The 57,671-nt window shown below is 48.2% G+C and carries 52 protein-coding genes and 1 pseudogene (2 of these 53 running past the window's edge); 12 read left to right on the top strand and 41 right to left on the bottom strand.

Annotated elements, in window-relative coordinates; genetic code table 11:
- From esaA to ACQE26_RS08685, 5 genes are all read right to left on the bottom strand, one after another.
- Nucleotides 1-1,782, bottom strand: the 5' portion of a protein-coding gene (gene esaA, locus ACQE26_RS08705) for a type VII secretion protein EsaA (RefSeq protein WP_500471285.1). 1,344 nt of this gene lie to the left of the window's left edge; 1,782 of the gene's 3,126 nt are visible here — the first part of the coding sequence; the start codon lies at nt 1,780-1,782; its stop codon lies off the left edge, out of view.
- On the bottom strand, nt 1,779-6,254 hold the full coding sequence (essC, locus tag ACQE26_RS08700; RefSeq protein ID WP_500471284.1) for a type VII secretion protein EssC: 4,476 nt from the start codon (nt 6,252-6,254) through the stop codon (nt 1,779-1,781). Before essC ends, esaA begins: the two co-directional genes overlap by 4 nt.
- A 54-nt stretch (nt 6,255-6,308) precedes the next feature.
- Entirely contained in the window at nt 6,309-7,592 is a 1,284-nt protein-coding gene (gene essB, locus ACQE26_RS08695) for a type VII secretion protein EssB (protein WP_500471283.1), read from the bottom strand.
- A gap of 14 nt (nt 7,593-7,606) precedes the next feature.
- Nucleotides 7,607-7,846, bottom strand: coding sequence for an ESX secretion system protein YukD (gene yukD, locus ACQE26_RS08690; RefSeq protein ID WP_016938101.1), 240 nt, complete (start codon nt 7,844-7,846; stop codon nt 7,607-7,609).
- Nucleotides 7,847-7,920: 74 nt separating this feature from the next.
- Entirely contained in the window at nt 7,921-8,214 is a 294-nt protein-coding gene (locus ACQE26_RS08685; RefSeq protein WP_003152013.1) for a WXG100 family type VII secretion target, read from the bottom strand.
- A gap of 315 nt (nt 8,215-8,529) precedes the next feature.
- Between ACQE26_RS08685 and adeR the strand changes: the two genes are divergently transcribed.
- The 3 genes from adeR (at nt 8,530) to ACQE26_RS08670 (ending at nt 11,788) form a co-directional block, all read left to right on the top strand.
- Complete coding sequence (adeR, locus tag ACQE26_RS08680) at nt 8,530-9,759, top strand: sporulation transcriptional activator AdeR (protein WP_060964409.1); 1,230 nt, start codon at nt 8,530-8,532, stop codon at nt 9,757-9,759.
- Between the two features lie 103 nt (nt 9,760-9,862).
- The gene (gene ald, locus ACQE26_RS08675; RefSeq protein ID WP_500471281.1) at nt 9,863-10,993 is read left to right on the top strand and encodes an alanine dehydrogenase; all 1,131 of its coding nucleotides are present in this window, start codon (nt 9,863-9,865) and stop codon (nt 10,991-10,993) included.
- A gap of 117 nt (nt 10,994-11,110) precedes the next feature.
- Nucleotides 11,111-11,788 (top strand): DUF2278 family protein, encoded by a 678-nt coding sequence (locus ACQE26_RS08670; protein ID WP_500471280.1) that lies wholly within the window; start codon nt 11,111-11,113, stop codon nt 11,786-11,788.
- A gap of 44 nt (nt 11,789-11,832) precedes the next feature.
- Here ACQE26_RS08670 and ACQE26_RS08665 read toward each other — a convergent pair whose 3' ends face one another.
- From ACQE26_RS08665 to ACQE26_RS08630, 8 genes are all read right to left on the bottom strand, one after another.
- Nucleotides 11,833-12,048 carry an MbtH family protein gene (locus tag ACQE26_RS08665; RefSeq protein ID WP_060964406.1) on the bottom strand — a complete coding sequence of 72 codons (216 nt, stop codon included), beginning with the start codon at nt 12,046-12,048 and terminating at the stop codon, nt 11,833-11,835.
- An 18-nt stretch (nt 12,049-12,066) separates the two neighbouring features.
- Nucleotides 12,067-19,194 carry an amino acid adenylation domain-containing protein gene (locus ACQE26_RS08660; protein ID WP_500471279.1) on the bottom strand — a complete coding sequence of 2,376 codons (7,128 nt, stop codon included), beginning with the start codon at nt 19,192-19,194 and terminating at the stop codon, nt 12,067-12,069.
- 13 nt (nt 19,195-19,207) lie between these two features.
- On the bottom strand, nt 19,208-20,134 hold the full coding sequence (locus ACQE26_RS08655) for an isochorismatase (protein WP_016938095.1): 927 nt from the start codon (nt 20,132-20,134) through the stop codon (nt 19,208-19,210).
- An 18-nt stretch (nt 20,135-20,152) separates the two neighbouring features.
- On the bottom strand, nt 20,153-21,778 hold the full coding sequence (locus ACQE26_RS08650; RefSeq protein WP_500471278.1) for a (2,3-dihydroxybenzoyl)adenylate synthase: 1,626 nt from the start codon (nt 21,776-21,778) through the stop codon (nt 20,153-20,155).
- Nucleotides 21,779-21,796: 18 nt separating this feature from the next.
- Complete coding sequence (gene dhbC, locus ACQE26_RS08645) at nt 21,797-22,993, bottom strand: isochorismate synthase DhbC (protein WP_438420513.1); 1,197 nt, start codon at nt 22,991-22,993, stop codon at nt 21,797-21,799.
- Nucleotides 22,994-23,016: 23 nt separating this feature from the next.
- Complete coding sequence (locus tag ACQE26_RS08640) at nt 23,017-23,802, bottom strand: 2,3-dihydro-2,3-dihydroxybenzoate dehydrogenase (RefSeq protein WP_500471276.1); 786 nt, start codon at nt 23,800-23,802, stop codon at nt 23,017-23,019.
- A gap of 134 nt (nt 23,803-23,936) precedes the next feature.
- Nucleotides 23,937-24,806, bottom strand: a complete 870-nt coding sequence (locus tag ACQE26_RS08635; protein WP_500471275.1) for an alpha/beta hydrolase — start codon at nt 24,804-24,806, stop codon at nt 23,937-23,939.
- Nucleotides 24,807-24,975: 169 nt separating this feature from the next.
- Nucleotides 24,976-25,572: a sulfite oxidase-like oxidoreductase gene (locus ACQE26_RS08630; RefSeq protein WP_500471274.1), complete on the bottom strand. Its 597-nt coding sequence runs from the start codon at nt 25,570-25,572 to the stop codon at nt 24,976-24,978.
- A 99-nt stretch (nt 25,573-25,671) separates the two neighbouring features.
- Here ACQE26_RS08630 and ACQE26_RS08625 point away from each other — a divergent pair, with 99 nt between their 5' ends.
- Entirely contained in the window at nt 25,672-26,265 is a 594-nt protein-coding gene (locus ACQE26_RS08625) for a biotin transporter BioY (protein ID WP_438420516.1), read from the top strand.
- Nucleotides 26,266-26,310: 45 nt separating this feature from the next.
- Here ACQE26_RS08625 and ACQE26_RS08620 read toward each other — a convergent pair whose 3' ends face one another.
- Both ACQE26_RS08620 and ACQE26_RS08615 read right to left on the bottom strand, forming a co-directional pair.
- Nucleotides 26,311-27,639: a Na+/H+ antiporter NhaC family protein gene (locus ACQE26_RS08620; RefSeq protein ID WP_500471273.1), complete on the bottom strand. Its 1,329-nt coding sequence runs from the start codon at nt 27,637-27,639 to the stop codon at nt 26,311-26,313.
- A gap of 132 nt (nt 27,640-27,771) precedes the next feature.
- The gene (locus ACQE26_RS08615) at nt 27,772-29,262 is read right to left on the bottom strand and encodes a leucyl aminopeptidase (RefSeq protein WP_500471271.1); all 1,491 of its coding nucleotides are present in this window, start codon (nt 29,260-29,262) and stop codon (nt 27,772-27,774) included.
- Between the two features lie 149 nt (nt 29,263-29,411).
- Between ACQE26_RS08615 and ACQE26_RS08610 the strand changes: the two genes are divergently transcribed.
- Entirely contained in the window at nt 29,412-29,888 is a 477-nt protein-coding gene (locus ACQE26_RS08610; protein WP_040238935.1) for a divergent PAP2 family protein, read from the top strand.
- A 29-nt stretch (nt 29,889-29,917) separates the two neighbouring features.
- Here ACQE26_RS08610 and spsC read toward each other — a convergent pair whose 3' ends face one another.
- From spsC to ACQE26_RS08590, 4 genes are all read right to left on the bottom strand, one after another.
- On the bottom strand, nt 29,918-30,559 hold the full coding sequence (spsC, locus tag ACQE26_RS08605; RefSeq protein WP_316101275.1) for a stationary phase survival protein SpsC: 642 nt from the start codon (nt 30,557-30,559) through the stop codon (nt 29,918-29,920).
- 100 nt (nt 30,560-30,659) lie between these two features.
- On the bottom strand, nt 30,660-30,980 hold the full coding sequence (locus ACQE26_RS08600; protein WP_029575317.1) for a YuiB family protein: 321 nt from the start codon (nt 30,978-30,980) through the stop codon (nt 30,660-30,662).
- A 68-nt stretch (nt 30,981-31,048) separates the two neighbouring features.
- Nucleotides 31,049-31,174, bottom strand: a complete 126-nt coding sequence (locus ACQE26_RS08595; RefSeq protein WP_007408708.1) for a YuiA family protein — start codon at nt 31,172-31,174, stop codon at nt 31,049-31,051.
- A gap of 175 nt (nt 31,175-31,349) precedes the next feature.
- The gene (locus ACQE26_RS08590; RefSeq protein ID WP_060964394.1) at nt 31,350-32,570 is read right to left on the bottom strand and encodes an NAD(P)/FAD-dependent oxidoreductase; all 1,221 of its coding nucleotides are present in this window, start codon (nt 32,568-32,570) and stop codon (nt 31,350-31,352) included.
- 310 nt (nt 32,571-32,880) lie between these two features.
- Here ACQE26_RS08590 and yumC point away from each other — a divergent pair, with 310 nt between their 5' ends.
- Nucleotides 32,881-33,876 carry a ferredoxin--NADP reductase 2 gene (yumC, locus tag ACQE26_RS08585; RefSeq protein WP_003151984.1) on the top strand — a complete coding sequence of 332 codons (996 nt, stop codon included), beginning with the start codon at nt 32,881-32,883 and terminating at the stop codon, nt 33,874-33,876.
- A 40-nt stretch (nt 33,877-33,916) separates the two neighbouring features.
- Here yumC and ACQE26_RS08580 read toward each other — a convergent pair whose 3' ends face one another.
- The gene (locus tag ACQE26_RS08580) at nt 33,917-34,060 is read right to left on the bottom strand and encodes a hypothetical protein (protein WP_167388666.1); all 144 of its coding nucleotides are present in this window, start codon (nt 34,058-34,060) and stop codon (nt 33,917-33,919) included.
- A gap of 217 nt (nt 34,061-34,277) precedes the next feature.
- On the opposite strand from ACQE26_RS08580, the gene guaC reads away from it, so the two are divergent.
- Nucleotides 34,278-35,258, top strand: coding sequence for a GMP reductase (gene guaC, locus ACQE26_RS08575; RefSeq protein WP_060964393.1), 981 nt, complete (start codon nt 34,278-34,280; stop codon nt 35,256-35,258).
- A gap of 61 nt (nt 35,259-35,319) precedes the next feature.
- Here the strand turns inward: guaC and ACQE26_RS08570 are convergent, their stop codons facing one another.
- The 7 genes and pseudogenes from ACQE26_RS08570 to ACQE26_RS08540 form a co-directional block, all read right to left on the bottom strand.
- Nucleotides 35,320-35,541, bottom strand: coding sequence for a DUF5970 family protein (locus ACQE26_RS08570; RefSeq protein WP_045926054.1), 222 nt, complete (start codon nt 35,539-35,541; stop codon nt 35,320-35,322).
- Nucleotides 35,542-35,557: 16 nt separating this feature from the next.
- Nucleotides 35,558-36,085 carry a stage II sporulation protein M gene (locus ACQE26_RS08565; RefSeq protein ID WP_060964392.1) on the bottom strand — a complete coding sequence of 176 codons (528 nt, stop codon included), beginning with the start codon at nt 36,083-36,085 and terminating at the stop codon, nt 35,558-35,560.
- Nucleotides 36,082-36,786 carry an ABC transporter ATP-binding protein gene (locus tag ACQE26_RS08560; protein ID WP_438420521.1) on the bottom strand — a complete coding sequence of 235 codons (705 nt, stop codon included), beginning with the start codon at nt 36,784-36,786 and terminating at the stop codon, nt 36,082-36,084. Before ACQE26_RS08560 ends, ACQE26_RS08565 begins: the two co-directional genes overlap by 4 nt.
- Nucleotides 36,779-38,434 (bottom strand): hypothetical protein, encoded by a 1,656-nt coding sequence (locus ACQE26_RS08555; RefSeq protein WP_500471270.1) that lies wholly within the window; start codon nt 38,432-38,434, stop codon nt 36,779-36,781. Before ACQE26_RS08555 ends, ACQE26_RS08560 begins: the two co-directional genes overlap by 8 nt.
- An 82-nt stretch (nt 38,435-38,516) precedes the next feature.
- Complete coding sequence (locus tag ACQE26_RS08550; RefSeq protein WP_003151973.1) at nt 38,517-38,852, bottom strand: uberolysin/carnocyclin family circular bacteriocin; 336 nt, start codon at nt 38,850-38,852, stop codon at nt 38,517-38,519.
- Between the two features lie 65 nt (nt 38,853-38,917).
- Nucleotides 38,918-39,490, bottom strand: coding sequence for a hypothetical protein (locus tag ACQE26_RS08545; protein WP_060964390.1), 573 nt, complete (start codon nt 39,488-39,490; stop codon nt 38,918-38,920).
- Nucleotides 39,491-39,752: 262 nt separating this feature from the next.
- Nucleotides 39,753-40,291 (bottom strand): annotated as a pseudogene (locus ACQE26_RS08540) (GNAT family N-acetyltransferase).
- A 249-nt stretch (nt 40,292-40,540) separates the two neighbouring features.
- Here ACQE26_RS08540 and ACQE26_RS08535 point away from each other — a divergent pair.
- Nucleotides 40,541-41,302 (top strand): SDR family oxidoreductase, encoded by a 762-nt coding sequence (locus ACQE26_RS08535; RefSeq protein ID WP_500471269.1) that lies wholly within the window; start codon nt 40,541-40,543, stop codon nt 41,300-41,302.
- 113 nt (nt 41,303-41,415) lie between these two features.
- Here the strand turns inward: ACQE26_RS08535 and ACQE26_RS08530 are convergent, their stop codons facing one another.
- The 4 genes from ACQE26_RS08530 to ACQE26_RS08515 all read right to left on the bottom strand — a co-directional run bounded on the left by ACQE26_RS08530 (nt 41,416) and on the right by ACQE26_RS08515 (nt 44,420).
- On the bottom strand, nt 41,416-41,778 hold the full coding sequence (locus tag ACQE26_RS08530; RefSeq protein ID WP_060964388.1) for a HesB/IscA family protein: 363 nt from the start codon (nt 41,776-41,778) through the stop codon (nt 41,416-41,418).
- A 77-nt stretch (nt 41,779-41,855) separates the two neighbouring features.
- Nucleotides 41,856-42,710, bottom strand: a complete 855-nt coding sequence (gene dapF / locus ACQE26_RS08525; protein ID WP_047476942.1) for a diaminopimelate epimerase — start codon at nt 42,708-42,710, stop codon at nt 41,856-41,858.
- A 123-nt stretch (nt 42,711-42,833) separates the two neighbouring features.
- Nucleotides 42,834-44,051: a NupC/NupG family nucleoside CNT transporter gene (locus tag ACQE26_RS08520; protein ID WP_016938070.1), complete on the bottom strand. Its 1,218-nt coding sequence runs from the start codon at nt 44,049-44,051 to the stop codon at nt 42,834-42,836.
- Between the two features lie 132 nt (nt 44,052-44,183).
- A complete protein-coding gene (locus ACQE26_RS08515; protein WP_007408721.1) occupies nt 44,184-44,420 on the bottom strand; it encodes a YuzB family protein in 237 nt (78 codons plus the stop codon).
- A gap of 266 nt (nt 44,421-44,686) precedes the next feature.
- Here ACQE26_RS08515 and ACQE26_RS08510 point away from each other — a divergent pair, with 266 nt between their 5' ends.
- Nucleotides 44,687-45,754 carry an NAD(P)/FAD-dependent oxidoreductase gene (locus ACQE26_RS08510; RefSeq protein ID WP_438420552.1) on the top strand — a complete coding sequence of 356 codons (1,068 nt, stop codon included), beginning with the start codon at nt 44,687-44,689 and terminating at the stop codon, nt 45,752-45,754.
- Nucleotides 45,755-45,791: 37 nt separating this feature from the next.
- On the opposite strand, the gene ACQE26_RS08505 is transcribed toward ACQE26_RS08510, so the two are convergent.
- Nucleotides 45,792-46,118: a YuzD family protein gene (locus tag ACQE26_RS08505; RefSeq protein ID WP_500471268.1), complete on the bottom strand. Its 327-nt coding sequence runs from the start codon at nt 46,116-46,118 to the stop codon at nt 45,792-45,794.
- Nucleotides 46,119-46,197: 79 nt separating this feature from the next.
- On the opposite strand from ACQE26_RS08505, the gene ACQE26_RS08500 reads away from it, so the two are divergent.
- The gene (locus tag ACQE26_RS08500) at nt 46,198-46,533 is read left to right on the top strand and encodes a NifU family protein (protein ID WP_173363134.1); all 336 of its coding nucleotides are present in this window, start codon (nt 46,198-46,200) and stop codon (nt 46,531-46,533) included.
- Between the two features lie 37 nt (nt 46,534-46,570).
- Here ACQE26_RS08500 and ACQE26_RS08495 read toward each other — a convergent pair whose 3' ends face one another.
- From ACQE26_RS08495 to cotNH, 5 genes are all read right to left on the bottom strand, one after another.
- A complete protein-coding gene (locus ACQE26_RS08495) occupies nt 46,571-48,553 on the bottom strand; it encodes a S9 family peptidase (RefSeq protein WP_500471267.1) in 1,983 nt (660 codons plus the stop codon).
- Nucleotides 48,554-48,654: 101 nt separating this feature from the next.
- Nucleotides 48,655-49,584 carry a homoserine kinase gene (thrB, locus tag ACQE26_RS08490; protein ID WP_500471266.1) on the bottom strand — a complete coding sequence of 310 codons (930 nt, stop codon included), beginning with the start codon at nt 49,582-49,584 and terminating at the stop codon, nt 48,655-48,657.
- A complete protein-coding gene (gene thrC, locus ACQE26_RS08485) occupies nt 49,581-50,639 on the bottom strand; it encodes a threonine synthase (protein WP_045926048.1) in 1,059 nt (352 codons plus the stop codon). The genes thrB and thrC overlap by 4 nt, the downstream gene beginning before the upstream one ends.
- Nucleotides 50,639-51,940, bottom strand: a complete 1,302-nt coding sequence (locus tag ACQE26_RS08480; RefSeq protein ID WP_500471265.1) for a homoserine dehydrogenase — start codon at nt 51,938-51,940, stop codon at nt 50,639-50,641. Before ACQE26_RS08480 ends, thrC begins: the two co-directional genes overlap by 1 nt.
- Nucleotides 51,941-52,141: 201 nt before the next feature.
- Nucleotides 52,142-53,158, bottom strand: a complete 1,017-nt coding sequence (cotNH, locus tag ACQE26_RS08475) for a spore coat-associated protein CotNH (RefSeq protein ID WP_116746224.1) — start codon at nt 53,156-53,158, stop codon at nt 52,142-52,144.
- Nucleotides 53,159-53,312: 154 nt separating this feature from the next.
- Here cotNH and ACQE26_RS08470 point away from each other — a divergent pair, with 154 nt between their 5' ends.
- The gene (locus tag ACQE26_RS08470; RefSeq protein ID WP_029575315.1) at nt 53,313-53,813 is read left to right on the top strand and encodes a phosphatidylglycerophosphatase A family protein; all 501 of its coding nucleotides are present in this window, start codon (nt 53,313-53,315) and stop codon (nt 53,811-53,813) included.
- A 26-nt stretch (nt 53,814-53,839) separates the two neighbouring features.
- On the opposite strand, the gene ACQE26_RS08465 is transcribed toward ACQE26_RS08470, so the two are convergent.
- The 4 genes from ACQE26_RS08465 to lipA all read right to left on the bottom strand — a co-directional run bounded on the left by ACQE26_RS08465 (nt 53,840) and on the right by lipA (nt 56,495).
- Nucleotides 53,840-54,610 carry a TIGR01457 family HAD-type hydrolase gene (locus ACQE26_RS08465; protein ID WP_013353455.1) on the bottom strand — a complete coding sequence of 257 codons (771 nt, stop codon included), beginning with the start codon at nt 54,608-54,610 and terminating at the stop codon, nt 53,840-53,842.
- 33 nt (nt 54,611-54,643) lie between these two features.
- On the bottom strand, nt 54,644-55,078 hold the full coding sequence (locus ACQE26_RS08460) for a DUF86 domain-containing protein (RefSeq protein ID WP_045926045.1): 435 nt from the start codon (nt 55,076-55,078) through the stop codon (nt 54,644-54,646).
- Nucleotides 55,079-55,103: 25 nt separating this feature from the next.
- On the bottom strand, nt 55,104-55,379 hold the full coding sequence (locus ACQE26_RS08455) for a YutD family protein (RefSeq protein ID WP_003151928.1): 276 nt from the start codon (nt 55,377-55,379) through the stop codon (nt 55,104-55,106).
- Between the two features lie 219 nt (nt 55,380-55,598).
- On the bottom strand, nt 55,599-56,495 hold the full coding sequence (gene lipA, locus ACQE26_RS08450) for a lipoyl synthase (RefSeq protein WP_003151923.1): 897 nt from the start codon (nt 56,493-56,495) through the stop codon (nt 55,599-55,601).
- A 201-nt stretch (nt 56,496-56,696) separates the two neighbouring features.
- On the opposite strand from lipA, the gene lytH reads away from it, so the two are divergent.
- Nucleotides 56,697-57,671: the 5' portion of an L-Ala--D-Glu endopeptidase gene (gene lytH, locus ACQE26_RS08445; protein ID WP_500471262.1), read on the top strand. The gene runs 3 nt beyond the window's last position; 975 of the gene's 978 nt are visible here — the first part of the coding sequence; the start codon lies at nt 56,697-56,699; the stop codon falls past the right edge of the window.

The following is a 57,671-nucleotide window of genomic DNA, read 5'->3' as shown; positions in this document are numbered from 1 at the left end:
GTAAACGGTATTGAAGTCTTGTTTTCTCTTTTCTTTTGATTCTTCCAGCTGCTCACGTAATTTGTCCGCTCGTTTGTTCGCGTCTTCAATTCGGTCTTTAAGGCCTTGGATTTCTTCATCAAGAGCATCGAGACGTTTTTTCAGTTCTTCATTATGAGTCTGCTGTTTCTCTTCCAGCTCTTTTTCAATTTGCTGAATGCGCTCTGCGGCTTGGTTCAGCCTTTGTTTCGCGTCAGAAACTCCCGTGCCGCCGTCTCCTTCAGAATCGTTTGGATCGTCCGCCGGTTCAACAGCAGGCGGAGTGACGTTTTTAGCGGCCGATGCGGTTTGGACGGTTTTTGGCTCTTCGACGCCTGTGTTATCGGAATCAGGCTGCTGATCTTTTGTGCCGTCTTCCGTTTTTCCGTCTTCTCCGGGAGCCGTTCCGTTATTCGGATCGGTACCTCCGGGTTTTTCACCGTCATCACCTTGGCCCGGTTTTTCAGGGTCAGGATTTTCTTTTTCCGGTTCTTTTAATCCGTCTGAAATTTGATTGATTTCAGCGGAGATGCGTTTTAATTCATCACGCTGATCGTCAAGGTCAATTTTCAGATCGCCGGGTTTTTCTTCTTCCGGTTTTTCTTCTTCTTTCGGTTCATCTGAGCCGTCATCCCTCGGATCATTTTCCGGAACGGTTAATGCCTGCCGGTCCCTTTTCATCAGGGTTTGGATGCTGTTCAGTGTTTCAAATCTTGCTTGAGCTTTATATTGAGTCAAATAATTGTTCAGTAAATTGGATTGAATATTTGCCATCCCGCGTTCCTGATCAGGCACCTGCGCTTCTCTCACCTGCTGGGCGGCAAACAGAGCCGCTCCTGTCTGGTCGAGCTGTGTCTGCGCCTGGTTTATGCCTGAAGACAGCCTGCTCATCATGGCGCTGAACTGATTGGCGGCCTGCTGTGCTTTAATGGCGTTCAGGCCGGTTGTGATTTGCTTTTGATTTTGTTCCTGCGCGGCCATCAGCAGTTTTTTCTGATTTTCCTGATATTGTTTATAGCGTTCAACCGTATCGGCAAAGTCTTTGAGCGTGTTTTTGGCTTCATCTGCCGAAGTCAATTTTTCTTTTGCCGCGCCTTGTGCTTCATTCATTGATTTTTTCAGTTCGTCAATCAGGTCTTTTTGCCGTTTGATTTCACCTGCCAAGTCATTGGAGCTCGGCTTGTAAAAGTTGTACATGACGTTTTGAAATTCTGATTCTTTATTGACGATCTTGTCAAAATCGCCTCTGACATTGTTCACTTTTTGTGAGACGAAATTCCAATACAATGCCGACATTTTTTTATTCATTGATTTTTGGGCGTCTTCAAGCTCACGCTGCACTTTTTCTTTGTTGACGGCGTTCAGGCTGCTTTGAATATTGAATGTCAGCGTGGCTTTTTGCGGACGCTCTTTGTCATAGCTTAAAATGTCTTTTGAAAAATCGGATGGAATGTAAACGACGGCGTCATACTTCTTAGCCGCCAGACCGTTTTCAGCCGCGCTCCTGTTGACAACCGTCCAGGAATAATCCGGACGGCCGCCGAGAGCCGCCGCCACTTCTTTTCCGAAATGGACGGATTCCTGCCCCTCATTTTCATCTGTTTGTAAGCCCATGTCTTCATTCACGACTGCGATTTGGCGGGTGGCATTGATTTTTTGTTTTCCCGGGTCATCGCCGATAAATCGGAAAAACAGCACCGGCAGCACCAGAATGATAACGACCGCGGCTATTAATTTGATCAGGCTTTTTCGTTGTTCTGTCATCTGACGGCCTCCCTTTCCGCTGAACATAGAGGTATTTGGATTTTTTGCTCCTTCCCGTTTTCAACCAAATAGCCGAAGCCCGGCTGAATATCCGGTTCCTGCCTTTGGTAAGGCAGCGGAATAACGTTTTGTTCGGATTTTTTCACAAGCAGCATCGCGTGGCGGATCTGTTTCATTTCCGTCGTTAAGGAATCATAGCCTTTTGAGAATTCGCTGTGATTGCCCGCCGGGATGAAACTGAAGCCGACATGCGCGTAAGATTTCATAAACATCGCCAGCTTGTCCTGAATGGCGGTGTCGATTGTCTGCTGGAATCTTGTAATGCCGTCGGCCATTAACACGATCGGAGAGAAACTGAGTTTGTGCACATCACCATTTTTAACGGCCTGTGCATACTGGGCTTCACGCTCCGTGAATATGGCTTCAGCCGATTCGATCCACTGCTGTATGTCTTCTTTTGTGTCCAGATAACTGACCTTTGTTTCCTGCGCATATTGCGACAGTCCGCGGTCAATTGAGTCAAATAGTCCGATCTGTTCCGTTCCTTCACGCAGCAGGTGATTCAGCATGACTTTCAGGATATTTGTTTTTCCACGCTGTGTCTGTCCTAAAATGAGGCAATGTTTATATTTACCCAGATCAAAGTACACGGGGCTGACCTTTTCCTCATGCAGCCCGACAGGAATTCGGAACGGTTCTTGACCCGGTTCGAGACGGAGCGAAAATTCGCCGGCCGTCAGCATGTCCGGGAGCATCGGAATCGGTTTTGGACCGGCCGTTCCGGCATGGCGAACAGCTAAAGCTTTGACATCGTCTTTCAGCGCTTGGAACATCTCGAGGTCATTTTCCGCTTCTGCCGGAAGAAACATTTGCGCGAAATAGAGTTCTTCTTTTTGGATCATGACGCGGCCCGGAATCGGTTCGAGACTAAACGGCGGGCGCCCGTAAATGGAGTATCCTTCTGACTGATCCATTAAATAATGAACGACTTTCGTTTTTAAGTTGTTTAACAGCGACTGGCGGACGGCGTTTACCCTCGTTGCGGTCAGCAGGAAGTAAATGCCTAAGCTTTGCCCGTCGCGTGAAATCTGGATGAACTCCGTTTCCAATTCATGCATTTCGTCTTTGACGATATCGAAATTATCAATTGTGATAAATATAAACGGCAGCTCTTCTTCACTGAGTGAATTGTACATTTTAATATGGCTGACTTCTTTTTCTCTGAACAGCCGTTTCCGCCGCTCGATTTCTTCCTTGATGCGGATCATGAATTTTTCAATCTTTCTCATTTGATCCATTAAGAAATAATCTGCGGTGTGCGGAAGCTTTGCCAATGGCAGAAGCGTTCCGTTACCGAAATCAAAGATATACATGTGAAGCTCTTGTGGCGTGTACCCTTCCGCGAAGTTCATCAGGAACGTGATGGCAGAAACTGACTTGCCGTAGCCGGATGAGCCGAAAATACCGATGTTGCCGTCATCCATCATCGTATAAGCGAGAGGCGCCTGTCTTTGCTGATCAGGCTCATCCACGCAGGCAATGAAGAAGCGGTCTTTTTCCTCCGCAGGATAAAGCGTGCGCGGAATACGTTCGGCAAGCGGCGGCAGCCAAGGGCTCGGCAGCTTTTCAATGCCCATTTCTTTTTGAATCCGCTCGATTTCTTCGACTACGGCCTCTATTTCTGCCGGGGCGTCTTTTTTCGCCGCATCATCCGCGTCGACCTCAGACAGCGGAATTAGGCCGGTATCGGTAACAATGGCAATGTCATCCTCGGTGCCGTATACATCTTCCATGTAAGGGGCGCCGCTCCAGGCAGACTGGAACTGCTCATACACTTCATTATTTCCGACTTGCAAATAGCCGCGTCCGGTGACGGTAATATTCGCCGCATCACTGTTTTTCAGGATTTCTTTACTGTCGCTTGCATCCTGCACTTTCAGCGCGACCTTAAAGCGTGAGTTGCTCCATATCTGGTCGTCAATGATGCCGCCCGGCTTTTGCGTGGCGAGGATTAAATGCACACCGAGGCTCCGCCCGATGCGCGCCGCGCTGACAAGCTCCCTGATAAAGTCAGGCTCTTCGCTTTTGAGCTCGGCGAATTCATCTGAAATCAAAAACAGGTGCGGCATCGGAATATCCGTTTCTCCCTGTTTATACAGTTTTGTATAGTCATTGATGTGATTGACGCGGTATTGATCAAACAGCCGCTGCCGTTTTTTCAGCTCGCTTTTGATGGAGGCAAGCGCCCTGATACTGAAGTTTCTGCTTCCTTCGATGTTCGTAATGGTTCCGAGAAGGTGCGGCATCTTGCGGAACGGCTGCGCCATTCCTCCGCCCTTATAGTCAATCAGCAAAAACGCCGCTTCATGCGGGTGGAAATGAACGGCCAATGACAGAATATAAGTTTGCAGAAATTCACTTTTCCCGGAGCCGGTCGTTCCCGCCAGCAATCCGTGCGGCCCGTGGGCTTTTTCATGCAGGTTTAAATACACGATATCGTCTTTTCCCTTGTAGCCGATCGGAACAGCCAGCGATTTAGCAGACTCACTTGTCTCCCACTTCTGCCTGATGCCGATTTCTTTTACTTCCTTCGCATGAAACAGTTCCAGAAATGAGACCGTTTCAGGAATGGAATTCGTCATCCCGACCTGATGGTGCAATGTCCGAAGCGTCCGGGAAAACCGCTCGTTGTCTGTCCGTTCATGCCTGTCCAGCTTAAACGGGATCTGCACCGCTTTTTTCTTCTGAATGAGAATGTCGCCCTCATCCTCATTAATGTAGCGGACGAGGGTGTGAATGTTTTCTGCCAGGCTTTCCTTCGTTTCCGCGGCAATGATCGCCGAGATGCCGAGATGCTCATGCCGGCCTTCGATATATTCTAAAATGACGTGCTCTGCAATCAGCTGCTGATTTGTGATGACAAAAACAAAATGCGGCTGGAAGATCTTTTTTTCTTTCTCGTCTTCCAAATCCCGCTCCCGCAGCAGCTCATAAATGGACGATAACAATTGATCGCGCGTCTGTTCATTGTATATAAACCCTTTCGCATACATATGAGGCAGCTGAAATTGCGGCAGCCACTTCATCCATTCCCAATCCTTATATTCCTCTTCATGAAAGATAAAGACAAACCGCAGGTCATGGTAGCTGTTGAAGAAAGCGAGCTGGCCGATCAGCTGATGAATTTCATTTTTGACGATCTGGGGTTTCCCGACGAGCCCCATCGGCCCTTCTTGTAAATCAACGGTCACGGGCGCATGGCGGATATCTTTATACATACGCTGCATGTGCTGCGACTGCTCCATCAAGTCATCGACATCACGGTTCGCCAGGTCTCCGCCGCTCATCGAAATCTCGTAGCTTGCCGGAACCGTGCCCGTTCCGAGCCGGAGCATCAGGAAATCTCTGCTTTCCAGCGATTTCTCCCAAATGCGGCCGCTGATTTCAGAGGTTAAATATTTCATTTTTTCAAACGGAGGAAAGTGATGCGTCAGCACTTGCAATTGCTTTTCCGAAAGCGTCTGAAGCTCTTTCCGTTTGTTTTCTAAATACTGCTTGTACACACGCTCCCGCTTTTCCTCCCGTTTTTTCCGCTGCGTTTTTTCTCGGAAATACTGCACGGTGGACGTAATGAGCGTCATCATAAACATCGCCAAAGAGACGAGGATGAAAATGCCCCTCGGCTGTATAATGGCGACAACCCCCATTACAATCAGCATGACCACAGGAGGCAGAATGACGAGCCACAGCCCCCGGTTATTCTGTTCGCTTTCCTGCGAAGGGAAACTGAATGACACGCGGTCTTCGGGAAGATCGTAGACCATCCGCGGCGTTCTTCGATATTGCGGGTATTTCTTTTTCATTTCGGTGCTTGGCTTTATCGTTTTGATTAAGCCGCTTTGAAACGGTTCGTGATGAATGACTTCTAAAAGGTCGTCCTCGGTCAGCCTCACACGCAGAAAATTCCACAGCAGCTCATCTCCCGTCCGAAGCTTTTCAGGAGCTTTTGTGAGCTCTCCGTTCAGATAAATTTCCCGGCCGCCAGGAACAACAGACCAGCTTCCTCCCGCTTTTCGCAAATAAAAATCGCCTGTTTGAGCGGACGACGGCTCTTTGTATATATCCGCTTCCTCTGTTTCTGATGAGAAAACGATCTCGTCCTTCCCGCCGATAAAGTAAACGGAGGATTCTTCCTGATCAGGAGTGAGAAGAAGCCGCAGCGTCTCTTCTTCAATCCGGCAGGGCATTTCATTTCCTATTGTCAATTCGCCGGCACAGTTATTTCCCAGGAAAACTTCGTAACGATCTGTTTCCTTACGATAAAGGGCTGCGGCAGGCTGCTGTAACGGCAGTGTGCCGAACGTGATCGTATCCTTTATTTCCGGGCCGATCGTAATCGGCTGAGACGGCGGGAGTTCAGACAGCTGAATCTTTTGTACGTGCTCCCGGTAAAAGACCCATAACAGACTCATATGGCGAACCTCCTGACTGCCTGATCGTTACCTGCGGCCTGTTGATATACGCGGTTATTTTTTTTCATCTTTTTTCTCATCTTTCTTGTCGCTCTCTTTGTTATCCTTTGCTTCGTCCTTTTTGCCGTCTTTATCCTGCCCTGCGGAAGCTTCAGCGGTGTTTTCGTCCGCTTCTTTTTTCTGCTCCTCCGCCTCTTTTTTCGCCTTCTCCAGCTCGCTTTCCACAGCGTCCAGTTCTTTCTGCTTTTCGTCGTCTTTCATACTGTCATCCGCCAATAATTGCTGCTTATATTTTGTAAGCCCCAGCCAGATATACGGGTTGTACTCAAGATTGCGGCCGATATTGATGGCTTCTTCATTTTCCCCTCGCCCGATATCGATCCAATAAAGGAAGTGCTTCGGATCTGATTGCAGGGTGACCAGATTTCCGATGTTTTTCCGCTGTTCTTCCCTCAGATTTTCAACTGCCACATAAGAAGAAGCAAGCTCGTACTGCACCGATTCAGGAAGGCTTTCCGCATCGTATTTGGCGAGTGTGTCAATGACTTTGCTGTACTGCTGATTTAAAAAATAGCGGTTGCTTTCAGTGATTGCCTCTTGCTTCGGCTGGGCGAAAAACAGTGCGTACAAGGAATACAGAAGTGCCGGCACAAGGAGGACGGCTAGCGCCAGTCCGGCGTATCTTTGGATTTTCCATTTCTTTTTCGGCAGTTTTATGTATGTCTTGTCCCTTGCTTCGAGGGAATCAATTACGGTTAGAATGGTTTCTTCCAGTTCTTCAAACGTTTCCGCTTCTAACACGCTTTTTACCTCGGGAGAGAATTGAAGCGTCTCCTTGTACTTCAAATATTCTTCAAAGGTGAAAGCCCCGTCAGCCGCAAGCGCCGCACATGCTTTGAGCTCTTTTAACACCCTTTCTCTGTCTTCTTCATAAGGCGGGAGGCTCTCCTTTACGCCGTAATGAAGAAAGTAGGGTGTCAGCGCTTTATCAAACACGATATTTTCCGGGGCGGCAATCAGATTGAGCCGTTTCAGCTTATGCTGTTTCACGGCTTGAACGAGACGGTAGGAAAATTGCCACCTGCTTTTCTTATCTTTTCCTTTTATATAGCGGAAAGCCTGGTAAGAAGAAGGAGGTCTGATCGTTATGGTTACTTCGTCTTCTGAGACTGAAACCTCTTTTTGAAAAAAAGGATCAGCCTCTTTAATCACGTTTGCTTCCAGCCCGTCAAGAAGCTTGACTTTTTCCCGCTGGAAGGTGAACGTGAAGCCTGATTCGGTTTCTTCCCGGACGGCGTCCAGTTCTGTTTCTAAATAAGATCTGTTATGACCTGTCATTCCACCATGTCCTCTCATAAAATTTCAAGGCGGTCTCCGTTCGTAATGCCGCAGTCAGATAATTTTTGCTCTCCGGAAAAAACCGTTTCTTTATTGACCACTCTGATCCAATAGCCTTCACGCGGCGGAACGGATACTTGCTGAGCCTGCCGGGCAATATCAATGACTTTTTTCACAGAATGGTAATCTGACAATCTGAGATCGAAGACGCTGCCGTTATAATGTGTTAAATCTATTGTAATATCGATATACATATTCATATCACCCTTACATAGAAAGAGCGCCGTCTTCTTGATTGAATCAGGCGCTCCGTTCTTCATTCATCTTATTATCCGCGAATTTGGTTAGCGATATCTTGGTCAGTAGACTCAAGCGTATTTGCCGTTTGATCGAGCTGATGATTCACATCTTGAAGCAATTCAGACATTTTAATAAATGAAGGTTTCAGCTGCTCATATTGATCCGCGAATGCTTCACTTGAAGCACCTTCCCACATACCTTTCAAATCAGAAATCATGCGGTTCAGGCGGTCAACCTGATTCATGACTTCCTGACTTTCAACGCCATATTGCTTAGCCATCGCTCTTAGCTCTTCGGGTGTGACACGAATTAATCCAGACATATTCCTTATACCCTCCTGTGTCATCAGCCTAAATATGGGCTAATTCACTTATTTTTTGAACGTCATTATTATAAAAACAACAATTCGGCACAGTCAAACAAATCTGTTTTAATTTTACAAAATGAGTCTTATGATATATTGGATTTTTCGTCATATTTACACATTTTGTAAAGATAATAGTATGATTATCTTATTCTTTTCCATTTCTTCAAATGATCCTATTTTCCTATTTCATTTCCGTTCAAAGATGCCTTTCAGTCTGAAAAACAAGATGGTAAGATCAAGATATGAAGCTATGAAAAAGTAGGGATACAGATGACCAATCCAAAAGATCCATTTAAGTACAGTTTCGACAGGCTTGAAGATGTAGCTGACCATATCAGCGAGGTCCTTCAATGCCCCATTACAATAGAAGACGTTAATCATAAACTGCTTGCATACAGCACGCACAGCGATTGTACAGATCCGGCCCGGACGTCGACGATTATCGGGCGGAGGGTGCCTGAAAAAGTCATCAATAAACTGTGGAAAGACGGAACCATTCCGGCCCTTTTAAAAACGGACCAGCCGATCAAAGTGAAAGAAATTGACGAGGTCGGCCTGAGCAACCGTGTGGCGATTTCCATCTGGAAAAACAGTCAGGTTCTCGGATTTATTTGGGCGCTTGAGATCAAAAAAAAGCTCAATGACGAGGATCTGAAGACGCTTCAGCTGGCAGCCAAAGCGGTGCGGAACAAGCTCTTGCATCTGCAGATCCGCAAAACGAAAATCGAAGAGCGGGGCCAGGAGTTTTTTTGGAAAATGCTGACCGGCCATATTTATCAGGAAGCCGAAATGGCCGAAGGATTTCATAAGCTCGGAATGGCGCTGCCGTCCGTGTTCAGCGTCATGATCATCCGTTTGCATGAGGAGCTGACTGAAAAGACGGAACAGCAGCTGCAATATTTGCAGGAAACGACACAGCAGATTCATGTCATGCTGGCGACTGTCGATTCAAATGAATTAATCCTATTAACCGCGCCGAAAACCGATCAGCCTTTTAAAGATTTAAAACAATTCGCCCTCCATGTTCAAAAACAGCTGAAAGAACGATATAAAATTGAGGATGCGTCGATTGCTATCGGCGGTATTTACGAATCAATTTCTTACGTTTACCGCTCCTACCAGGAAGCGCTCTCCGTGTTAAAAGCGAAAGAACGGTTTGTGAGAGAAACCAAACACCTTTTCAGCTTTTCTGAACTCGGCATTTATCAGTACCTTGATGTGTTGGATGAAAAACGTAAGCACAGCGGCTACATGAACTATTCCCTGTCAAAGCTTGAGCAGTATGACAGAGAGCATCAGGCCGATATGGTAAAAACGCTCGAACATTTCATTGATGCCGACAGCAACGTCAACACCGCCGCTAAAGCGCTTAACATTCATGTCAATACATTGAATTACAGGCTGAAGAGAATCAGCCAGATCGCAGAAATCGACTTAAAAAACGTGAATGAAAAGTTTACGATTTACCTTGATATCAAGCTTCGCAGCATGGGTTCGTGAAATTTCACAAATCCGTGTTTTTTTATTTTCTGTTTCAAACAAAGAATTTTCGCAAAAATCGCGCTACACTTGAAGCATCACACAAACATTGGGGGAAACAGACATGATTATCGGGGTTCCAAAAGAAATCAAAAACAATGAAAATCGAGTGGCATTAACACCTGGAGGCGTTTCACAGCTTATCGGAAACGGCCATCGGGTTCTTGTGGAATCCGGAGCGGGACTCGGAAGCGGTTTTACTAATGAAGATTATGTATCTGCAGGCGCGGAAATTCTGGAGGACAGACAGCAAGTATGGAATGCGGAAATGGTCATGAAGGTAAAAGAACCGCTGGCTGAGGAGTATGCGTATTTCCGTCAGGGCCTGATCTTATTCACTTACCTTCATTTAGCCGCAGAGCCGGAATTAGCTAAAGCGCTTACAGAAAAAGGCGTGACAGCTATTGCGTACGAAACGGTAACGGACGGACGTTCACTTCCGCTGCTTACGCCGATGTCTGAAGTGGCCGGAAGAATGGCCGCTCAGATCGGTGCTCAGTTCCTTGAAAAACCAAAGGGCGGAAAAGGAATTTTATTAGCCGGCGTACCGGGTGTATCCCGCGGGAAAGTCACGATCATCGGAGGGGGCGGCGTCGGAACAAATGCCGCGAAAATGGCTGTCGGACTCGGTGCCGATGTGACGATGATCGATTTGAACGCAGACCGCCTGCGTCAGCTTGATGATATTTTCGGGCATCAGATTAAAACACTGATCTCAAACCCTGTAAATATTGCAGACTCTGTTGCGGAAGCGGACCTTCTGATCTGCGCCGTACTCATCCCGGGAGCCAAAGCGCCGACTCTCGTTACGGAAGAAATGGTCAAACAGATGAAACCGGGTTCCGTCATTGTTGATGTTGCCATTGATCAGGGCGGCATTGTGGAAACCGTTGATCATATTACAACACACGATAATCCGACTTACGAAAAACACGGCGTCGTTCATTACGCTGTCGCCAATATGCCGGGCGCCGTACCGCGTACATCTACGCTCGCATTAACGAATGTGACCGTTCCTTACGCGCTTGAAATCGCCAATAAAGGCGCGGCGAAAGCCATTGCCGAGAGCCCGGCGCTTAAAGCGGGGCTGAATACGGCTAACGGACATGTCACGTATGAAGCGGTAGCCAAAGACTTAGGCTATGACTACGTGCCTGCTGAAAAAGCGATGCAAGGTTCAGCTGCAAAAGCTTAATAGATATGAAGAGGACAGCCTGATCAGCGGGCTGTCCTTTTTTCTTTCTCATAAAAGGAAAAACGGACACCTGTCTCGAATATCAATTCATATCCCGGAAGAAAAAGGAGGATTCATATGGCTGTTCAGCACTATGGTGTATTAAAAGGCACTGTGTTAGATATGAGAAGGGAAACAGATGATGATTCTCCGCATTTTCAAGTCGAGGTGTTAGGCGAGCCTGATACGCACTATCGCTGTGCGATCAATGTCATGTCAAGTTCAAAAGAATCAGAGGTTCTGTATGCGGCGCGCGATCATTTTGACGCAAGCGCGATCACCCTGCTGCCGAACATACCGTATGGGTACACCCCAATTGATGAAACGAGCCGTGAGCTGGCGCTGGATTATGTGCGCGGCGGATTGTTTAATCCCCGGAACATGGTGCCGCTCCCGCATGAAGTCACCGGGCCTGATAATGACTTAAATGATTTTATTGAGACGTATATGCAAAAAGCCAAATCGGAAAAAGCCGTCGTCTATATTTACGGCTCTAAATTCGGACCGGAGCCGGGCGCTGATAAGATTTTCGGGTTCAAACCGACAAACGGCATGCATAATATTCATATGAATCAGGGAAATCCAATTGACACACGCTGGAAGAAGGATAACGGAACATGGCACGACGGCGGTATTTTAATCCAGTTTGCAGACCAGTGGGCCGCGGTCTTTTTGGCTTTTCTGTCTCAGTCATGGTGCACGAATGAAGAAGGCCACCCTTATACATTTTGTGATCATACACAGCTTAACAGCTGATATCCGTATAAAAAGCCTGCCGAAATAGCGGCAGGCTTTATTTATTACATCTTAGCGGCTTCGGCCTGTTTCAGGCTTTCCGGCCTCATATCACGCCAGTTTGTTTCAATATATTCGAGACAAACGGAGCGGTTTTCATTCATCAGGCGGGTTTCCCAGCCGTCCGGCACATCCAGATAGGCCGGCCACAGTGAGTACTGGCCTTCAGCATTGACTAGGACATGATATAAGCTGTCTTCCCGTTCAAATGGATTTGTCATAGCAGATTGATCCTTTCTTTACCGGACTGTACGCCGTCCGTTTAATTTCTCTGCCAGAATCGCGCCGATGTCGGCAAGCGGTCCCGGCTGGCACATATCCTTATGGCGGCAGTCTAAATCATACCGCTCGATTTTTCCCGTAATATACGGTTTCCAAGTATCCGGCTCAATCGGGTCAAACCACTCCGGAATAATCGTGGATCTGAAGAACAGTACATCTCCATGGAACGGCTTCGGCTTGTATGTTCCTAACAGCCCGACAGAATTAATGTACGTGTCTTTCAGGTTCATCATCACCGACTCGTCCAGACTGGCTAATGCGCTTCCCTCACGGCGGAGAATGGTCAGCGCGGTGTCAAAATCAAGCGGCTGATCCCCGAGGCTGTCCGGGTCGTACCCTCCCAGGGCAAGCAGCGCAATGACGGCTTCCTCGTCATCAGGCGCATTTTTTATCGGCAGAAAATGATTCGGGTACGCGTCAAGCATTACCAAAAGCGAAACCTCCTCGCCCCGGCTCTGTAATTGTGTCGCCATGGCCTGAATGACATTTCCCCCGAGAGACCAGCCGAGCAGACGGTACGGCCCTTTCGGCTGCACGGTGCGGATCTTTTCAATATAATCCGCCGCCATGTCATCAAGGCTTGCGGGAAGCGGTTCTTTTTTTCCGATGCCTCTCGCCTGTAAACCGTATATCGGATAATCGGCTGCTAAAGAAGACATCAGCCCGGCATAACACCAGCTGAGACCGCCGGCAGGATGGACACAAAACAGCGGTGTTTCTTCTCCGGCTGTTCTGAGCGGCAGAAGCACATCAAGCGCGCTTGTCCCTGTGCCCGTCTCAAGCCTTTCAGCAAGACTTGCAACCGTAGGAGCTTCGAATAATGTTCCGATACTGAGCTCGGCTCCCATCGCTTCCCGTATACGGCTCATTAAATGGACCGCAAGCAAAGAATGGCCGCCTAAATCAAAGAATCTGTCATCAATACCGACACGCGGCAGGTGCAGCACCTCTGCGAACAGCTCACACAGCATTTCTTCCTGAGGTGTTCTCGGTCCCCGGCCGGAGACCTCCATTTGGAAGTCAGGCGCAGGGAGCGCTTTTCGGTCAAGCTTTCCATTCGGTGTCAGCGGCAGTTCATCCATTTGGACAAAAGCAGACGGAACCATATAATCCGGCAGGCTTTCTCCGGCAAACCGGCGAATCTCTCCCGTATCTAAGCTGCTGCTGTCAGAGCGGACAAGGTAAGCGGCGATCCGTTTGTCTCCCGGCCGGTCTTCACGGACGACTGCAGCCGCGTCCTCAACTCCCGGATGTTTGACGAGAACCGCCTCGATTTCTCCCAGTTCAATCCGGAATCCGCGGATTTTTATCTGGTGATCCGCCCTTCCCATATAATCAAGAGAACCGTCCGTCTGCAGGCGGGCTAAGTCCCCCGTCCGGTACATTCTCGTTCCCGGCGGGCCGTACGGATCAGCCACAAAGCGTTCCGCGGTCAGGCTTTCCCGCCCTAAGTAACCGCGTGCCACCCCTTCCCCTGCAACATACATTTCGCCTGTGATGCCCGGAGGCACAGGCTCAAGCCGGTCATCAAGCACATATACGTTCAGATCAGGAATGCCGCAGCCGATGAGGCTGTTTGCCTTCAGTTCCGCAATATTTTTGTCTAATTCAAGATAACTGACGTGCACCGTCGTTTCCGTAATGCCGTACATATTTATGAGCACCGGCTTATCGTCCGGATGGCGGCTGTACCAATCTTCAAGCCGGCCCAGCTCAAGCGCCTCGCCGCCGAAGATGATATATCTGAGTGCGAGCTTGCGCCCCAGCTCTTCGTTTTCTTTTTCCGCATGCATCAGCTGGTAAAACGCTGACGGCGTTTGGTTAAGCACTGTCACTCGCTCTTTCACGAGAAGATCCAGAAACGCTTCCGGCGATCTGCTGATGTCATGCGGCACGACAATGAGACGACCTCCGTGAAGCAAAGGCCCCCACATTTCCCAGACAGAGAAATCGAATGCGTAAGAGTGAAACATCGTCCATACATCATCAGAATTAAAGCGATACCAGTGCTGTGTCGACTCAAACAGCCGGATGACATTGCTGTGCGGGATGATGACTCCTTTCGGCACACCGGTCGATCCCGACGTGTAAATGACGTAAGCCGGATGAAGCGGTGACAGCGGACAAATCCTGTCTGCGTCAGTCGGATTCGTAACGGCATATTGCTCAAGTGTTTCTTTTTTCTGCGGGTCATCCAAAATGAAGGACGGCATACCGCTATCGGCAGGAAACTTACTTGCGCCTTCACAATTGGTAAGCATAAATACAGGCTTGGCATCCTGTAACATAAAAGCGATGCGGTCCGACGGATAATCGGGATCAAGCGGCAAATACGCAGCTCCCGTTTTCAGGACGGCTAACAGCCCGACAATCGTATCTAAAGAGCGCGGCAGGGCCAGCGCGACAAACTGCTCCGGGCCGACACCGCGGGCGATCATCATATGTGCAAGCTGATTGGCTTTTTGATTCAGCTCTTTATAAGTGAGCCGGCTCTCTTTATATACGGCCGCCGTTTCATCCGGTTTTTCGGCGGCCTGTCTTTCAAACAGTTCAGGCAATGTCTTTCGAGGCTGAGTGTGCTGTTTATTCCGTTTAACCGGCAATAGCTTTCGGCGCTCTTCATCAGAAAGAATCGTTAAGCTTCCGATCGGCTTTTCCGGATGCGATGCGGCATCTTCGAGCAGAAGAAGCAGACGTCCCGCAAGTGCTTCAGCCGTTTCTTTTTTAAATAGGTCCGTGCTGAATTCCAAAAGACCTTCAATACCGGCAGGCGTCCCGTCGTCATGGCGCTGTTCGGCCAATTCCAGCGTCAAATCAAATTTGGACGCTCCGACGCTGCTGATTTGCAGGCTTGTTTCCATGTCCGGAAGGCTGAGTACAGGATCAGGCGTATTTTGGAATGCGAGCATCACTTGGAACAGCGGATGTCTTGACCGGGAACGAACCGGATTCAATTCCTCCACGAGACGTTCAAACGGTACGTCCTGATGTTCATATGCGGCGAGATTTATCGTCCGGACCCTTTCAAGAAGCTCACAAAAGCTTGGATCGCCTGAGGTATCGGTTCTCAGCACGAGAGTATTAATGAACATGCCCACAAGGTCGCCCAGTGCGTCATCACTGCGGCCGGCTATCGGGCTGCCGATCGGAATATCGGTTCCGGCCCCGAGCCGGGTCAGCAGTGCGGCAAGCCCTGACTGAAGCACCATAAACAGGCTTACGCGCTGATTTCTGGCAAGTGAGAGAAGACGGGTATGAAGCTCTTGGCCGATTTTGACCGGAATGACGCCCCCTCTGTAGCTTGATTCGGCGGGTCGCGGAAAATCAGACGGCAGCTCCAGCTGATCCGGTATATTTTCAAGTGTTTTCTTCCAGAAATTCAGCTGGCGCGCTATTAAGCTCTCAGAATCAGATACGCTTCCTAAAAGCTGCTGCTGCCAAAGCGCATAATCCGCATATTGAACCGCTAGCGGCGGCCATTCTGCTTTTTTGCCTGTTTGGCGGGCGATATAGGCCGCGGATAAGTCACGCATAAGCGGATTCAAGGACCAGCCGTCACCTGCGATGTGATGCAGAAGAACCATCAGCGCATATTCGCCGTCACCAAGATCAAACAGCTCAGCCCGTACGGCCGGCTCTTTTGCGAGATCAAACCGGTAGCGTGCCGCAGCGGCAAGCATGTCTCGAAGCTCGTTTTCGTCTGCATGTGTCACTGTAAACACGGGACGGGCTTCTTCAGCAGGCAAAATGAGCTGATGAGACGAGCCCTTATTTTCCGGAAAAACGGTGCGCAGGCTTTCATGGCGGCTGACAACATCGTAAAAGGCGTGTTTCAGCGCTGTTTGGTTAAGCTTTCCTGACATACGGACAATCACCGGAATGTTGTAAGTCGGGCTCGGACCTTCAAGGCAGTAGAGAAACCACAGACGCAGCTGCGCGAATGACAGCGGGATATGCTGCGGCCGGGCAAACGGCTTAAGCTTTGGCCGCGCGTTCTTTGCAGTGTCCAGCTGTGCGGCGAGCCCGGCAACCGTCGGCGTATCAAACAGACGGCCGATGCCCAGCTCTGCGCCCATCGTCTCCCGGATCCGGCTCATCAGGCGTCCCGCTAAGAGTGAATGGCCGCCCAGTTCAAAGAATCCGTCATCAATTCCGACCCGTGCGAGACCGAGAACCTCGGCAAACAGATCGCATAATATTTCTTCCTGCGGCGTCCGCGGCCCCCTGTCACTCAGGACAGCGGAAAAATCAGGGGCAGGCAGAGCATTGCGATCGAGCTTCTTATTCGGTGTCAGCGGCAGTTCCTCCAGCTGTACAAATGCGCCCGGCACCATATAATCCGGCAGGCTTTCGCCCATATATGCACGAAGGCCGCCGATATCAAGGGGGTGATCCGCGACAGCATAAGCCGCCAGCCGCTTGTCTCCCGGCTGATCTTCACGGACAATGACAGCGGCCTGCGAAATACCCGGATAGTTCGACAGCACCGTCTCAATTTCCCCTAATTCTATCCTGAACCCGCGGATTTTAATTTGATGATCGGCTCTGCTGATATAATCAAGTGAACCGTCCTCACGCCAGCGTACGAGATCCCCCGTCCGGTACATTCTCGCACCTGCGGGGCCGTACGGGTCGGCAATGAATCTTTCCGCTGTTAAATCTGGCCTGTTAAAATAGCCTCTGGCAAGCCCCTCGCCCGCGATATAAAGCTCACCCGCAACTCCCGACGGGACGGGCTGCAATGCGGCATCCAGCACATATACCCGCGTGTTCCAAATCGGCGTTCCGATCGGGGGCGTCCCTGTATGGCCTTTTGCAAGCGGCTGTGCGGCCGACCAGATTGTTGTTTCAGTCGGCCCGTACAGATTCGTCACCGTACAGCCTAATTCAAGCAGGGCATGCATTAACGCTTTCGGGAGCGCCTCACCTCCGACAAGCACCTGCAGCGACCGAAGTGAATCCGGTTCATTTGTGACTAATGAATGCCATAATGTCGGCGTTGCCTGCATGATGGAAATACCGTATGAGTGAATCATGTGTGCAAGCGCCTGCGGCTCCTGAATTGTTTCTTTTCGGGCAATGACGCACCCCGCCCCGCTGATGAGCGGAAGGAAGAGCTCAAGCCCGGAAATATCAAACGCCGCAGTCGTAACGGCGAGCAGGCGGTCTTGTCCGCCGAGCGGGAACATTTCCCGCATGGATAAGAGAAAATTGCTTACGCTTTTTAATGTGACGACAACGCCTTTCGGTCTGCCCGTTGAGCCCGAAGTATAAATGATATAAGCAGGGTTTAAAGGTGAACATTCCGCCTGAGCAGGACCGTCAGCATTTTGACCGGCAATATTTTGTACCGTATCCGGGTCATCAAGAATGATCCTTTTTGCATCACTGTCTTCCGGCATGCGGCCCAATAATTCCATCGTTGTAATCAGACAGACAGGCTGTGCATCTTTGAGCATGTATGTGATCCGCTCAGAAGGAAAATCAGGATCAAGCGGCAGGTACGCCGCTCCCGTTTTCAAAACGGCCAGCATGCTCACGGCCAAATCCTGTGACCGCGGAAGCAGTAAAGCGGCAAATTGTTCCGGCCCGAGCCCTTTTTGCTTTAACATGCCGGCAAGCTGGTTCGCGCGCCTATTCAATTCGGCATAGGTGAGCTCTTCGTTTTCCGTGATGATTGCCGGGCGGTGCGGTGTTTTTACGGCCTGGTCGTAAAACAGCTCCGGGAGACTTTTCTGCCTTTCAGGTTTGCACGTGTCATTCCAGCTTTTCAGCACGCGGAGACGTTCGTTTTCAAGCAGAAGATTGAGTGTGCCGATTTTTTGTGTCTGGTCTTTCACAGCTGATTCCAACAGCAGCAGGAAGCGTTTTTGATGGTTTTCAATATCTTCGGCGCTGTACACTTCCGGATTCGCATCAAAGTCCACACGCAATCCGCTGCCGTCGGCTCTGTCGTAAACGTTAATTGACAAATCATCAACGGGACCTGCTGATAAGTTATGAACGGTTCCCCGCGCTCCGGCGAAATCAAGCGCGTAATCAAACGGCATTACATTGACTTGCGGACCGAACAGCCTGCGGTTTTCTCCTAATAATTTAAGATCACGGCGCAGGTCTTCATGGCGATATTTCTGATGACGCCGGATGGTTCGGATTTCTTTTGCCACTCGGCTGACGGCCTCGTGAAAACTCATATCCGGGCGGAGAGAAAGCCGCAAAGGCAGCAGATTCATCACCATACTCGGAATATTCAGTGAAATCGAGCCGATCCGTCCCATCATCGGCAAACCGAGCACGATATCCCCGGCGCTTGTCATCCGATGAACATATACCGCTACCGCGGCCGTGACCGCCTCATGCCAGTTCGGAATCGCTTTCACATGCTGTAAAGCCGTTTCAGAAAGATAAGCCGTGCTCCTGTGAAAGCTTGCTGACGTTCTCGGCGCTCTTTCCGCCAAACTGACGACATCAGGTTCATCTGCAAATTTCCCCATCCAAAATTCCCGATCTTTCAGGAATTGATCAGACGCGCGGTACTCTTGATCTTCTTTTACCAGATCCTCCAAAGAACCAAAGGAGCGCCCGTTATCCGGACGTCCCTCCCGTATTGCGGTGTACAAATGCGCCGTACGCCGTGCCAGCAGTGAAAAACCGTAGCCGTCTATCGCGATGTGGTGAATGCGCTGATACCAGAAAAAGCGTTCCGGTCCGGCTTGGAATAAAATGTCGCGGTACAAGGGCCCGGCCGCCATATCAACAGGCTCAGCCAAATCAGTCTGCATGATTCTGAGTGCGGCCTGCTTCGGATCAGCCGCTGCGCTCACATCTATGACATCAATCGTCGCCTCACAAGTTGGAACGATCGTCTGTCCCGGTCCGTCTGTTCCCTCTGTGAAGCGGGCGTGTAATGACGCGGCTTCAGTCAGCACACGTTCAAGAGCCGTTTTAAATATGTTCACATCGAGCGCGCCATTTATCTCAACATACTCGCCTGTATTGTAAATCGGATTATCAGGATCAAGCTGCTGCGCAAACCAGATACCGGCCTGTGCGCCTGTCAGAGGCAGCTGTTGTGTATGATGCATTCTATTCTCTCCCTTATAAATAATCTGCATTCGGCAAGACTTTTTGAGATCGGGAAGAAAGCAGTCTCCACCACTCTTCAAGCGTCGGATTCTCCGCCAGTTCCACAAACGTCACTTCAGCTCCGTCACGGCGCCATTGTTCGACAAGGCTCATGATTCTGACGGAGTCAAGCCCTCTGTCCAGCAGGTCTTCCTGATCCGGAATATCGGACGGGGATTCTTGAAGAATCGCCGCAATTTGCTCCCGGACCCGTTCTTTTGTCAATGCGGCGGGAGTCTTCTCTTTTCCGTCAGAAACCGGCGAGCCGCCCAGCACTTCCAGTACTTCGTTTGTCAGAGCCGTGTAAGCGCAGCGCTGGGACGCATATTCGATGGCCATCTTATGTTTTTCTGAAGAAAAGTCAGCTACGGCGTCTCCGATAAAGAAGCTTTGAATATCATCCATAAAAGCTTCACAGGCTGTGACAAGGCAGCCGATGTGTGCGTAAATTCCCGTAATAATGAGCTGATCTCTGCCCTTTTCACGCATGATATCAAGGAGATTCGTCCGTTTAAACGCGCTGTATCTCCACTTTGTGAGGACAATGTCCTGATCTTCGGGGGCAAGCTCCGGAATGACCTTTTCTTCATAAGGACCGCTTTTAAGTCCCGGCCCCCAAAAATCCGTCAGCAGGGCGCGGTCTGCCGGGTCTTGGCTGCCCGGCTGCGCGGTGTACACCACCGGAATGCCGAGCGCTTTGCATTGCTCTTTTATTTTCTTGATATTCTGAGCCGCCTCCGTGATCGGAGCCTTCCCTTTCTCAAAAGCATCGACGAAATAATTCTGCATGTCATGGATTAAAAGCACCGCGCGTTTCGGGTTCAGCGTCCACGATACTTTATTTTCAGGCATATCTGACGCTGTCGGCAGCGCATATGCGGGAATAGCCGGTATAGCCAATATAAACACTTCCTTTTTTTATGATTGTTTGATTTCAGCAGGCTTTACTTTTTGGGCGATCGTTTCGCGAAGGTCCTTTTTGCTGACCTTGCCGACGCCGGTTTTTGGGAAAGAAGCGATAAATTCAACCCGGTCGGGAATTTTATATGCCGCCAGCCCGCGCTCCCGTAAAAACGCTTTCAGCTCTCCCGGTTTCGGCGCTTCTCCTTTCGGAATGACGAACACACAGGACCGCTCTCCGAGAAAATCATCCGGCATTGAAACCATGGCCGCATCATGAACGGCAGGGTGAGCCAGAAGGTGATTTTCCACCTCTTCAGCGGCAATCTTTTCGCCGCCCCGGTTGATTTGATCTTTCGCGCGTCCTTCGACGACGATATAACCGTCCGCCGTCAGTTTGACGAGATCGCCGGTCTGATAAAAGCCGTCGTCTGTGAATGATCTTTTATTATGTTCAGGCGCTTTATAATATCCGCGAATCGTGTAAGGGCCGCGTGTAAACAAATGTCCGGTTTCGCCGGGAGCCACGTCCCGTCCGTCATCATCTAAAACCCGCACCTCATCAAATGGTGACATCGGTCTGCCTTGCGTATTGACAATGATCTCCTCGGGATCATCCAGTCTCGTATAATTCACCAATCCTTCCGCCATTCCGAAAACCTGCTGAAGAGTGCATCCGAAAGCGCTTTTCACACGGCGGGCCGCTTCCGCGCTGAATTTGGCGCCTCCAACCTGAAGCACTTGAAGGCTTGATAAATCATCACGTCGCGAAGCGGATGCTTCCATCCACACCATCGCAAGCGGCGGGACGAGCGCTGTAATCGTGACACGCTCTTTTTCAATTAACGGGAAGCAGTCATCCGGAGTCGGCGCAGGTGACAGAACAACCCGGCCCCCGGCATATAAAGTTCCCAGCACACCTGGCGAGCTGAGCGGATAGTTATGCGCTGTCGGCAGAGCGGCTAAATAAACGCTGTGATGATCCAAGCCGCATATTTCCGCACTGAGGCGCAGACTGTATATGTAATCATCGTGTGTCCTCGGAATCAGCTTGGACAGCCCCGTACTGCCTCCTGAAAGCTGTAAAAAGGCGACTTCCGCCGGGCTGACGTCTTCCAGCTGGACGGGCTCTCTATGCAGGCTGCTCAGTTCCTGAAATTCCTCAGCCTCGCCGGCCACAATGACATGCGCCAAAGCCGGAAGTTTGTCTTTCACCTGTCTGGCAAGCGTTCTGTAATCAAAGCCTGAATGCGAATCAGGAATGATGTATGCTTTCGCCTCTGCAAACTCGCAGAAATACGTAATCTCACTGCTTCTGTGAGAAGGCAGCGCGAAAACGGGCAGCGCTCCGAGCCGGAACAGCGCGAAAATCACTTCAAAAAACTCAGCGATATTCGGCAGCTGAACGACAACGCGGTCTTCCTTTTGAATTCCGAGCTTATGCAGCCCCGCCGCTAAACGATCTGCCCTTTCATCTAATTCTTTGTAGGTCCAATGTACATCTTTACACGTCACGGCAGTTCGATCTCCGTATAAAGCCGCGCGCTCTTTCAGCATCCCTCCGAACGTTTCACCCTTCCAGCAGCCGTCTTTGCGGTATTTGTCAGCCCATTCTTCCGGCCATGGCGTAAATCCAGTCAGCACGATCCGTTTCCTCCTTTTTTACATCTCATCTTGATAAAGCCCCATCGCCCGGAGCATGGTGCGGAATTTCGCCGATGTCTCGTCCAGTTCGTCCTGCGGCTTTGATCCGGCGACAATCCCGGCACCCGCAAAGAGCCGGAGAGACTTTGTTTCCGCTTCGGCGCAGCGGAGTGCGATAATCCATTCTCCGTCACCTTCAGCATCACACCAGCCTGCCATTCCCGTATAGAAATTGCGGTCAAACGGCTCAATATTTTGAATCGCTTCTCTCGCCGCATCCGTCGGCGTTCCGCATACAGCGGGTGTCGGATGAAGAGCGATGGCCAGCTCAAGCGATGTCGTTGACGGATCACTAAGCTCTCCCCTCACCTCGGTGGACAAGTGCCACATCGCCTCAGTTTTAATGAGTGACGGTTTTTCCGGCACATCAAGCACACGGCAGAACGGTTTAAGTGCGGCGGCAACTGCGGCAACGACTACGGCATGTTCATGCAGGTCTTTAGCTGATTGCAGGAGTTCCTCCGCTCTTCTCTGATCCTCAGCCGGATCTGTGCTTCGCGGTCTGGAACCTGCCAGCGGATTGGACAGAATCGATGTTCCGTTTTTCGACAGAAGCAGTTCAGGACTCGCGCCGAAAAGCGTTTTTCTTGTTTCTGACGTTCCCGTCACATCTGCAGCGAATGTATAGCCGCGCGGGTTGTGCTGCGCCAAATGCTTGACGGCCTGGGGAATGTCGATATCTCTTTCAGCGGTCAGATGCAGCGTCCTTGACAGTACAATTTTGCTGAGCGGACCGTCCGTAATGTTTAAAACGCCTTGTTCCACACCGCTCATAAAGCCCTCAGGGTCAGGAACGGGCCGGATATCATATGTATTCGCTTGGGGTTTTTCTGCGGAAGCTTCCGTAAACGAAAGCGGACCTGCCGTAAGGACGGCTTTCGGTACAAAAAGCCGCGAAGCCTTTCTGCCGTCAAACGGAATGGCGCCGGCCGCAATCGGATGTTTGATGCCGGCTTGCTTTGCCTCAAGAAGCGTCTGTCTCACACGTTCAGGCAGTGAGTCCAGCTGATTCTCCGCGTCTGTATCCGGCACTTTTGCAAACACACCTTCTGCAAGGAGCGTACTTTTCGGGGAAGCTAAAAAGAACGCCCCGGGCTTGTAAGCGTCCAGCACCTCTTTTGCAGACACTTCCGTCAATAAATGTTGATTTGTCATGATTGTCCCTCCTTCTCGTTACATCAAATGCCTAAAGTAGCGCCGCCATCCACGCATAAATCATGCATCGTGATATGGCTTGCCTGTTCAGAGGCCAAAAACAAAACAGCATTTGCAATATCAGAAGGCTTTGCCAGCTTTTGAAGCGGAATTCCCGTTTTATATGTATCAAGCGAACCTCTGATAACGTCCTGTGCTCCGTTTTCATCCCGCCACAGCGCACGCTGCATGTCGGTTTCCGTTGAACCGGGAGATACGATGTTGCAGCGGATATGATAGGCCGCAAGCTCCAGTCCGAGGCATTTCGTAAACATGACCGCAGCCGCTTTCGACGCCGCATAAGCCGCCATGGAAGCACGCGGAACTCCGGCTGCATTTGAACCGACCGTTACGATGGCGCCTTTTTTCCGCTCCATCATGTATCGGCTGACAGCCCGTGACACATGAAATACACCGGTCGTATTAACTGAAAATGTTTGATCCCACTCTTCATCACTGAGGGAATGCACCGGACCCGGCCGCAGCACGCCCGCAACGTTCGCCAATATTTCAATAGGACCCATGTCGTGTTCAACGGCGGCGATGATATCATTGACAGCCGCACTGTCTGATACATCTGCTGCGAAAGCCTGCGCCTGCACGCCTTTTTCCCGGAGTCTCTCAGTAAGCCCCCGAAGCAGGCCTTCGTTCTTATCTATAGCAGCCACATTTACGCCTTGTTCAGCAAGGGCGAGCGCTGTTGCTTCTCCGATGCCTTGAGCGGCGCCGGTGACAACCGCCGTTTTCCCTCTCATTCCCAATGCGTCCATATTATCATTCCCTTTCTATATTGATAATGATTATCATTATCAATTATGATTCAAGACAATCATATCCAAATCAAAACACTCCGTCAATTAGAAAATTAGAATCAGCCGTATTTAGTTCGAAGGGCCTGTTTTTCTCAGGCAGGAGAATACGGGGTATGCGGCCCTCCCGGATTCAGGCAGAAACGCAGGGCCCTGCTGATTAAAACGGGCAGGACAGAAATATGGCCCTCTCCTTCAAACTCGCGGTATTCTGCGCGGACTCCGCCACCTTCAAACTCAGATAGTACAGAATACAGCGCCTCTGCGTGCTGCGGAATTTTGCTTTTATGTGTCTTTTCAATTTCTCCCGCTGCCAGCAGTACGCTGACTTGAAGATTGTCCTCAGAGAGCCGGTCTGACAAACGCTCCGCTTCTTCCTGAATAAAACGTTTGTTCCAGTGAATTGACGGACTCCCGGCAACATAGGTCTGGAACATGTCCGGTCTCGTCAAAAGCACTTGCAGCACAAAAAGACCGCCCAGCGAATGGCCGAAAATCGTCTGCCTGTCTCTGTCGATCGGATAATCCCGCTCCACCGCGGGCTTTACTGCTTCTTCTACAAATGCCAGAAACGCTTCCGCTCCTCCCTGTTCGGGCCACGCCGCGCCGCGCGGATGCACCGGCAGTTCTGATTCAGAGAGCGGCATCGTAAAATCACTGTGGCGTTCGGCGGAAAACGGCTGATCAGTCGGGTAGCCGATTCCGACAATCACCGCCGGGACAACGCCTGTTTTTTCCGGCCGGCGGCTTTGCACCCGCAACGCTTCGGCCATTGTACCGAACACGGAATTCGCATCAAGCAGATAGATGACGGGAAAGCCGGATGGAGGCGGTTCTTCCTGAGGAAAAGAGACAAAGATACGATACGTACGGCCTCCTTTTGAACGCATTTCTCTTACTTCTGTACCCGGAATCGCGTATCGTCCGGCCTGCGCGAGACCCCGCTTTGTTTGTTTTCCGTCCATTATGAGTTCATCCCCTCTATGACATTCGCTCCGCTTATTGATAATGATTTTCAATATCAAAAGACACCTCAAATAATAGATTTTTTGCCAAACAAAGTCAATGGATTTTGGATATAAAAAAAGCACCTTATTTCAATAAGGTACCTAAGAACTATATGATGATATGTGTTTAATCCCATGTAAAGCGCTGATTTTTCCATGGATCTCCCCTCATATGGTAGCCGTTTTTCTCCCAAAAGCCGGGGTGGTTTTCCTTTGTGAACTGAATGCCGCGCAGCCATTTGGCGCTTTTCCAAAAATAAAGATGGGGGAAAACGCCTCTGAGCGGATAGCCGTGCTCGGGCGTTAACGGCTCGCCGTTATGCGCATATGCCAGCAGGGATGTCTCCCGCATAAAATCAGAAAGCGGCAGATTGGCTGTCCATCCCTCTTCAGCGTGCAATATGACGAAACCGGCTTCTTTGTGCACGCCCGCTTTCTCAGCGATGTCCTTCGCGCGTATGCCCTGCCAGACGTTATCAAGACGGGACCAGCCCGTGACGCAATGAATATCATTTTTCAATTCGGCTTTCGGAAAGGCTTTAATATCGTCAAAGCTTAACAGCATAGGACGGTCGACAAGCCCGTACACCTGCAGGTTCCATTTTGACATATCTTCATAATAAGGAACATTTCCGGCGTGAAGCACGGGAAACTTCGTTGTGACATTTTGGTTTGGCGGAATCCGATCCGACTGTCCTGTTTGTTTCGTTTTCCCGAAAAACATATGGCTCCCTCCATTTAGTAAACCTATATAAAATTCGTGTTGACAATTAATTATCCTTCGATTACGCTAATCTGGTACAAGTGTAAGGGGGAAAAACAAATGAAACAACGCAACCTTCGCGCGGGCGATATGGCGCTTATCGGCATGTTTGCCGCACTGATGGCCATCGGCGCCAACATTACATCAATGGCTCCCTTTTTGCAAGTTGCGGGAATTCCGCTCTCGCTGCAGCCTTTCTTTTGTCTGTTAGCCGCGATGCTTCTCGGCGCAAGACGGGCCGCCATTGCAATGACGGTATACGCATTGGCCGGACTCGCGGGAGCTCCCATCTTCGCCCAATTCTCAGCAGGCTTTGCGCCGTTTATCGGAAAGAGCGGGGGGTTTATTCTCGCATACATCCCGGCGGCATTTGCAGCCGGCTGGCTGCTGGAAAAGACAAAAGAACCCGGCCGTCTGCATTATGCATGGGCCTCTTTGATCGGTACCGCGGTCATTTATATCATTGGCACGACCTATACGTATATTGCGCTGAAATTATGGCTTCATGCTCCGATCAGCTACGGAATGGCCTGGTTTTATATGATTTGGTTTTTCATAAAAGATATCATTTTAGCATTGTTATTGGCATCTGTCGCGCCTGCCGTTTACAGGTCCATTCATAAAGCGACGGGCTTCAATCGAAATCCGGCGTAAGTTTTTTCGGCATACAAAAAGGCTCCCCTTTCCGGGAGCCTTTTTTCACAGGACAACTGCGGCAATCCAGCCGAATATTACAAGCGGAATGTTATAGAAAATAAATGTCGGGACGCACGTATCCCAAATGTGGTGGTGCTGTCCGTCAGCGCTGAGGCCTGACGTCGGCCCGAGCGTACTGTCACTTGCAGGAGAACCCGCATCACCGACCGCGGCGGCCGCTCCGATGACGGCGATCGTCGCCATCGGGCTGAATCCGAGCTGAGCGCACAGCGGAACAAATATAGTCGTAATGACCGGGACGGTTGCAAATGACGATCCGATTCCCATCGTGATTAATAAACCGACGATCAGCATCAGGAGCGCGCCTAACGATTGGCTGTGGCCGATAAAGCCTGTTGACGCTTTGACCAAGGAAGCCACATCGCCCGTTTTGTTCAATACATTTGAAAAACCGGCCGCAACAAGCATGACAAACCCGATAAAGGCCATCAGAATCATGCCGTCTGTGATCAGCTTATCCGCTTCATTGCGCTTCATGACTCCGCTGATAAACAGCGTAAACAAGCCGGCGAGCGCGCCCATGATCATGCCTTCCACTCCGAGCACTTGTGACAGGTAGAGCTGAACGGCAAGCGACACGGCAATGGAGAACAGGGCGATGGCAATGCTTTTCTTCGTATAAGGAGAAGACGATAATCCGGCAATCTCCTTCGTCTCATATTTCTTCGGTTTCCGATAGACAATGACGGATAAAATTAAACCGACTACCATCCCCGCCGTCGGGATGATTAAAGCATACGGGATATCACTGAGCGGCACCTTTAAACCGGCTGACGCCATATTATCTCTCAGCATTCCCTGGAAAATCTGTCCGAAACCGATCGGCAGAACGATGTACGGCGCAGTCAGTCCGAATGTCATCACACACGCGACCAGCCTGCGGTCCATTTCAAGTTCGTTAAATATTTTTAAAAGCGGCGGAATTAATACCGGAATAAACGCAATATGAACGGGCACCACGTTTTGCGAGAAACAGGATATGATTAAAATAATCAGTACGATTAACACTTTAGACAGTGCTTTTTTCCGCGAATCTTCCTTTTTACCGATTAGTTTGACAGACGCTTCGACCATTGCATCGGGAAGCCCCGTCTTTGTCAGCGCCGCGGCAAATGCTCCGAGCAGCGCGTAGCTGACCGCGACGGTGGCATTTCCGCCGAGACCGTCCGTAAAAGCCTTCACCGTCTCTCCGAGGCCTAAGCCGCCTGTCAGTCCGCCGGCAAGCGCTCCGATCATTAAAGCTATAATAATATTGACACGCAGCAGGCTTAAGACGAGCATAAGCAATACTGCGACAACAACAGCATTCATTGATGAGTCCCTCCAAAAATCCTTTAGTTTGCTAATGTAGTAGATAATTAAAGTTAACACACATCCCGCGCTTTAGTCAACTAAAGATTTTGGAAATCAAAAAAACCCGCTGCATCAAGGCAGCGGGTGCTGTTATCTTTCAGGCGTAAACCGCTCAGTCAAAACGGCCAGCGTCCTTGCCATGACGCCTGTTGCGCCGGCAGGGCCGAAGCATGTCGCTTTATTCGCCGTCGCGGTTCCCGCAATGTCGAGATGAACCCACGGGGTGTTTTCCGCGAATTCACCAATGAATGCGCCCGCCATAATCGCGTGGCCTTCTCTTCCCGGAGAATTGTTCAAATCAGCCATCTGACTGTTTCTCACGCGTTTTTTATCCTTTTCTGTAATCGGAAGCTGCCAGATCGGCTCTCCGGATTCCTTCGCCGATTCTGCCACCTGCTTATAAAACCCGGCGTGATTGGTCATGGCGCCCGTCATTTCGTTTCCTAAGGCGACAATGACACCGCCCGTTAACGTTGCGACGTCTACGAGGACAGAGGCTCCGTGCTGCTTGGCATATGTGATGCCGTCGGCAAGCACGAGGCGGCCTTCCGCATCGGTATTCAGAATCTCAATGGTTTTTCCGCTGAGCGAGACGATGACGTCATCCGGCTTCATCGCATCAGACGAGATCATGTTGTCCGTAGACGGAATAACGGTGAGCACATTTTGTTCAGGCCGCAGTTCGCCGATAATTTCCATTGCGCCCAATACCGAAGCCGCCCCTCCCATATCGCTTTTCATGCCGACGATGCCGGTTTTCGGCTTAATTGAATATCCGCCGGTATCAAAGGTAATTCCTTTTCCGACCAGGCCGATGACATCTTCCCAATGATCTTTGCCCTGATACTTCAGAACGATCATTTTCGGCGGTTCGGATGAGCCTTTGTTAACGGCTAGCAGCCCGCCCATTCCGAGCTCTTCCATTTCTTCTTTTTCTAAAATTTCACACTCAAAATCATATTTTGCCGCAAGCTCAGCGGCATATGACGCCAAATCGGTGGCCGTCAGCATATTTCCCGGCATGTTCACTAGCGTGCGGGCTGAATTCGTCCCTTGGCCGTATGCTGCGCCGACGTTCAGGCCGGCCTGCACTTCCCTCAAGTCTTCTTCGGTTACGGCGCAGACGGAAGTCAGTTCCTGATCCGGCTCATTCGATTTATGTTTATAATCCTGCACCTCATAAACCGCAAGCAGACAGCTTTCCGAAAGCGCATGAGCGGCATCGGCGGCAGGCACTTCACCGGAGACGAACGTATCAAGCAGAACGGATACTTCTTGTTTTTTATCTTGGTGAATCTGCTGAAACACGCGTGCGAAGCATTCTTTCGCATCTTCAAACGAATAATCCGCTTCCCTTCCCAAGCCGATAAAGTAAATACGTTTCATACCCGTCGCAGCCGGAGGGTATACTTTTGATACACGATTGCGTTTGGCAGACACATCACCGTCCTTTAACAGCTGTGTCAAATGTCCGTCCAGTTTATCATCTAATTCCTTCGTAAATCCGCTCAGCGTGCTTTTTTGAAAAAGACCGATGACAAGGGTTTCGGGATGCCGCAATTGATCAGATGCATAAAACATGAGTACACACTCCTTATGTGGGTATTTGTTATGTAAAGTGGTATAATGAAAAAACATTTTTCCATTGATTTTATTTTACCAAACTAAGGGCGTTTTCTGCAGTTTTTCGATATGATCGGACTTTCGCAGATACAGAAAGGATGTCGCATATGGATGTATTTATGAATTTTCCTTTACTGGCGAGTTTTGCTGCCATTATTTTTGCCCAAGTTGTAAAAGTGCCTATTCAATTTATCGTATCCAAAAAACTTGACTGGTCTCTTGTGACGAGCACCGGCGGCATGCCGAGCTCCCATTCCGCCGCCGTCACCGCGCTGTCAACCGGAGTCGCTTTGGAACAGGGACTGGACTCGCCTCTGTTTGCAGTCGCCGCGATTTTCGCCGTCATTACGATGTTTGACGCTACCGGTGTCAGGCGGCATGCGGGTGAACAGGCGACGGTCATTAATAAACTGGTCATCGACTTTAATCGGTTTGTCAGCGAAGCGAAAGACTTTCAGAAAGCGGAAGAGAAAGAAAAACAGAAGAAACTGAAAGAACTGCTCGGCCATCAGCCGATCGAAGTGTTCTTCGGCGGCGTCACCGGCATTGTACTGACACTGATCTTAGATTATTTCTTTATGTAAAAAACGCTTCAGCGGATGCTGAAGCGTTTTTATTCTTTTACCGTTTTGTATTGATTTCTGAAGACTTGAAGTGACTTTGTTTCGTTCAGCTTTACAAGTTCGTCCTCGGTCACTTTGCCGTTCCCTTTTTTGACAATGTAGACATCAAGTGTTTTTTTGCCCCAGTTGTTATAGACGTCCTTTACGGTGTCAAAGTAGAGATCCAGGCGGCTGCCTTTAATTTTCGAGCCGGTATCGGCGACAACCCCGTATCCGTAATTCGGTATAAACAGAATCGTCCCGATCGGGAAAACAGACGGATCGGCCGCCACAGTTGAATATAAATCGCGTTTGACCTTCACGCCTGAATATGTAATTCCATACTGCGGATGGCCCGGAGATTTCCCCGTAGATTCCGCTCCTGCGGTATAACCGGTGGCCGTCACCTTTTTTGACGGATAGCGTTCCCAGTCAAAAGCTTCTTCCAGCGGTTTTACCTTGCCTGATGCCTTCTTTTCCGGCTGATTCTGTAAGGACTGAAACGGAGTGCCGATGTTTTTCAAAACAGCGCCGCGATGTTCCGTCATCCAATTTGTCAGATCCTTTGCTTCAACACCCGTTATGGAAAAGTATGTCGCATGGCATGCGCCCAAAAAAAGCGCGATCATGAATACGCGTCTGATTATCGTCAATCTGAAATCACTCTCCTCCGAGTCAGTGTTCCCAACCCGGTGAGGTGCTATACAAAAAGCGCCGAGGCACAAAAAAAGCTTTCTCGAATAAAAAAGCGGCTTAAAACATTTGATATCCTCTTTTTCTCAGCGCCTTTATGGCAATGCCTGACATGATCGCTCCCGCCAGTCCGCCTGCCAAAATCACGACATCCGCAGCCGCTAATGACATGATCCGCTGAAACAGGCTTTGAAATGATTCCCCCGGTGCCTGCACGTAACTGATCATCTTTTTATTGCTGATAATGAAAAGGCATACAATCGGATAGACAACAGCCATAATCCACGACATTCTCAGCAGCATGTTCAACAGAAAGCCAATGCCGAAAAACAGTACGAAAAATAGTACGATTGAGATCAGGACCACCGGCAAACTAATCACAAACATCCACCCCCTACAGCACTTTCAGTGTACCTCGGGGGCGGTAAAAAAGTCAACGTCTGGAAAATTCAGCGTCTCTCTTTGCCGCTTCCCTGGCAGGAGGGACATGTTTCGGAGCCGCCAAGAAGCAATTGAAAATATCCTTTACCTGAGCAGAACGGACACGCCGCCGTGCTTTTTGCTGTCGTTTTCATGCGGATCACTCCTTTTTCTTAATTTTCTGATAATATATCATATTTATTTGTCAAGCACCAAGTCAGAATATGTAACAAATCATTTCATGTAAGCGGAAACATTCATTTTTTTCTCTTACATGCTTTATATAACGCTCTTTTTTGAAAGAAGAAAAAACCCGCGCCTGCGGGTTTTTCAGAAGAATTTAAACTTCCCTTTTTTCAGTGTCAGGCCGAGTCCCCCGATCATAAATAACGAGCGGTTGTCAATGACCTTTTTCATAAAGGACGCCGGCGTGCCTTTGAGCTTCCTGCCGTATACGACACCGACCGCGTTATGCTCACCGAGGGAGGCGACGGTTCCTTTAATGTCCGGCTTGAACTCTTCAAGCTGGCCTCCTTTAATCAGACGGCCCAGGTTTTTGGCCGCTGTTTCTCCTTGCTGCATCGCGATCTGAGCAGTCGGCGGGTACGGCCGTTCCGTCTCTTCATTAATAAAGAGCGAGCTGTCGCCGAGAATAAAGACGTTATCATGGCCGGGCGCCCGAAGATCGGGATTGACTTTGACGCGGCCGCGCATATTTTCAAAGCCCGCTTCCTCCACGATCGGATGTCCGCGTACGCCTGCGGCCCAGACAACGGTCTGCGATTTGATTTCTTCCGGCTCTTCATCCTTCTTGCCGACTGTGACACCGTCCGCGCGGCATTCTTGAACCGCGGTGCCGATTTTAAACTCAACACCCTTGCTCTCAAGGTATTGAACGGCGTAATCGACAAGCTCCGGGTCAAATCCCGGCAGAACCGTCGGAGCGGCTTCGACGCAGACGATCCGGACGAGACTTTCATCTATATCATAATTTCTGCATAACTCCGGCTTGCGGTTCGCAAGTTCACCGAGAAATTCAATTCCCGTAAAGCCCGCTCCGCCGACGACGATGGTTAAGCGGTCGGGGCGTTTTTCGGCCTCCGTATTGTATGTCGCAAATTGGAGCTCAATATGATCTTTCAGCTGACGTGACGTATTAATATTCGCGATCGGAAAGGCGAACTCTTTTAATCCTTTAATCCCGAATGTTTCAGGGACGGCGCCAAGCCCGATAACGAGATAATCATAAGGGATGTCCCCTTGTGAAAGCGTCACCTTTTTATTTTGCACATCTATTGCTTTTACGGTATCCTGCACAAATTTGACCCGTGATTCATTAATTACATCTTTCACTTGATATCTGCAGCGGTCATGGTGCAGCGTTCCTGCGCTCGCTTCATGCATCCATGTCGTTTCATAATGATAATTGTGTTTATTGACCAAAGTGATTTCGGCGTCATTTGCCCCGATATGCTTCGGAAGCCTTGTTACTGTCATTAATCCACCATAACCTGCACCTAAAACCACGATTTTGGGTTTATTCAATGCCATCACATCCACCTTCTTTTTTTTGCTGTTAGACGCATAATCAAATCAACATTTGTATTAGCTTCAGCTTATTGGCGGGATTTTATGAAATGAATTATAAATTTTTTAGAAAACCGCACATGTCTGCATATCACCATACTATCCGGAAGCATCGGAAAACATTCAGGAAAAAACAGATTGGAATTTGTCCCCATATTAGCGGCAGGCGCAATTTTTTTCAAGAATGAAGCGGCCGGGCGGTTTTCGGCACTCGTCATCCTTTCAAATTCTATGTTATAATTAATAACAATTTTCAATTAGGAGGCAATTTGGTATGCAAGAGGATTCAAAGGTTTATGATATTACGGTCATCGGCGGCGGCCCGGTCGGCCTGTTTACCGCTTTTTACGGGGGAATGAGACAGGCGAGCGTCAAAATCATTGAGAGCCTGCCTCAGCTTGGCGGCCAGCTCAGCGCGCTGTACCCTGAAAAATATATTTATGATGTAGCCGGATTCCCGAAAATCCGCGCCCAAGAACTTGTGAACAACTTAAAAGAGCAAATGGCAAAGTTCGATCAGACCATCTGCTTAGAGCAGGCCGTTGAATCTGTTGAAAAACAGGCTGACGGTGTGTTTAAGCTTGTCACGAATTCAGAAACGCATTATTCAAAAACAGTCATTATCACCGCAGGAAACGGCGCGTTTAAGCCGAGAAAGCTTGAGCTGGAATCAGCGGAACAATATGAAGGCAAAAACCTGCACTACTTCATTGACGACCTCAATCAATTCGCAGGCAGACGCGTTGCCGTTCTGGGCGGCGGCGATTCCGCCGTTGACTGGGCGCTTATGCTTGAGCCGATCGCCAAAGAAGTCAGCATCATCCACCGCCGTGATAAATTCCGCGCGCATGAGCACAGTGTCGAAAACCTGCACAATTCTAAAGTCAACGTGCTGACACCGTTTGTTCCGGCTGAACTTGTCGGTGAAGACCGGATCGAACAGCTCGTTCTTGAAGAAGTGAAAGGCGACCGCAAAGAAATCATTGAGATTGATGACCTGATCGTAAACTACGGCTTTGTTTCTTCTCTCGGCCCGATTAAAAACTGGGGCCTTGACATCGAGAAAAATTCCATCGTCGTCAAAAGCACGATGGAAACGAATATTGAAGGCTTCTTTGCCGCCGGAGATATCTGCACATATGAAGGCAAAGTCAAGCTGATCGCGAGCGGTTTCGGCGAAGCTCCGACAGCCGTGAACAACGCGAAGGCTTACATGGACCCGAAAGCGCGCGTCCAGCCTCTGCATTCTACAAGCATGTTTGAAAAATAATATAAAAAAGAGTCTGTGTCATACCGGCACAGACTCTTTTTTATTTAAACATCCACATATAATTCATGACGGTTCCGACAACGAGCGCAATGACAAGCGCCGACACGACCCAAATCGTGCCTAAAATAATCCGGTCCTGAATTTTCTGGGCTTTCGGGCTGTGCCCGGGCTGTTTTTGTTCCACACCGGCCCCTCCCTTCTTCTGCAACCAATCTATTGTAACAAATGTCTTACAAGAACCAATACTACTATGATAACCAAACTGCAATTGGATGACAAGCTGACCGCATATGAGGCAGCGTGAAATCATTTGACATTCCTGACAAAACAAAGTACATTATAAAAAGACGAACATTTTAATTTAATTATAATTTTATCATTCGCTTTTAGGGGTGTTATTTATGGAAAATGTATTTGATTACGAAGATATTCAGCTGATTCCTGCAAAATGCGTTGTAAACAGCCGATCTGAATGTGATACATCAGTTACATTGGGCGGACACACATTTAAACTTCCGGTCGTACCGGCCAACATGCAGACGATTATAGATGAAAACATCGCAGCCTGGCTCGCGGAAAACGGTTATTTTTATATCATGCACCGCTTCGAGCCAGAAAAACGCCTGGCCTTTGTCCGGGATATGAAAGCACGCGGACTGATTTCCTCGATCAGCGTCGGCGTGAAAGACAACGATTATGAATTCATCCGCGAGCTGAAAGCACAGGAGCTTGTACCGGATTATATTACCATTGATATCGCGCACGGCCATTCCAATGCCGTGATCAGCATGATCCAATTTATTAAAGAACATGTGCCGAAAAGCTTTGTCATTGCAGGGAATGTCGGGACGCCTGAAGCTGTACGGGAACTGGAACGCGCGGGTGCTGACGCGACAAAAGTGGGTATCGGACCCGGGAAAGTATGCATCACAAAAATTAAAACCGGCTTCGGAACCGGCGGATGGCAATTAGCCGCGCTTCGCTGGTGTGCAAAAGCGGCAAGCAAACCGATCATTGCTGACGGCGGCATCCGCACGCACGGCGATATTGCGAAGTCCATCCGTTTCGGCGCGTCTATGGTCATGATCGGATCATTATTCGCCGGCCACGAAGAATCACCGGGGCAAACGATCGAAATCGACGGCAAGCTGTACAAAGAATATTTCGGCTCCGCTTCCGAATTTCAAAAAGGCGAAAAGAAAAACGTCGAGGGCAAAAAAATGCATGTCGAGCATAAAGGATCTCTGCAGGATACGCTGATTGAAATGGAGCAGGATCTGCAATCTTCCATTTCTTACGCCGGCGGCAATAAACTCGAAGCCATCCGCAATGTCGACTACGTGATCGTAAAAAACTCAATTTTCAACGGCGACAGATTTTAACCCACAGCAGAGCCGCTCGAAAATAAAAAAAATGACATTCAACTTGAATGTCATTTTTTTATTAAATACCAAAATAAAGAGCCGCACTGGCCAACAGATTAATTACAAAAATAAACAAAAAGATGTAACGGATGAATTTGTTTTGCACCGGGGCAAATAAAAAGAGATACAGCCCCGCTGCCCCAAAAGTAAGAACAGGAAACAGCCACTCAAAGGATAAAGAAATGATATAACCGATAATCATAACAATCGGCACACCGATTAATGATAATTTACTTCTCATATGATTTCTGCCCCTTTTACTTAAAAATTGGTGTGATATAAGTTTCAATGATGGCGGCGGCGATCAGCAGACAAATAATAAACAGCACCAATATTCCGATATGCCTGAACATTGAGGCTATTATCCTTCTTTCTTTAGAAAAACACAGCCTAGTGACCAATTCAACGCCCTTAAAACCAATGGCGCCACTTAATAATAACGCAGGAACTTCAAATATACCATGAGGAATTAGCAGTAAAATAATCTGATATAAAGGGATCCCGCCCTGCAGATTTTCGATAATAGAGCCGCTTAAAATAAATCCGTTGGTGAATAAATAAAAGATTGAGGTCAACCCAAAAGTAAAAAAACCTGCCGCTAAAAACAGACAAGCGATCGCATTATTCTTTAACAATTCAACTGCGCCTGACGAGCCATTATAAGACGCTGATGATACAAAGTGATCGGTAAAAACCGCAGCGATTGCACCGCCTGAAAAAAACAGCAATGACGCGGTTAACGGAATGGCGGACGTTCTGATTGCCGGCAAAATGCGGTTCATCATGTATAGATACGCTCAGCCATTTCTTCGATTTCTTCTAATGAATGCTCGGATGACTGATACTCCGCCGCAAAAACGCCGTCATGGATAATACCGATCGTATCGCACAACGAATGCGCCAGTTCCAGCAGGTGAGTCGATAACAGGACCGTATTTCCCTGTTTGACGTACTCCTTCAATAACGTCCGTATCGTTTTGCCGCTGATTAAATCAATGCCCGTCAGCGGCTCATCAAGGATTAAGATCTTAGGCTGATGAATGAGCGCGGCAGCGATTGATAATTTTTGTTTCATTCCGTGTGAATAGGTTTTAATCAGCTGATTTCCGTCTTGTGAAAGCTTCAGCGTCTCTAACATATTCTTTATATAATCATTTGTCCGCTGAGACGGCACTTGAAACATCTCCGCTGTAAAACGCAAGTATTCGACTCCCGTTAAATAATCATATAAAAAGGCATGGTCGGGCACAAAACCGATATCAGCCGATATTTGCCCTCCCTCTTCTGAATCTATTTCTTTGCCGTCAATCTCGACGCAGCCTGACGTCGGTTTAAGCAGGCCCGAAATGATTTTCAAAGTCGTTGTTTTCCCGACTCCATTGGTCCCGAGCAAAGCATAGATTGAGCCTTTTTTCACCTCAAAAGAAATATCCTTTAACACCTGTTTTTCACTATAGTTTTTTTGTATATTCACTAATTTAATCATTGTTCGCAAACCTTTCCGCCATATTAATTCTGCGAAGAAACAGAAACATGACTCCATAGTTTAATAGTGTGAACAGGACAAATATACCTGATGCAGAATGAATAAGCAGCGTTTCAAGTTCCGGCTTTTTATAAATAAAATATGACGTGATCGCAGCAATTTGAAGCGACACAATGAAAATCAAAGAGCCGTATAAGTTGTTGTACGTCTTTGCTTTCCCGGCTTCTCCGATTTCGTACAGATGCTCCCAGTTTTTTTTAGGATACAAGGCGGTGCTTGAAATCTGGACAAGACTGTATAAAAAACCCGAACATAAAAATACAATAAACAGGTAGACCGTCAGCGCAGCGGAGGACGGAAAAAACACCGTAATCAAAATGGTCATGATGAATGAATAGATAAGAGCCGCAAGATTATAAATACATACTTTCGGAAACACGAGCTGCCACGCATGTTTGATATTCCGGTGAAACAGATGCTGATTTTTTATTTCTCCGTCAATGGATAATACGGTTTTGAGCGCGTCCCCGACGAGCTGGTACGAAAAGTTCGCAATGATAACCGCGGCGGATACGATGGCGGCTGCCGAATACCCGGTAAAATGATGAGAAAGCAGCGGAACACAAAAACCTAAAAACAGCATAAACAAATAAAGCATACTGCCGAAATTCCTGATAAAAAACCCGTCAATTCTCATTAAAAACAGAAGGTCCTTTTGAAAAACGGCATGAAATATTTTGTTATTCCTATATAATTTAAGCTTTGGTGCAAAAGCCGCGTTTGTCAAAAACATATAAGGAATAAGATCCATTTTCTTCAGGGTAGCCGCCCACAGCTTAAACAGTCCAGCCGTAAAAAGGACGGCGGCTGCAAATACTGCTGCGAAAACGAGCACTGAATCTGAGCGGAATACCAGCCATACATACGGTGTATTCATGAGGATGTTCCGGAAAGCCGGCGACTCCGTAAATCCGGAAATGTCCTTTACCGTATACTCCCCAAACACGAGAAGATAAACGGCATACCCCACTGCCAGCGGAACCAGCAAGCTGACGCTGAATAAAATACCCTTCAAGATTTTCAAATAAAACAATCTGCTCCACATATTCGTAAGAAGATAAACAACGTAAGAAAACAGCATAGATAAAAATAAATTGAGAAGAAAATAAACGAAGCCCAGGAAAAATACGATGACCGCTGCAGATCCAGTCATGCCTGCGCCGGTTAAAAACAAAAAGACCGGAAAAACAAAAAGATACCATACGAAAATGGTTTTTTTGATCGCCTGGCCGGTAAAAGCTGAAAACAGCTGTAAAAAACGAACCTTTTTTAATTGATGAATGACCTTGCGCGTATCCAGCAGAAAAGCATTTTGATGTTCTTTAAAGAAGCCGGCAGCCCAAAAAAGCTGCTCCAATGAAACGGCGATTAAAACAAATTGCCCCCACGCGCTGACAGGAAGCTGAATCAGTTTTGTCCCGAATACAACGCCGCATCCCAGTAAAATAAGATAAACACATAACAGAGAAATGATAATGGCAGACAGCAGTTTGCCGTTGAGTTGAGGAATTCCCCAATCTTCCTTTCTTTTGCGAAACGACGACAGAGTATTATATTTGATAAGAGCTGTAATTTGTCTGACTATCATACTTTCAATCCTTACATATGTATTTGGGAGAGAGGCTCTTTTTGCAGCTTGTACAAAAAGAGCAATTATTTATCGATCGATTTTACCAAGCAGCTGCGTATTTTTTGCCGTATTTCTTAATCATTGTTTTTGCTGTTGCAACGATTGCATAAGAAATCGCGCCTGCGCCTGTAACGATACCGATGAGAGAAATGATAGAAGCAATTGTTGAAGCCGCATCAATGATATCAATTGCTTTTTTAGCTGCTGCTGTAGAGATACCGAGAGTCGAAGCTAATTCAGCATTGGCTGAGAATGCATGAGCCGCCGCCACATTTAATTCAGTTCCGGTTAATAAAAGTGCATAAACCAACGTCGCTGCGGCAAGAGCCGCGCCAAACAAAATGAAAGATTTTTTATTAGATTTTACTAAGTTCATCTTAACATCTCCCTGCTCTGTTTTTAATATATAATAAAATTCAGCTTAATTGACTCTCTCCCGAGCTAAATTTTACCCGCCATAAAATAATTAAAGAAGATAGTGAAGAGTTTTAATAAAACAAAACATCCAGTTAAAATGATTCTCTTTCCTTTGCTGAGATCGGTAAGTTTTCCTGCGGCAGTATAAAGAGCCGCGATTGACAGAAGCAGAAATGGATCCAGCAGCTGTAAACTCAGTTTGGTGCCGCCGGCAGAATATATAAGTGAGGAATCAGCCGTTAAGTAGTTAACAACTGACAGAATCAACATTTTAAATGCCGAGATTAAAGAAGTCAGCGTATATAGAAGCAAATATATTTTTTTCGGTTTTTTTGTACCGAGAATAAAAGCGGCAACGAATAACAGAAACCCGCCTATCAAAATTTCCACAAAAGTGGTGAAGATCATGAACCCTTGCAGAAACATGACAATCGTACGAACACTTTTTTCCCCGATATCGTAGGTATTTTCTCCGACAGAAGAGTAATAAGACTGCAGCACTTTATCTGAAATACTGAATTGGAAGAGTAATGAACAGATCAAAATGATGAAAAAAGAACTTAAAAATATTTTTTTATTGCTCAATTGACCTATCATATTATCATCCTTTTCTTACAAAATAAATGAACTATTCTATACTTTTACAATTTAGTTTATTCCTATCAAAAAATCAATATCCTTTCGAAAAATATGACTTTAGAACGTGTTGACAAAGAGCATATTTTTCATAGTTTTTGATTCTATATACCCTTTATTTTTTTCTGAATTTGCAAATAGTACGATTTGGACAATGGATTTGAGATATTAGAGAAGAATGACCTGCGGAATGAGACGCAGGATATAAAAAAGGAGGATATCGTTATGTATCCTCCGGATGTATGATCGCCAGCACCTGATGATCTTCCCATTTTCCATTTATTTTTACATTTTTTCTCGCAATGCCTTCTTTATGAAAGCCGGCTTTTTCGAGCACCCGGATTGACGCCTTATTGTGCGGCATGACTCCGGCTTCTATCCGATGCAGTTTCAGCTCATTGAATGCATATCGACTGCCAGCTTGACAGCCTTTGTCGCATAGCCTTTTCCGTTATGTTTGCCATCTAAAAAGCAACCCATGAAAGCGCTTTAGATCTTGCCCCGAACCACCTGAAAAAGGCTGATCGTGCCAATCAGGATCTGATCCTGAAGAAAAAGGCCGAAGCTGTATTCTTTGTCATTTTCCGCATTCTTCAGTGATTGTTCAATTCGTTTTTTCCGGCCTTCCAGCGTATAAAAATCCTCTTGTCTCGACATGGCAAACCGTTCAAAAAACATGCGGTTTTCCGTCTGCAAAACCAGTTCCTGCTCTGCATCATTCAGGCTGAGCGGCCTGAATCGCCGTCCTTTTGTTTTAATCAGAAACGTTTTTTAATTGCCTTTTTCCCATGTTGTACGGTACGCTTTATCGCATCAAGAAAAAGGTCCCAGAATTTGATCGGAAAAGGTTCTTTTGTTGACTTAAACCGCACTTTAAGACGTATCATCATATTGTGACAAGGAAAGAATAGTTTTGGCGGGTTTCCCGATGATCCCAAAAAAATATATTGATTGGATTGCAGCTGAAATGTTATCAAAAAAATGTAAAACAATTGGAAAAGAGGAGTTCATATGAAACTGACGGGAAATACAATACTGATTACAGGCGGAAATGCCGGAATAGGATTAGCTTTCGCAGAACGATTTTTAAAAGCGGGAAATAAAGTCATCGTGACCGGACGGCGTGAACATGCTCTTCAAAAGGCAAAGGAAACATTTCCGGATCTTATTACCTATGTCAGTGATCTGAGCATCCCATCTGAACGTGTATCACTGTTTGATTGGGTGACAGAGAACTATCCGGAAGTGAATGTGTTAGTCAACAACGCGGGGATTCAACAACGTTTTCATGTGCTGAAAGCGGATACGAAGGACAATTGGGACTATTTCAATAAAGAAATCACAACGAACATTGAAGCTCCCTTCCACCTGTCAATGCTGTTCGCTCCGTTTTTTGCCGGAAAAGAAGATGCGGCTGTCATTAATGTCTCTTCGGGATTGGCTTTTACACCGCTTGCCATTGCTCCGATCTATTCAGCAACGAAAGCGGCGCTTCATTCATTTACAATGAGTCTGAGACACCAGCTTTCTGATTCAGCTGTAGAAGTGATTGAAGTTGCACCTCCGGCAGTCAATACAGATCTTGGCGGTGCAGGACTGCATACGCAAGGAGAACCGCTGGATGAATTCGCTGATGGGATTTTTAAAGGACTTAAAGAGGGCAAACTAGAAATCGGATATGGTTCTTCAGCGGAACGGCTGCGCATGTCCCGGGATAAAGCCGATGAACACACGGCAAATATGTACAATGCAATGAAACATACAATTGAATAACATTTTTGAAAAAGAAAACCCGCTTCTGTTGAGCGGGTTTTGCTTTTATTAAACAAACGCCATCGTTAAGAAAGACGTCATATTTTTTCATCCTAAGGATGGCGGGTTGAGCCCTAGCACTCTTCCGGCGAACCGGCGTTTTTGGCCGTGCGGAAAGAAGATCCGCAGCCGCAGGAAGCGATGGCATTCGGGTTGTCAATGGTGAAACCGCCGCCCATCATGGACTGCTTGAAGTCAATGATCGTGCCGTTCATAATATCAAGACTTTCGCTGTCAACCAAAACGGTAATTCCGTGCTGTTCAAACATGCGGTCTTTTTCGCCTTTTTCATGCTCAAATCCCATTCCGTAAGACAGGCCGCTGCAGCCGCCGCCTTTAACGCCCACACGGAGGAACGCGTTTTCTTCTTCATGCTCTTTCATCATATCTTTTATATGCAAAGCTGCTGCTTCAGTGATGGTTACTGGAACACTCATAGGTAGACCTCCTTTTTTAAAAACGAATACTGGTATCTATTATAAACCTTGAGAAGCGTATTTCTCAAACGAGCTGTTTACAAATAATAGACGCCGCTGCATACGGTTTCGGCGGGACCTGTCATCAGCACGTGCCCATTGTCCTGCCAATTAATCACAAGGTCGCCTCCCGCCAAATGAACAGTGATATCCCGGTTTCGTTCAGAAACACCGTTCAATACGGATGCGACAGCCGCCGCACAGGCGCCTGTTCCGCAAGCCTGTGTAATGCCGGAGCCGCGTTCCCATACACGGAAATGAAGTTCATCCGCGCTGACGGTTTCCACAAACTCGACATTGACGCCTTCCGGGAATCTCGGGTCTTTTTCAATGATGGGGCCGAGCGTTGTAAGAGGCGCTTGACTGATATCTTCAACCGGAAAGACAATATGGGGGTTTCCCATTGATACGGCAGTTCCTGAAAGCTCCGTCTCTCCGAAGACAAAGGTTTCATCGATCGTCCGTTCATCTTCATTGCCGAGCATCGGCAGCTCTTTTTTGGTCAGGCGGGGTTCACCCATATCAACGGCGACTTCACGCACAATCCCGTTGTCCTCCGTAATGTCTGCTTTCACAAGACCTGAAAGCGTCTCAATGAAAAAGGACGTTTCTTCTGTCAGCTTATGTTCGTATGCATACTTTGCCACACAGCGAAGGCCGTTGCCGCAATTTTTTCCTTCTGAACCGTCATTATTAAAAATCCGCATTTTGACGGGCGCTTTTTCTGACGGACAGATGAGGATCATGCCGTCAGAACCGATGCCCGTATGAATGCTGGACACTTTAACGGCAATCTCAGCCAGCCGTTCTTCCGGCAGCTTTTCTTCGAATTGATTTACATATATATAACTGTTTCCAAGACCGTGCATCTTGGTAAAACGGAATGAATTCATATCGGCCCCCAACTTTTTTTCTTTTACTTAGTATAAAAGCTCTTCCCCTCGGACACAATACAAATATCCCCCGTTTTTCATACATAAAAGCTCCCTGCATATGCAGGGAGCTTTTATCGTTTACTAAATAAACATGCCGGCAATCGCCGCGCTGAGAAGGTTAGCGAGTGTTCCCGCAATAACCGCTCTTAACCCAAGGCGCGCGATGTCCGAACGGCGGCTTGGGGCCAAACCGCCCAATGTGCCGAGCATGATCGCAATGGAAGAGAAGTTGGCGAATCCGCACAGCGCAAAGCTGATAATCGTAGACGTTTTTTTAGAAAAGTCCGCAATATGGGGACCGAAGTTGGAATAAGCGACAAACTCATTCAGCACAAGCTTTTGTCCGATATAGCTTCCCGCTCCTAGCGCTTCATGCCAAGGAACTCCGATAACAAATGCGATCGGTGAAAACACGTAACCGAGAATGGATTCTAATGTAATATGTTTGAAACCGAACCAGCCGCCGATTCCGCCGAGAATTCCGTTCACTACGGCGATGAGCGCGACAAACGCAAGCAGCATGGCGCCGACGTTTAACGCAATTTGAAGGCCGGTGGACGCGCCTTTTGCCGCAGCATCAATCACATTAGCGGCGCCTTCGCCTTCTTCGTCCATATTAAAGTCACCTTTAACCGTCTGCGTTTTTTCTGTTTCCGGTATTAATATTTTTCCGAACACGAGACCGGCAGGAGCCGCCATGAAGCTGGCCGCCAGCAAGTACTCGATCGGAATGCCTAACAGGGCGTATCCGAAAAGCGTCGAACCCGCTACAGCCGAAAGGCCGCTCGTCATAATCGTAAACAGCTCGGAACGGGTCAATCCCGCAATCAGCGGTTTAATAGCAAGCGGTGATTCAGACTGTCCGACAAAAATATTCGCAGCCGCCGCAAGCGATTCTGTTCTGCTTGTCCCAAGAAGCTTTGACAGTCCGCCTCCGATGACGCGAAAAATAAGCTGCATGATTTTCAGGTGATACAAAACGGCAATCAGCGCTGAGAAAAAGATAATGACCGGCAGAACACTCAGCGCGAAAGCCGGGCTGCTGCCCACTTTTAACAGCGGGCCAAAAATAAAGCTGATGCCTTCGTTCGCATAATCAATGAGAAGCTGCACACGGCTTGAGAACCATAAAAATACGGCCCGGCCGGCGTCCCACTTTAATACGATGAATCCGAAGGCCATTTGTAAACATAAACCGACAATGACGGTTCGCAGTTTAATTTTGCTTTTCTTCTCTGATAACAAAAAAGCAATGGCTAATATAGCAACTGCCCCGAGCAGCCCCCAAACGATATTCAATGAATCCACCTCTAAAATTTTATTTAAAAAAAGTCTTTATTAAGATAACAATATTTATTTTTGCTGTCTACAAATTTTTTATTTTGCCAAATCCCGGGGCGCATAAAAAAGAGGCCCGTTCGGAGCCTCTGATTAAAACATCGGATTTTCTTCTATGAATGTATATATGTTGTCAACCAGTTCAGCAGGCGTGCCTCCCGTGACCACTTCGCCGTTAACCAGGGCGAACAGGGACTCCATGCATTTCCCGCAATAGCTTAAACAGCCGTATTCAAGCACGTCCAAGTTCGGGTCCTTCTCTAAGATCTCAAGTGCTTCCTGGGAACCGCGCGCTAAATTGCTGACACAGAATTCAATCATCGGATTCATGCGGTTTCACCTCACATATGTACCTTATCCTAACGGAATTTCCTCTATTCGTCAAAGATCCGGTTTCACGCTCAATGTTATCGTAACATATTAATTCAGGTTAAAGGTTTTACTATTACGCGTTTTCTGGTCAATTTGTAGGTTATTTTAAAACTATTATTGTGGTTTTAGATCAAATTCGATATAATTCTAGATGTTATTTTACATAGTTCGTTATTTTGTAACAACATTGACTACCATATTTTTCGGGCAAAAGGGGAATCATTATGAAAAAATTGGTCTTGATCGGCGGGGGTTACGGAAACATGCGGGTGCTGCACCGTTTATTGCCGAACCAGCTTCCGTCAGATACATCCATCACACTGATTGACAGAAACCCGTATCACTGCTTAAAAACAGAGTATTATGCGCTCGCTGCCGGCACGATTTCTGATCATCATATCAGAGTGTCCTTTCCAGAGCATCCGAATCTGGATGTTCAATACGGTGAGGTGGCTTCCATCGACACGAAAAACAAACAAGTTCTGTTTCATGACCGCGAACCGATTTCTTATGATGACGCGGTGATCGGACTGGGCTGCGAGGATAAGTATCATAACGTGCCCGGCGCGCCGGAACATACTTACAGCATTCAAACCATTGACCAGTCACGCGAAGCCTATCAAAAGCTGAACAACCTCGGCGCCAATGCATCTGTCGCTATCGTCGGAGCGGGATTAAGCGGCGTGGAGCTTGCCAGTGAATTAAGAGAGAGCCGTGACGATCTGAAGATTATGTTATTTGACCGGGGCGATCTGATTTTATCAAGCTTTCCGAAAAGGCTCAGCAAGTACGTTCAGAAGTGGTTCGAAGAGCACGGCGTCACCATTATCAATAATGCGAATATTACAAAAGTGGAAGACGGCATCGTTTATAATCATGATGAAGGAATACCGGCCGATGCCATCGTGTGGACGGCGGGAATTCAGCCGAATAGAGCCGTCAGAGAACTGGACGCTGAAAAAGATCCGCAAGGCCGCATCGTTTTGACACCGCACCATAACCTTCCGGGCGATGAACATGTTTACGTCGTCGGTGATTGCGCGTCCCTTCCGCATGCGCCGAGCGCCCAGCTTGCTGAAGCGCAAGCGGAACAAATTGTGCAGATCCTCCTGAAACGCTGGAACAATGAAGAGCTGCCGGAAACAATGCCGCAATTTAAACTGAAAGGCGTCCTCGGCTCGCTCGGAAAAAAAGCGGGTTTCGGTCTTGTCAACGACCGTCCGCTGATCGGACGTGTGCCGCGCCTGTTAAAATCAGGTCTTTTATGGATGTACAAGCATCATAACGGCTGATAAGAAAAAAGCCGCTGATTGCGATCAGCGGCCGTTTTTATGAGCCCGCCACATAGCCGCGCTTTTCCATTTCTTCATATATATCTTTTAAATGCGGATTCCCTTCCCCCACAATGACATCCTCCACCAGCACGAGCGGATAGAAAAATTCATCGTTTCTGATTCGCTCCGCAAACTCCTTTGTCTCCTTTTGCTGAGGCGGTGTGTCAATATCAATATACTGCATATTAAAAGGCTGCTCCGGATATTTCCGTTTCAGCGCCGCCTCCAGCCATTCAAATGTATCTTTGGCGCTCGGCATATTTACGCAGCTTGCGCAGAGCGTTTCAGCGCCGTAAACACTGAGCGTAACCGGCTTTGTCATGTTTATCATCCCCTTTCCACCAGTATACAAAGGACGGGGCAGCTTTTGTATAAAAAACGGTTTTTATGTTCAAGTTTAAATATGCTATAATGAAGAAAGCAGCATTGCAAACCAAACATTAGATTTTTACCGTTACTGTGAATATAATGGTTTTATGCATATGAAAGGAGCGAATCTCATGACTGAGGTTGAAATGAAAGAGCAAGTACAGGAAGTATTGGATAAATTACGCCCGTTTCTGCTTCGTGACGGCGGTGACTGTGAGCTTGTCGACGTTGACGAAGGCATTGTAAAGCTTCGTCTCCTTGGCGCATGCGGCAGCTGCCCAAGTTCAACGATTACGCTGAAAGCCGGAATTGAACGCGCCCTTCTTGAAGAAGTGCCGGGTGTCGTTGAAGTAGAACAAGTATTTTAATAACAAAACCAGGCTGATGACAGCCTGGTTTTTTATTTTATTTTTGCAGATAGTCATTAAACCATGAACAAATATAACGGATGCGCTTGATCCGCTGTTCCGGATGACCGCTTCTCGACAGTTCATGCGTGGCTTTGGGAAATCGGATGAACGCCGTCGTTTTGTTCAGCTTCTTCAATGCGATAAAGAGCTGCTCCGCCTGCTCTATCGGACAGCGGTCATCACGCTCGCCGTGCAGGATGAGAAGCGGCGTTGAAACGCGGGACGCATATTTTACAGGTGAACGGTCCCAAAGCTTATCCGCTTCCTCAAACAGATCATGCCCAAGCTGCCAGTCGGTAAAAAAGAAGCCGATATCGCTGACACCGTGGAAACTGAACCAATTTGAAATGGAGCGCTGCGTGACGGCTGCTTTAAAACGGCCGGTCTGCCCGACAATCCAATTCGTCATAAACCCTCCGTAGCTTCCGCCCGTCACGCCGAGACGGCCGCTGTCAATAAACGGATGCGCCTGAATGGCTTCATCCACCGCCTGCATAACATCACGGTAATCGCCGCCTCCGTAATCGCCTCTGACACGATTGACGAAATCCTGTCCATAGCCGTGGCTTCCCCTCGGGTTGACATAGACGACAGCATATCCTTGCGCGGCCAGCACTTGGAATTCATGAAAATACGTATGCCCGTACATCATGTGAGGCCCGCCGTGTATGTATAGAATGAGCGGATAAGTTTGATCTTCTTCAAAAGCCGCGGGCTTTAAAAACCAGCCGTGCACCGTCAGTCCGTCTTTCGTTTCATATTGCAGCTTCTCCGGCACGGATATGATGCGTTCCTCTACAAAACAATCATTGTTGTTTGTCAATTGCTTCTCTTTACCGTTTTCAAATGAAATGCTGTAAAGCTCAGAAGGCCGGGCGGGTTTGGCAATTACGGCGATACAGCTTTTCTGATCGGGATGAAAAGCAAAACCGTTCACATACTCTTCTTCTAATCGGATCGGATATACGAGGCCGTCAATCGAGATATAATAAATACCGGTGCTTCCCTGCTCGCTCCCGAGGACGTAAAATCCCTGCCCGTCATTTGTCCAAACCGGCCGGGGCGTCACTCCTCCTATGAGAGAATCGGCAATAAGCGCATCGCTCAAATGAACATCCAGCATGTCGGTCAGGCAGGACAGCCGCTCATTTTTCACATCGTACAGCCACGCCTTATCTAAGGTTGCATTGCGAAATTCATTCTCATGGCCCAGCATCGCGATATAAGAACCATCCGGTGAAAACACGCAGGAGCCGAAAGAACCGCTGTGCGGCGTAATTTGTTTGAGATTGCCGTCTGCGAGATTCATCAGGTAGACATCGCTCGGCTTTCCGGCGTCACCCGGCTCGCATAAATTGGCGGTAAACGCAATCTGCTTGCCATCCGGTGAAAATGCCGCATCATCATGATCCGCTTCATGGTCTGTCAGCTGCTGAACCTCCCCCGTTTCAAGATGAATCAGCACAAGCTGTGTCCGGCTTCCGTTGAGCAGGCCCTTCCCGTCGCGTTTATATGTTAATGACTGAATGTCAATTGGCTCATATTCGTCATGCTTCTTTTTTTCTCTCTCATCGGCGCGTTCCGCTGATGTCAGACTGACGGACACAAGCACGGATCTGCCGTCGGGAGCCCATATCGGATCTGACACGCCCCAAGGGATATCAGACGCCTTTTCCGCCTCTCCCCCGGCAGTGTCTACGATGTACAGCTGAGGGACACCATCCTCCCTGTCAGAAATAAAAGCAAGGCGCCGTCCGTCAGGCGACCACCGCGGGCTTGTATTTTTACCGCTTCCGAATGTCCACGGTTTTGAGGTGCCGGATTCTGTGTCGTATACCATAATGGCTGAGGAATAAGAGTCCCGTTTATCATTGACTGTTGTCCGGACGTATGCAGCCCGTCTGCCGTCAGGGGCGTATTGGGGATCTGCCACGGATACGAGAGACGCAATGTCCTCCTCGGTTATAAGTTTTTTCAATCGTTTCTCCTCCTTTTCTCTTTTATTTCGCTCCCCTAAATAAAAATCCTTCTCCAGAAAAAGAAAGCGTCCTTCTCTGATGGGAAGAACGCTTTTTACTATTATACACTTTTCATTTGTTTTAAAGGATTCCGTTCGATTACGCTTCCTTCTGACGGGACGGTAAGCGACGCAATCTCACAGTGCGGAAAATGCTGAGAAAGGTGGCTTCTCATCTCTTCTCCTTTTCCTTTTGCAGTCAGGACAAGAATCGTCGGGCCCGCTCCGCTCAGCGCCGTCCCATAAGCGCCTTTCATTTCTGCCGCATGCTCTACCTTCGAAAGCTCAGGAACAAGCATGGCGCGGTACGGCTGATGCAGCATATCTTTTCTCATCATTTTCCCCGCGAGCGCCCAGTCATTTGACATGATCGCAGCAACAAGAAGGTTGCTGACGGCGCTTGCTTTAACGGCGCCGCGGTACGGCAGTTCTTTCGGGAGCACGTCTCTTGCGTCCCTGGTCAGAACTTCGTAAAACGGAATAACCGCAACAACGTCGATATCCGCTTCGGCAGTACGCACGATATGTGTTTCATCTTCTTCATGAAGGCCGATCACAAGCCCTCCTGCGAGAGAAGCGGCGGCATTATCAGGGTGCCCTTCTTCAAGACTGGCTAAGTGCAGCTTGTCGCTTTCCGGCAGCTGCAGGCCGCATAACTCATCTGCAAGCTCAATGGCGGCGACGATAGCGGCTGCGCTGCTGCCGAGGCCCCGCGCAAGGGGGATGTCACTCCACACCTTGACATGCACGGGCGGCAGCTCTTTCTGGTAGCGGTCAGCCGTCCGTTTGGCGACTTGATAGATGAGGTTGTCCGTTCCTTGAGGGATGCCCGCGACAGTTTCCGTCTCCGCCGAAAACGTCCATTCATCATTTCGGAAAACCGAAAGCTTCAAATATCTGCTGAGCGCCATCCCGACGGAATCAAAGCCCGGTCCTAAGTTGGCGGTGCTTCCCGGAACCGTAATGGAAAACAGCATCTCCGCCTCATTCATACACGCGCCGCTCCATTTAAGTATTCGAGAATACTGTCTTCATCTGTCGGCAGCGTGATCGGTTTTATCTCAGATACGTCTACAGCCGTGTTCGGATCTTTCAGGCCGTTTCCGGTCAAGACTGCGACAACCTTGCTTCCTTTTGGAATTTCACCGGATTTCACCTGTTTTAAAACACCGGCGATGGATGCACAGGAGCCTGGCTCGGCAAATACGCCTTCTTCACGGGCAATCAGCTGATAAGCGTGAAGGATTTCTCCATCTGTGACTTCATCAATTTTTCCGGCTGACTCTTCCGCTGCAAGCACGGCTTTGTCCCAGCTGGCAGGGTTCCCGATTCGGATTGCCGTCGCAACGGTTTCGGGATTTTTAATGACCTCGCCGCGAACGATGGCCGCAGAACCTTCCGCCTCAAAACCGCGCATCTTCGGAAGTCCGGTGCCGTTTTTCTCATGGTATTCTTTGAACCCTTTCCAGTAGGCCGTAATATTCCCGGCGTTTCCTACCGGGATCGCCAGAATGTCCGGCGCTCCGCCGAGCTGTTCGCATACTTCAAAGGCCGCTGTTTTCTGCCCTTCAATCCGGTAAGGGTTTACCGAATTCACTAATGCAATCGGAGATTTTTCACAAATCGACCGGACGATGGCCAGCGCGTCGTCAAAGTTTCCGTCAATCGCGATGATTTCCGCTCCGTACATGACGGCCTGCGCAAGCTTTCCGAAGGCGATTTTTCCGTCCGGAATGATGACGATGCATTTCATGCCTGCTCTCGCTGCGTATGCCGCAGCCGCCGCGGATGTGTTGCCTGTTGAAGCGCACATGATGGTATCATTGCCTTCTTCTTTCGCTTTGGCGACCGCCATGACCATGCCGCGATCTTTAAAAGATCCCGTCGGATTAATGCCCTCCGTTTTCACATGCAGCTCAATTCCAAGCTTTTCGGAAAGCTTCGGAAGATGAATCAGCGGCGTATTTCCTTCATGCAATGTCAGGGCCGGCGTTTGTTCCGTCACCGGCAGAAATTCTTTATATTGATGGATGAGTCCTTTCCACATTAGCTCCAACCGTTCCCTTCTACGCGATATGTGCTTTTTACTTCCTGTACGACTTCGAGATCATTTAAGTTTTGCAGTATGTCGCTGAAATCTTCTTCTGATGTATGATGCGTGACAATCACGATTTCCGCAAGATCATCGTGGCCTTTGATCGGCAGCTGCAGAATTTTTTCAAAGCTTACGCCGCGCTCTGAGAAAGCGGATGTGATTATTGAAAAAGAGCCGACCTGGTCTTTGACGTGAATTCTTAAAAACTGCTGGGCGTAGATATCTGACGGCTGCTTCAGATTTCTTTCATACTGCGGGGCGACAAAGCTGTTTCCGTTTACGCCGAGACGCATGTTTTTCATAACCGCGACCAGATCAGAAACAACTGATGTCGCAGTCGGCATGCTTCCGGCGCCGGGGCCGTAAAACATCGTTTCTCCGACAGCTTCTCCGTATACGTAAACGGCATTAAACTCGTTATGCACCGCAGCGAGCGGATGATGATCAGGGAGCAGTGTCGGCTGAACGCTGACCTCGATTTTATTGTCATCACGCTGGGCGATGCCGATCAGCTTCATTGTGTAGCCGAGCCGTTTGCTGAAGCTGATGTCTTCATCCGTAATGCGGGAAATCCCTTTTACTTTGACATCGTCCAAGTCGACATTCATAGAGAAACCGAGACGGGCTAAAATCGCCATCTTGCGTGCGGCATCGAGTCCTTCTACATCGGCAGTCGGGTCCGCTTCCGCGAATCCGAGATCCTGCGCTTCCTTCAGCACTTCTTCATACGGGCTTTTTTCTTTAATCATTTTCGTTAAGATGAAGTTCGTCGTTCCGTTGACGATTCCCATCATTTTTGTGATCCGGTCAGAGGAAAGCCCGTCTTCTAGCGTACGTAAAATCGGAATTCCTCCGGCGACACTCGCTTCATAATACAAGTCACAGCCATTTTCCTTTGCGGCGGCTAAAAGCTCTGAGCCGTACACAGCGATCAGATCTTTATTCGCCGTCACGACATGTTTTTTCGCTTTCAAGGCGTCGAGCAGGTATTGCTTCGTCTGTTCGACACCGCCGATGACTTCAATAATCACGTCGACCTCAGGGTCATCGATCACATCATAGACCTCCGTCGTCAGCACTTCTTTCGGCAGGTCTGCATCTCGTTTTTTATCAATATCTTTAACTAGCACTTTTTTAATCGTCACCGGACAGCCGACCTGGTGCATAAGCTTATCCTGATGATCTTGTATAATTTTGACGACACCGCTTCCCACGGTCCCCAGTCCTAACAGTCCAATACGAATTGCTTCCAAAGAGAAACTCCACCTTTCTTCCTTTTGTCCACTTGAAAAGGACAATTGTTAACCCTTCACAGACATTTAAGTTACAAATATTATATAAGCCCGCTTTTGTTTTGACAAGCGGCTGAATATTGATTTCACAGTCATGAAAACGCTTAACACACTGATATGACAAGATTCCCTATTTTCTAAATATTTTTGCGTTATATTTTCTTACGAAATGCTTCCTTTTCCGAGCCAGGCGACAGGCGGGACAAAAACCTGCGCCGCTCTGACATTCAGCATGTCGTGACATGTCTGCAAAAACTGTTCATAACGGGTGCAGTCGGCAAGAATGTAGTCCAGCTGCTCTTCGTAAAAATGCTTTTCAGACTCATGAGAGATGTAATAGCTCTCCACCGTCTCGAAAAAATGGAGCGGAAACAGCAGGCGGCTGTAAAACAGGCGTTTAGAAAAGGAGGATAACGGCGTAACTTGCTCATATTCCTGCAAAAATAAAAACCCGTCATTGAGCAAGTCGTCACGATGATACAAATACGTGCTGCGCATATATTCCGCAATATCACGGGCTGCATGATCGAATACCCAATCTCCCGGAATACGGATCAATGAATCAGCCGACCAGGTATCCCGCTCCATCCGCTGATGGCAGATCGTCCCCGAGTCTTCAGCGCCGGGATTGTCATCCAGCTCCGTATCCACTAAATATTGAATGGCATTTTCCGCTAAGCCTGAATAATAAGGAAATGCTTCGATCATTTTCTTTTCGAACGGTTCAAGCGGAGACATATGAATTTTCTGCATCCAAAATGATTCCAGCTGATCCACCCGTTTTCCCCATAAGTCCTTCCATTGGCCGATTCTGCCCGCTTCTTTCACTTCATAAGGAAAACCCCGCCCTTTTCTGTGGAATTCAGCAAGCTCCCCTCCGACAGAAAACGACCGGTTTGAGACGGGAATCGGCGCTTTTAAGAGCGCATATGTTTTGCCTTCGTCCTCAAAGGTCAGTTCTCCTTCCTTCGTAAAGATAAACACTGAAACGTATGGGTCACTTTGTTCTTGTAAATACTGACTCATGTAATAAAGCTCCGTCAGCTCTGATTGCGAAAAGCCGGAGACGGGAATAATAAGAAAGAAGGAATTAGGCGTCTGGAAGCATTGGTATTTCTGATAAACGGAAAGCTGTCTGACATGGATGCCGTATTTTTCTTTAATGATGCTTTTCATCATAATCACCTGCCTGAAAAATTAGAGCTATTCACATCGTAGTCATACGCCGGCGGAATTATGAATACATATTGTATTCCTTTGGATGAAGAGGAGAAACATCGTACACATCGGAAGGATGTTGTATAAACTAGTAAAAAAAGATTGGGTGAAGCAAATGTCAGAAAAGGAACAACTGAATCAGGTGGAAGCTGTCGCCAGAGCGCGTTTACAAGAACGGGGAGTTGAGACGGACGATATTGCCGAGCTTGTGTATTTCCTTCAGAAAAAATATCATCCTGATTTGACGATGGAGGTATGCAGGCTCAATGTGGACCGCGTCATCGCGAAACGCGAGGTGCAAAACGCGATTTTAACGGGAATCGAATTAGATGTGCTCGCCGAACAAAAAAAGCTGTCTGAACCGCTTCAGACCATTTTAGCGATTGATGAAAGCCTGTATGGGGTTGACGAAGTGCTCGCCTTCTCTATCGTGAATATATACGGCTCGATCGGCTTTACGAATTACGGTTATATTGACAAAGAAAAACCCGGCATTCTCGGGCGGTTAAATGATAAATCAACAGGCGAATGCCATACGTTTCTTGATGATATTGTCGGCGCAATCGCAGCAGCGGCTTCAAGCCGGCTTGCCCACAGCGCCAGAAATACAGAATAAGGACGGCCGTCATGGCCGTCCCTTTTTTATAGATGTTCAATCCATTCAGTTAAAGAGTCAATCGCATATGTCGGCTTCTGATCGTAACCGGCCATATGCTCACGCTTTGTCACTCCGGTATGAACGAGCAGCGTATCCATGCCCGCATTGATGCCGGCCATAATATCCGTTGCATAGTTATCGCCGACCATGAGTGTTTCGGAAATATCCGTTCCGAGCACACGCATCGCCTGTTCCATAATAATGGATTCCGGCTTGCCGATAAAGACAGGCTCGACGCCTGTCGACACCGTCAAAACGGATGTCAGTGAGCCGTTCCCCGGCAAAAGCCCTCTTTCAGTCGGAATGGCGACGTCGCCGTTTGTTGAAATAAACCGGGCGCCGTTTCTGATCGCAAGACATCCCGTGGCCAATTTTTCATATGTAATGCCGCGGTCAATTCCCACAACGACAAAGTCCGCGTTTTCTTCTCCGAAGCTCAGCCCGTTTTCTTCGATGGCCTGGCGGATGCCTTCTTCGCCGATCACATACACCGACGCATCTTTTTTCTGCTGGGCGATATGCTGCGCAGTCGCCATGCTTGTTGTGAAGACCTGTTCTTCAGAGGCCGGAATGTCAAAGCTCATCAGCTTGTCCGCCACCTGCTTCGGCGTCCGGGAGGAATTGTTCGTCACGAATAAATACGGAATGCCGCGCGCTTTAAGCGTTCTCACGAATTCACACGCTTCTTCGATTTTTTCCGTCCCGTTGTACATTGTGCCGTCCAAATCAATCAAATATCCTTTATAATCCTTCATACTCAACACTCCTGTGGATTTTCTCACTTGTTGTTATTTAAATGCGGAAACAGGGCCTAACTCTGTTTCAAGGTAGGTTCTTACGCGGGCCGGAAAGGCTTTCAGCACGTCTCTGTTTGACGAGATCAGCGTAAACAGCTCCTGATGATCGGCGTGCTGATATTCCTGAACAAGCTGCTTTCTGGAAGAGATCAATTGCTTCAGCTTATTTCCTTCTTCCTCAGCTACCACTTTTTCGTCCGTCAGAATATCCATGATGTCGTCATAACTTCCCGGATCGCGCATGATAAAGCCGTCAATCATATCATTTCCGACATCGAGAATGCATTCGATCATAAGATGGCTGATCCGCTCAAGCGCTCTTTTTTCGATCTCGCTCTGCCAAGCCGGCGTGCTGTCAAACAGCGCCAGCTGGTTCTCAAAAAAACGGAGTGTTTGTTCGATATTATTTCTGTCAACAAAATACACGTGACAGCATCCCCTTCTGCATCAATTATTTTCTGATTCGTTTAAGAACAAAATACGCGCAGCCGAAATTGCAGTATTCGTAAATGTATTCGTCCAATGTGCTGATTTTCGTTTCAAAGGTTGCTTTTTGATTCTGGTCATCAAAGAAGCCTTTGAGCCGCAGCTGACTGTATCCCCAGTCCCCCACAATGTAATCATATTTATTTAATATGTCCGAATAGCGGGCTTTGAACGCTTCTTCATTAAAGCCGTTTTTAAAATCGTGTACGAGTTCAAACTCGGCATTTTGAATAAGAATCATGTCTTCACCTCTTTTATCACTCTTTACTATCATAATTCATTGACTTCTGTGCATCAATTGCAAAATGAGACGGTTCGGATTGCGGAGAAGATTTTTCCCCTTTTATATCCAGTTTAGCGGTTCAGACGGTCCTTATTCAAGAATGACTTTTTTTCGGCTGAAACGGCTCCATCATAAAAAACCCAAAACCTGCGGCGTTTTGGGTTTTTTCGGTTTATATTATGCTTGGGCCTGGCGTTTTTTAGATGCTTCGTTTACTTGTTCATCCGCATGATAGGAAGAACGGACAAGCGGGCCTGCTTCACAGTGGCTGAAGCCTTTTTGCATCGCGATTTCTTTCAGTTCCGCAAATTCGTCCGGATGATAATATTTTTGAACTTTTAAATGTTTTTTGGATGGCTGTAAGTATTGGCCGATCGCCATGATGTCGACATTGTTCGCAAGCAGGTCGTCCATCACTTCAATAATTTCTTCCTTCGTTTCGCCGAGACCGATCATAATGCTTGATTTCGTCGGGATGTCAGGCTGCATTTCTTTCGCACGTCGCAAGAATTCTAAAGAACGATCATATGTTGCACGGGCGCGGACTCTCGGTGTCAGGCGGCGCACGGTTTCAATGTTGTGGTTCAAAATATCAGGACGGGTATCCATTAATGTTTTCAGGTTGTCGTAATTTCCGCCCATATCGGATGGCAGCACTTCAATCGTCGTGAACGGGCTTTTTCTGCGGATCGCCCGGACCGTTTCCGCAAAGACGCCTGCTCCGCCGTCTTTCTGATCATCACGCGCCACGGCGGTGATGACGGCGTGCTTTAAGTTCATCAGCGCAACCGAATCAGCTACGCGTTCCGGCTCCTGCAGATCCAGCTCAGTCGGCAGACCCGTTTTGACAGCGCAGAAGCGGCATGCTCTCGTACAGACGGAACCGAGAATCATGAATGTCGCCGTACGTCTGACAGCCCAGCATTCATGGATGTTCGGACATTTTGCTTCTTCACATACGGTATGCAGATTATTTTCACGCATTAATTTTTTGAGACCCGTATAGTTTTCATTCGTGTTCAGCTTTATTTTGAGCCATTCCGGCTTTCTCAGATGCTCGTCTTTCTTTGCCATTTCCCCATCATCTCCATTATCCCTTTATTCATGTTTGTGTGCGAAAAATTTCTATTTCACGATGGATATAAAACTCGCGGATTTCTATTCATAGTCACTTTAACATAGGAAAAATTTCTCGACAAGGGAAGAGAATTACTTACATTTTCTCGGATTGTTGCCGCAAACTATTTGTATTCAATCCTGAAAGGAGATCATGTTGTGAAAGTTCTGTTATCTGCTCTTCTCCTTTTATCCGTTTTCTGTCCGGCTGCTAGCGGAAAAGAACAATCGGCTCCTGTTTACGAAGGACGGATGCAATTGTACCGCAAAGCCGAGGCGGTCACGCAGATTCCTTGGTATGTGCTTGCAGCGGTTGATCAATATGAAGAAAATGTCCGCTCGAACCGAAAGGATCTGCCTGAAAAAGCGGGAATCATCAGCATTTATATTCCGGATCATTTGTGGAGCGGGCCTGAAAATCCAAATCCTAAGGACGATGCGCCCCTCAGTATTAAAGTATTTGACGGCATCGGCCTGGACGGCGACGGTGACGGAAAAGCCGAGGTAAGCAATGATGAGGATATCCTTTATACATTTGCACAGTACTTAGCGGGATTCGGAACGGATCTTGACCATATCCGCATCGGCCTCTGGAATTATTACCGCCGCGATCAGACGGTCGGCATTATCACCGAATTCATGACACTGTTCAAGACATTCGGCCGCCTTGATCTCGGAGAGCACGCCTTTCCGCTTCCCGTAAAGACGGATTACAGCTACCGCAGCACTTGGGGAGCCGCGCGGGGGTTCGGCGGGCGCCGGATTCACGAAGGAACGGATCTGTTCGCTCATTACGGGCTCCCCGTCAGATCGACCTGCTACGGTATTGTCGAGATGAAAGGCTGGAACCGCTTCGGCGGCTGGAGAATCGGCATCAGGGATATCAATAACACGTATCACTACTTCGCTCACCTGAACGGCTTTGCCAAAGGCATTCATAAAGGCCAGATCGTCAAACCCGGTGAGGTGATCGGTTCTGTCGGAAGCTCCGGCTACGGCCCGCCCGGCACTGCGGGAAAATTCCCGCCGCATCTTCACTACGGAATGTATAAAGATAACGGCAGGTCGGAATGGTCTTTTGACCCGTATCCTCATTTAAGGGCATGGGAACGGAAAGAAATCCGCAGGAAAAAG

This window comes from Bacillus sp. 5RYD7K (genome assembly GCF_059831465.1).
This window is presented reverse-complemented; position numbering and strand designations above follow the sequence as displayed.

Coding starts and splice junctions, on each gene's coding strand:
- ACQE26_RS08545 (WP_060964390.1), bottom strand. CDS start 39,490: ATGATAGGTCAATTGAGCAATAAAAAAATATTTTTAAGTTCTTTTTTC.
- yumC (WP_003151984.1), top strand. CDS start 32,881: ATGCAAGAGGATTCAAAGGTTTATGATATTACGGTCATCGGCGGCGGC.
- guaC (WP_060964393.1), top strand. CDS start 34,278: ATGGAAAATGTATTTGATTACGAAGATATTCAGCTGATTCCTGCAAAA.
- dhbC (WP_438420513.1), bottom strand. CDS start 22,993: ATGACAAATCAACATTTATTGACGGAAGTGTCTGCAAAAGAGGTGCTG.
- lipA (WP_003151923.1), bottom strand. CDS start 56,495: ATGGCAAAGAAAGACGAGCATCTGAGAAAGCCGGAATGGCTCAAAATA.
- ACQE26_RS08660 (WP_500471279.1), bottom strand. CDS start 19,194: ATGCATCATACACAACAGCTGCCTCTGACAGGCGCACAGGCCGGTATC.
- ACQE26_RS08570 (WP_045926054.1), bottom strand. CDS start 35,541: ATGAGAAGTAAATTATCATTAATCGGTGTGCCGATTGTTATGATTATC.
- ACQE26_RS08630 (WP_500471274.1), bottom strand. CDS start 25,572: ATGTTTTTCGGGAAAACGAAACAAACAGGACAGTCGGATCGGATTCCG.
- adeR (WP_060964409.1), top strand. CDS start 8,530: ATGACCAATCCAAAAGATCCATTTAAGTACAGTTTCGACAGGCTTGAA.
- ACQE26_RS08465 (WP_013353455.1), bottom strand. CDS start 54,610: ATGAAGGATTATAAAGGATATTTGATTGATTTGGACGGCACAATGTAC.
- ACQE26_RS08620 (WP_500471273.1), bottom strand. CDS start 27,639: ATGAATGCTGTTGTTGTCGCAGTATTGCTTATGCTCGTCTTAAGCCTG.
- ACQE26_RS08505 (WP_500471268.1), bottom strand. CDS start 46,118: ATGACAAAGCCGGTTACGCTCAGTGTTTACGGCGCTGAAACGCTCTGC.
- yukD (WP_016938101.1), bottom strand. CDS start 7,846: ATGTATATCGATATTACAATAGATTTAACACATTATAACGGCAGCGTC.
- ACQE26_RS08455 (WP_003151928.1), bottom strand. CDS start 55,379: ATGATTCTTATTCAAAATGCCGAGTTTGAACTCGTACACGATTTTAAA.
- ACQE26_RS08640 (WP_500471276.1), bottom strand. CDS start 23,802: ATGGACGCATTGGGAATGAGAGGGAAAACGGCGGTTGTCACCGGCGCC.
- ACQE26_RS08470 (WP_029575315.1), top strand. CDS start 53,313: ATGTCAGAAAAGGAACAACTGAATCAGGTGGAAGCTGTCGCCAGAGCG.
- ACQE26_RS08610 (WP_040238935.1), top strand. CDS start 29,412: ATGGATGTATTTATGAATTTTCCTTTACTGGCGAGTTTTGCTGCCATT.
- cotNH (WP_116746224.1), bottom strand. CDS start 53,158: ATGATGAAAAGCATCATTAAAGAAAAATACGGCATCCATGTCAGACAG.
- ACQE26_RS08615 (WP_500471271.1), bottom strand. CDS start 29,262: ATGTTTTATGCATCTGATCAATTGCGGCATCCCGAAACCCTTGTCATC.
- ACQE26_RS08560 (WP_438420521.1), bottom strand. CDS start 36,786: ATGATTAAATTAGTGAATATACAAAAAAACTATAGTGAAAAACAGGTG.
- essB (WP_500471283.1), bottom strand. CDS start 7,592: ATGACAGGTCATAACAGATCTTATTTAGAAACAGAACTGGACGCCGTC.
- ACQE26_RS08625 (WP_438420516.1), top strand. CDS start 25,672: ATGAAACAACGCAACCTTCGCGCGGGCGATATGGCGCTTATCGGCATG.
- ACQE26_RS08595 (WP_007408708.1), bottom strand. CDS start 31,174: ATGAAAACGACAGCAAAAAGCACGGCGGCGTGTCCGTTCTGCTCAGGT.
- ACQE26_RS08510 (WP_438420552.1), top strand. CDS start 44,687: ATGAAAAAATTGGTCTTGATCGGCGGGGGTTACGGAAACATGCGGGTG.
- ACQE26_RS08515 (WP_007408721.1), bottom strand. CDS start 44,420: ATGAATCCGATGATTGAATTCTGTGTCAGCAATTTAGCGCGCGGTTCC.
- ACQE26_RS08665 (WP_060964406.1), bottom strand. CDS start 12,048: ATGACAAATCCATTTGAACGGGAAGACAGCTTATATCATGTCCTAGTC.
- ACQE26_RS08530 (WP_060964388.1), bottom strand. CDS start 41,778: ATGAGTGTTCCAGTAACCATCACTGAAGCAGCAGCTTTGCATATAAAA.
- ACQE26_RS08535 (WP_500471269.1), top strand. CDS start 40,541: ATGAAACTGACGGGAAATACAATACTGATTACAGGCGGAAATGCCGGA.
- thrC (WP_045926048.1), bottom strand. CDS start 50,639: ATGTGGAAAGGACTCATCCATCAATATAAAGAATTTCTGCCGGTGACG.
- ACQE26_RS08550 (WP_003151973.1), bottom strand. CDS start 38,852: ATGAACTTAGTAAAATCTAATAAAAAATCTTTCATTTTGTTTGGCGCG.
- ACQE26_RS08635 (WP_500471275.1), bottom strand. CDS start 24,806: ATGGACGGAAAACAAACAAAGCGGGGTCTCGCGCAGGCCGGACGATAC.
- essC (WP_500471284.1), bottom strand. CDS start 6,254: ATGAGTCTGTTATGGGTCTTTTACCGGGAGCACGTACAAAAGATTCAG.
- thrB (WP_500471266.1), bottom strand. CDS start 49,584: ATGAATGAGGCGGAGATGCTGTTTTCCATTACGGTTCCGGGAAGCACC.
- ald (WP_500471281.1), top strand. CDS start 9,863: ATGATTATCGGGGTTCCAAAAGAAATCAAAAACAATGAAAATCGAGTG.
- ACQE26_RS08565 (WP_060964392.1), bottom strand. CDS start 36,085: ATGATGAACCGCATTTTGCCGGCAATCAGAACGTCCGCCATTCCGTTA.
- dapF (WP_047476942.1), bottom strand. CDS start 42,710: ATGAATTCATTCCGTTTTACCAAGATGCACGGTCTTGGAAACAGTTAT.
- ACQE26_RS08685 (WP_003152013.1), bottom strand. CDS start 8,214: ATGTCTGGATTAATTCGTGTCACACCCGAAGAGCTAAGAGCGATGGCT.
- ACQE26_RS08555 (WP_500471270.1), bottom strand. CDS start 38,434: ATGATAGTCAGACAAATTACAGCTCTTATCAAATATAATACTCTGTCG.
- ACQE26_RS08670 (WP_500471280.1), top strand. CDS start 11,111: ATGGCTGTTCAGCACTATGGTGTATTAAAAGGCACTGTGTTAGATATG.
- ACQE26_RS08590 (WP_060964394.1), bottom strand. CDS start 32,570: ATGGCATTGAATAAACCCAAAATCGTGGTTTTAGGTGCAGGTTATGGT.